Below are 57,671 nucleotides of genomic sequence, written 5' to 3'. Positions count from 1 at the left end.
GCTTCTCATCTTCCTTTCGCAGAGCGTCCTGGAGATCCCCTTCTCGCTCTACAGCACCTTCCGACTGGAGCGGCGCTACGGCTTCAACACCACGACGCCCGGCCTCTGGCTTTCCGATTTCTTCAAGTCGATGCTCATTTCGGCACTCCTCGCGGGAATCCTGGTGAGCGCCGCCCTGTTGCTGGTCCGGCACTCCCCGGAACTCTGGTGGCTCTGGGTCTGGGGCTTCTTCGCGCTCTTCTCCATCACCATGATCTACCTCTCGCCCTACGTGATCGAGCCGCTCTTCTCCAAGTTCGAGCCGCTGTCCGATCCTGAGCTGGAAGCGGAGATACGGGTCATGCTGGACAGGGCCGGGATCGAGGTGAAGGGGGTGTTGCAGATGGACGCCTCCCGCCGCAGCCTCCACTCCAACGCCTACTTCACCGGCATAGGCCATGTAAAGCGGATCGTTTTGTACGACACCCTTCTGAAGCAGATGGATCACCAGGAGTTGCTGACTATCCTGGCGCACGAAACCGGCCACTGGAAGAAGGGGCACATCTGGAAGCAGTTGCTCCTCATGGAGAGCGTGGCACTCGCGGCCTTCTTCCTGGTGCACCAGTTGATCGGCTGGGGTGGGCTCCCGGGGCTCTTCGGCCACCAAGAGGCCTCCTTCCCGGCCCAGGTGCTCTTGGTCAGCTTCATCCTCTCCATCGCCTCCTTCCCGTTCACCCCCGTCGGCTCCTGGCTTTCCCGCCGCAACGAGCGCGAGGCGGACCGGTTTGCCGTAGAGCTCAGCGGGGCTCCGCACGCCCTCGCCTCGGCCCTCGTCAAGCTCTCCTGCGAGAACCTCTCGAACCTCCATCCTCACCCGCTGTATGCCGGGTTTTATTACAGCCATCCCCCCGTCGTGGAGAGGGTAGCCGCCCTTAGGGCCATGGCGTCCACCGGCGAGCGTCGGAATAATTAACACGGATCAATTGCGCCGCTAATTTTGCATGGTATTTTTTCTGAGGCCTTGGCCACAAAGATAAGCCACAGGAGCCGATCCATATGCGTCTGAACATCCTCATTACCGCTTCCGAAGCAGTTCCCTTCGCCAAGGAAGGCGGGCTTGCCGACGTCGTCGGCGCTCTCCCGAAATACCTCGAAGCCAGAGGGCATGACGTTCGGGTGGTGATGCCCCGCTATTACAATGTGGACCGCGACCGCTACCGGTTGCGCCAACTCCCGGGCGCGCTGGTCGTGCCGATGGGGATCATCGGCGAGATGTACTGCGGCGTTCTGGAAGGGCGCATCCCCGGCAGCGACGTCCCGATCTACTTCCTGGAGCACGAGGAGTTCTACGGCCGGGACTCCCTTTACGAGCGTGACAACAAGGGGTACCTCGACAACGACAACCGCTTCATCTTCCTCTCCAAGGCGAGCCTGGAACTGTGCAAGATGATCCGCTTCACACCGGACCTGGTGCATGCCCACGACTGGCATACGGCAGCCGTCCCCGTTCTGATGAACAGCTGGTACCGGCACGACCAGTACCTCTCGCAGTCGGCGTCTCTACTCACCATCCACAACATGCAGCACCAGGGAAGCTTCTACGAAGGAGCCATGGACGTGCTCGGGATCGGATGGGAGCACTTCACCTATCTGGAGCTGGAAAAAGAGAACCAGGTGAACCTCCTGAAGGGGGGGATCTACCACGCCACGCTCCTCAACACGGTGAGCCAGGGGTATGCGCGGGAGATCCAGACGTCGGAATACGGCTGGGGGCTGGAAGGGGTGGTACGTGAGCGGGCGGGTGAGCTCTCCGGGATATTGAACGGCGTCGACTATGAGGAGTGGAACCCCGAGGGGGACCCGCTTCTTCCCGCCAACTACAGCGCGCGGGACCTTGCTGGGAAGGGGATATGCAAGCGCGAACTGCAACGCGCGCTGGGGCTTCCCGAACGTGAAGACGTACCGCTGATAGGTATGGTGTCCCGCCTGGTGAAGCAAAAGGGGATAGACGTGCTGGCCCAGGCGCTGCCACGGATCCTCGAACTCGACGTGCAGCTCGTGCTATTGGGAGCGGGCGAGCCTTGGGCTCACTTCTACTTCGGGGGGATGGCCGCCGGGCGCCCCGACCGTTTCGCTTGCCGTATCGGCTACGACAACGCCCTCGCTCACCGGATCGAGGGTGGGTGCGACTTCTTCCTGATGCCCTCGGCTTTCGAGCCGTGCGGATTGAACCAGATGTATAGCATGCGCTACGGCACCATCCCCATAGTGCGCGCCACCGGCGGGCTGGACGACTCGGTGCAAAACTATGACGCCCAAAACCGCAGCGGGGACGGTTTCAAGTTCTGGGACCTGAACGCCGGCGCCCTGTTCGACACCGTCGGCTGGGCCGTACACACCTGGTACCAGGACAAGGAAGGCATCCACTCGCTCAGGCAAAACGCCATGGCCAAGAGGTTCACCTGGGAGGACGCGGCCGCGAAGTACGAGCGGCTCTACCTGGAGGCAATGAGAAGAAAGCTGGGCGAGGAGCGGTACGGGCAGGCCACCTCCCGAGTTACCCCTCGGAAATTCCGCAATCGCCCCACCATTCCCGGTTGCAACACCCCCTGAGACAGCGGGCTGCGCTGTTGCGAGTGAAACGGGGCGCTGCGGAGCAGCTTTTCACTATTCCAAATCAAATAGCACTATTCCGAACCGAACTTTACAATTTCCAAATCGAAATAGACTATTCCCAACCCGAATTAACTATTTCCAAATCAATTTAACAATTCTCAAATCAGAATTGCATAAATCCAAATCGGAATAGCATAAACTCGAATCGGAATAGCATAAACCCGAATCAGAATTGCTTAAACCCGAGCCGGAATTGCTAATTCCAAATCGGAGTTGCACAATTCCCAGCGAGACTTTACTATTCCCTACCCCGAAGCGCAGTATTCGAGGGGCGGATCTATTCCGCTATCGCCGCGAGTGGAAAACGAAAAAGGTGCATCCGGGAATTCCGGAAGGACCGGGATTATCTTTTGAAGGTTTGTGGCGTCTCCCTCACCCTGTCCCTCCCCCAGAGGGGGAGGGGACTCGAAGTCCCCCGCAATTCCCTTACGAGCCACGAAAAAAGGCGCCCCGGAAATCCGGGACGCCTTTTTAGTTTCAGCCAAAGCCTGTTGCTACATCTTGTTCAGCAGCGGAACGATGAGCAGCGAGACGATGTTGATGATTTTGATCATCGGGTTGACCGCAGGGCCTGCGGTGTCCTTGTACGGGTCGCCTACGGTGTCGCCGGTAACTGCAGCCTTGTGGGCTTCGCTACCTTTGCCGCCGTGATAGCCGTCCTCGATGTACTTCTTGGCGTTGTCCCATGCGCCGCCGCCGGTGGTCATGGAGATAGCGACGAAGATACCGGTGACGATGGAACCGACGATGACGCCGCCCAGAGCCTTGGGCCCGAGGGTGAAGCCTACGACGATCGGGGCGAGGATCGGGATGAGACCCGGGATGACCATCTCTTTAAGAGCGGTCTTGGTGACGATGTCGACGCAGGCAGCATAGTCCGGCTTGCCGGTGCCTTCCATGATCCCCTTGATGGTGCGGAACTGGCGACGAACCTCGTCTACGACCGCGCCGCCTGCCTTACCGACAGCTTCCATGCACATAGCCGCGAAGTAGTAGGGGAGCATGCCGCCGATGAAGAGGCCGACGATGATGTACGGATCGGAGAGGGAGAAGCTCTTGTCGGCGATGGTCAGCTCCTGCACATAGGAGGTGAACAGGATGATTGCGGCAAGGCCTGCGGAGCCGATGGCGTAGCCTTTGGTGACGGCCTTGGTGGTGTTGCCGACCGCGTCGAGCGGGTCGGTAACGGCGCGGACGGAATCGTCCAGTTCAGCCATCTCGGCGATGCCGCCGGCGTTGTCGGTGATGGGGCCGTAGGCGTCCATGGCGACGACGATACCGGTCAGGGAGAGCATGGACACAGCCGCGATGGCGATGCCGTAGACCCCGGCGCAGTTGGAGGCGACCACGATGCCGGCAGCGATGACGATGACCGGAAGGGCGGTGGACTTCATGGAAACGCCGAGACCGGCGATGATGTTGGTGGCGTGGCCGGTCTTGGAGGCTTCGGCGATGTGCTTGACCGGAGCGTACTCGGTGGCGGTGTAGTACTCGGTGATCCAGAAGATGGCACCGGTGACCACGAGGCCGACGATGGCGGAGATGAAGATGTTGAGGGCGCTGATGGTGGCGCCGGTGGCGGTGGTCAGCCCCTGCGGGAACATCTGCACGGTCACGAAGTAGAAGGCGATGCAGGCGATCACGGCCGAAGCGATGAGCCCCTTGTAGAGCGCGCCCATGATCTTGCCGGAGCCGCCGAGCTTGACGAAGTAGGTGCCGATGATGGAGGCGATGATGGAGATGCCCCCCAGGATCAGCGGGTAGTTTACTGCAGCCGAGTTGGTGAAGGTGATGGCGCCAAGGAGCATGGCGGCGATCAGGGTTACCGCGTAGGTCTCGAAGAGGTCGGCGGCCATGCCGGCGCAGTCGCCGACGTTGTCGCCCACGTTGTCGGCGATGACTGCCGGGTTGCGGGGGTCGTCTTCGGGGATACCGGCTTCGACCTTGCCTACGAGGTCGGCGCCGACGTCAGCGCCCTTGGTGAAGATACCGCCGCCCAGACGGGCGAAGATGGAGATCAGCGAGCCGCCGAAGCCGAGGCCGACCAACTGGCTGACGATTTCTTTGACCGGAGCGCCCGGCATGATCTGCTGGAGCACCATGTAGTAGCCTGCAACGCCCAGAAGACCGAGACCGACAACCAGCATACCGGTGATCGCACCACCCTTGAAAGCGACGTTGAGCGCCTTGTGGATGCCGGACTTGGCAGCCTCGGTGGTCCTCACGTTGGCGCGTACCGAGACGAACATCCCGATGAAGCCGGTGAGGCCGGAGAAGACTGCGCCGACCAGGAAGCCGACCGCGGTCTTCCAGCCGAGGGTTGCGAAGAGTGCGACGAACATGGCGACGCCGACCACCGCGATGATGGTGTACTGACGCTTCATGTAGGCCCCTGCCCCTTCCTGGATGGCTGCGGCGATCTGACGCATCCGCTCGTTACCCTGGGGGAGCCCCAAGATCCACTGGGCCGAGATAAGACCGTAGGCCACTGCCGCCGCGGCACAAGCCAGGGCGAAGACTACTGCATACTGTTCCATTGAAAAAAATCCTCCTATTTAGATATGCCTCGAAAAGGCGTGACTTCCCTTTGCGCAGTACAAATCCTTTCATAAAAACGGGTGATTGTTATCGAAAAGAGCACCTTTTGTCAATCTAATTCCTTATCAGAGGTGCGAAAAGATTAAATGTTTTGAGCTTTTAACTGCTGATCGACTACCCATGATCGCGTATACGCGGCACAGTCACAGTGGATGAGTGCCGACATAGCGACCGCGGCTCTCATCTCATCTATTAGGATATGAGCTGCGCTCAATGAGACGCCGCGGCAGCAGTGATCTGCAACTCGCCGTTTCCTGCCAGTGTCGCCGCGCCTTTGACAGAGTCAGCGTCCGGTAAACAGTTGCGCATTCAATCTCGAATATGTATCATAACGCGATGCTCGATCTTAAATGTGGCGATCAAACTTATCCTCTGCAGATCTCTCCCGACCGTATTCTTTCGGTGCTGCGCCCACGCCCCTTTGTTCCGCAGGGTTCGCCGTCCCAACTCATAGAGAAAGCAATGGCAGGTTGCGAGCAGGCCCTGTCGGCCTTCGGACCCGGAGAAAAGGTGGTCGTCGTCACCTCCGACGTCACCAGGCCCACCGGCAGCGAGGTTTACCTCCCCATGCTGGTGTCCCGCCTGAACCAGGCCGGAATCAGGGACCGCGATATAGAGATAGTGATCGCACTGGGGATACATCGCAAACAGACCGAGGCCGAGCAGAGAAAGATCCTCGGCGAGGTGTACGGCCGGGTCAGGGTCAGCGACCACGACTGCGACGCCCCCGGCGCGCTGGTGTACCTGGGGGATACCTCCCGCGGAGTGCCGGTCGAGATAAACCGTCGCGTCGCTGAGGCGGACCGGCTCATCCTTACCGGCGCAATTACCTTTCACTACTTCGCGGGATTTGGCGGCGGAAGAAAAAGCCTGCTTCCCGGCGTCTCCAGCCGACGCAGTTGCATGGCGAGCCACTTTGCCCTGTTGAACCCGGAAGAGGGAAGCGGCAGGCATCCCAAGGCGGTAACGGGAAACCTTGCGGGGAACCCGGTGCACGAGGCGATGCTGGAAGCGTGCGGCAAGCGCCCCCCCGAGTTCATCCTGAACACCGTGCTCGGCCCGGACAAGAAGATCGTCGCCGCCTTTGCCGGCGACTGGCGCGACGCCCACCTGGCAGGGTGCCGCTTTTACGCCGACGCCTTCTCGGCCCCCATCGACGAATTGGCCGACCTGGTGCTGGTTTCCTGCGGCGGTTTCCCCAAGGACATCAACCTGATCCAGGCGCACAAGTCGATGGAGTACGCAAGCCGCGCCCTGAAACCGGGAGGGGTCATGGTGCTTCTCGCGGAATGCCGCGACGGCTACGGCAACGCCACCTTCTTCAACTGGTTCGGCTACCCCACCTGCTTCGAGTTGGAATCGGCCCTGAGAAAACGCTACGAGATCAACGGACAGACGGCCTGGTCGGTGAAGGAGAAGGCGGAGCGATTCAAGGTAGTGCTGGTTTCCCAGCTCCCCGGGGAAGAAGTCAGGACCATGGGAATGACCCCCGCGCAGACGCTGGAAGAAGCAATGAGACTCGCGCTCCCGATGCTCACCGAAGAGTTTCGCGCCTACGTGATACCCGAGGGGGGGAACGTGCTGCCGGTGCACTCTCCGGCGTAACTGCCGCCACAAATATGAAACGAGATCCGAAAGACCCATCGAAAGGAAGATAGATGCTCGACGCACGCATACTGCAGCAATTGACCGATATCGTCGGCAGCGAGAACATCGCCGCCACCCCGCAGGACCTGATCTGCTACGGCTACGACGCCACCCAAATGGAATTCCTCCCCGATTGCGTAGTGCATCCCGACGGCAGCGAAGAGGTAGCGCGGATACTGAAGCTCGCCAACAGTGAAGGCTTCCCCGTATTCCCCAGGGGGGCAGGCAGCGGCTTCACCGGCGGCGCCCTCCCGAAAGGGGGGGGAGTGGTGCTGGTGACCACCCGCATGAACCGGATCCTCAGGATCGACACCGACAACCTGGTGGCCGAAGTGGAGCCGGGGGTCGTGACCGAGACCTTCCAGATGGCGGTCGAGAAACTGGGGCTCTTCTATCCCCCCGACCCCGCCTCCCTCAAGTTTTCCACGTTGGGCGGCAACGTCGCCGAGTGCGCCGGCGGCCCGCGCGCCGTCAAGTACGGCGTCACCAAGGATTTCGTGATGGGGCTGGAAGTGGTCCTTCCCACCGGCGAGGTGATCAGGACCGGCGGGGAGACGGTGAAGGGAGTGGTGGGTTACGACCTCACCAAGCTCATCTGCGGCTCGGAAGGGACGCTCGGGGTGATCACCAAGATCATCTTCAAGCTCCTCCCCTACCCCGACGCCAAGAAGACCATGCTGACCGTCTTCGATTCCATCGACGGCGCCGCCCGCGCGGTCTCGACCATCATCAAGAACAAGATCATCCCGACGACGCTCGAATTCATGGACCATGCCACGCTCGTCTGCGTCGAGCGCCGTTTCAACCTGGGGCTACCCGACAGCGGCCGCGCCGTGCTTCTCATCGAGGTGGACGGCGACCGCGACCTGATCGAAAAGCAGGCGGGAGAAATCCACAAGTTGATCGAGCCGCTCGGCCTGGTGCAGTTCCGCGTCGCCAAGGACGCGGCCGAGAGCGAGGAACTGTGGCGGGTGCGCCGCCTGGTCTCCCCGTCTTTAAGGGACGTGAACCCGGACAAGTTCAACGAGGACATCGTGGTGCCGAGGAGCAAGGTTCCCGACGTCATCAGGCGCATCGAGGTGATCCAGAAGCGCTATGACATCCCCATCGTCAACTTCGGCCACGCAGGCGACGGCAACATCCACGTCAACATCATGATCGATAAGCAAGTGCCGGGGCAGTTGGAGAAGGCGCACGAGGCGATCAAGGAAGTGTTCCAGGCAGCGCTCGACCTGGGCGGGACCATGTCCGGCGAGCACGGCGTCGGGCTTGCCAAGCAGCCGTACATACCGATGGAGCTTACCGCCGACCAGGTGGCGGCGATGAAAGCGATCAAGCGAGCGCTCGACCCGAACAACATCCTAAACCCCGGCAAGATGTTGCCGGTGTGAACCAATTGACAATTGACGATTGACAATTGACAACGTTCCCTCGTCCACCTGGTCCATTGCGTCCACAAGGTCCACGTGGTCCATTTGCAGCAACCCAATGCAGAAGCCTTGCGCTGGCAGCAAGTCTGAAGTCGTTACTATAAAACCAGTTGTCAATTGTCCATTGTCAATTGTCAATTGCCTTGAAGCGAGAACATAGATGACCAAGAAGCAGATCGACCCGCTCGAGCGGGTGGCAGCAGAGATGAAAAAATGCGTTAAGTGCGGCGCCTGCCGCGCACACTGCCCCGCCTTCAGCACCTTTCAGCGCGAACCGGCTACGGCCCGCGGCAAGGTAGCCCTGGCGCAGCACCTTTGCAAGGGGGACATAACCCTGGACGACGGCACCTACTCCGCCATGTCCAAGTGCCTTCTTTGCGGCAGCTGCGTGGAAAAGTGCCCGAACCAAGTCCCGACCGACGAGATAGTGATCGCCGCACGCGAGGCGCTGGCGCAGCGGCGCGGGCTCACCACCTTTCATAAAGCGGTGGGGCAGGTGATCAAGAACCGCAAGGTGATGAACTTCGGCGCGCTCGCCGCCGCCATCCTCGGCCCTCTCTTCTTCAGGAAGGTCCCGGCCACCTCGGGGCTCAGGCTCCGTTTCCCCATGCCGTTTATCGGGGGAAGCCGCCACATCCCGCAGATCGCCAAAAAACCGTTTATGAAACGCCACCCCGAGGTAATCCAGGGGGAACCGGGCAAACCCCGTATCGTCTTCTTCGTCGGCTGCATGACCAACTTCGTCTACACGGAGATCGGCGAGGCGACCCTTGCCCTCTTCCGTCACTTAGGCTGCACCGTCATCATCCCCAAAGGGCAGCAGTGCTGCGGCCTGCCGGGGATGTCGGGGGGCGACCTGAACACGGTGCGCGAGCTGGCCGAGATGAACCTTGCCGCCATCGAGGCGCACCAGGCTGACTACGTGATGACCGCCTGCGCCACCTGCGGCGGCGCTCTGCACAAGCTCTACCCGCTGGTGGTCGGCAAGCGCAACCCGGAACTGAAACAGCGGCTCCAGGCTCTGGCCGACAAGACGGTGGACGCGGCGGTGCTCTTGCAAAAACTCGGTCTCACCCCGGAAGAAACCGGGACCGGGTCCGGCATGCGCATCACCTACCACGACCCCTGCCACCACAGAACCGCCGGCATCACCAAGGAGCCGCGCGCCCTGCTCAAGAGAACGCCGGGACTGGAGCTGGTGGAAATGGAAGGCGCGGACCGCTGTTGCGGCCTGGGCGGAACCTTCAACGTTTACCATTACGAAAATTCCCTCGACATCAACGCTAGCAAGAGCGCCGCGATCATCGCAACCGGCGCCGACGCGGTGGTGACCGGATGCCCCGGCTGCATCATGCAGCTCTCCGACGGACTGAAACAGGCCGGAGATAAAACGAGGGTATTGCATACCGTGGAACTTCTGGCCCGCAAAATCAGGCGCTGACAGGCAACCCCTGTCAGCCGCCTCCCCCCTGCGTTTTCCCCTCAATTTTTCCCTGCCGCACAACCTCTTGGAATCCCTACATGTCGGGTGTATACACGCTTTTTCTTATTGACATTTGCCAAGCAAATCTTTATGAACAGTACGGTCGTTTTTTAGTAAAACAACAGTTCGTTTACTGAGACTATAAGAACAGCGCGGCCGAGTTCACTCTGCTTGAAAGCAGTTTGACCGCACCAACTTCTTGGTGCCGCGCTGCCGGGGCATATCCTGACCCGGCTCGGCTAACCGGACCTCTTTCTCCACTGCAGCGCCCCCTCCCGTTCCATGAAAAACCTGAAAAGAAGCACCAGTCCCCTTGTCCGCACCGAAGCGTATACGTTTCCGCGACAGCAACGGGCCTTCCCCCCGCTGCTGTAACGGCTTTCCGGGATGCTTCACGAAGACGTGCAACTGCTCCCTCTTACGGGCCGCACCTTACGTTTTCGCTAACTGAGGCAAGGGGGATTTTTAGCGACACTCAAAAAGTACAACGCTTTTTTAATATCAATCAACAGGAGGACGTCGATGAGTTCCGCAGTGACCCCGCAGGAGATGCAAAATCCCAACGACCAGAAGGATGCCCGCAATGTCTAATACCTTTATTCAGCCCTCATTGAAAAATCCGTTCGACGCCGGCGAGAAGGTCGAGTTCAACATCCCGGGCGAGATCTCCCGCGCCACTGGCGGCTATGAAGAGGCCATGCAGGCAGGTTACGACCTGATCCAGCGCCCGATCAAGTCGGTGAGCATCGACCAGATCGAGAAACAGCATTTCAAGAAACGCATGACCGTGTGGGAAAGGATTCGCGTCCTGACCGAGGCGGAGCCCAACATCCTGTTCCAGAACTGGGGCAAGAACCTGGACGGCGCCTCGCTGGTAACCGGCATCCTCAACATCCACGGCCGCGACGTCGCCGTGTACGGCCACGACTTCACGGTCCGCGCCGGTTCCATGGACGCCACCAACGGCAACAAGCTGGCCCGCCTCTTCTACATGGCAGGCGAGAAGGGGATCCCGGTCATCGGCATGAACGACTCCGCCGGCGCCTACGTCCCGGCCGGCGTGGGCGGCCTCGACGGTTACGCTGAGGCGTTCACGGCGCTGAGAAAGATCAGCGGCGTGGTCCCCTCCATCATGTGCATGTTCGGCTTCAACGCGGGGGGCGGCTCCTACCTGCCGCGCCAGGGAAGCTTCGTGATCCAGCCGAAAGACACCTTCTTCGGCCTCACCGGCCCGGGCGTTGTCAAGAGCGTCCTCGGCGAGGACGTGACCCCGGAGGATCTGGGCGGACCGAAGGTGCACGGCCAGTCCGGCGTTGCCGACCTCACCGTCGAGGACGAAGTCGGGGCGCTCAGGACCGCGCTGCAGCTTCTCAACTACATCCCCGACAACAACTCGGTGATGGCGCGCCACCAGGAGACGAGCGACCCGCTGGACAGGAAGACCTGGGAGATCAACACGCTGCTCAAGAAGGCGTTCAACTCCCCGACCGGCTTCAACACCCCGTTCGACGTTTCCATCATCATCCAGCAGATCTGCGACCACGGCGATTATTTCGAAATGCAGCGCGACCGCGCCCGCAACGTCGTCACCGCCTTCGGCCGCCTGGGTGGCAACGTGATCGGCTTCGTCGCCAACAACTCGGCCGTCGACTCCGGCCAGATCGACTGCGACGCCGCCTACAAGATCGCGCGCTTCAACCGCTTCTGCAACATCTACAACATCCCGATCATCTTCATGGAAGACACCACCGGCTTCCTCCCCGGTCGCGAGCAGGAAGCCCGCGGTATCGTCCAGGCCGGCCGCGCCATGCTCGACTCCATCGTCGACATCAGGACTCCGCGCATCCTCTTGATCCTGAGAAACGCCTACGGCGGCGCCTACGCCTCCTACAACAACTACCCGACCGGGGCCGACCTGGTCCTGGCGCTCCCCACCACCAGGCTCGCCGTCATGGGTCCGGCCGGTAAGGAATTCGTCTACAAGGACGAGCTCAGGAAGATCAGGAACGCGGTCATCGAGCGCGTCAAGCGCGGCACCCAGGAGCGGGTGGAGGCCGGCGTGAAGCCGGATCTCGCGAAACTCGACGCCGAGAAGGAAGCCGCCGACTGGCTCAGGGCCGAGGAGGCGCTCCTCAACACCCGTTACGAGAAGGAACTGATGAACCCGAAAGAGGCCCTCTCGCTCGGCTCCATCTCCTCTCTTGTCATGCCGACCGATCTCAGGAAAGTGCTCGGGGAGAACATGAACTTCTTCCTGCGCCACTACAAGCCGGGCCCCATGCAGTCCGTGCAGAGGGAGTTCCACTAATGGCGACTACAGACATGGGACTGGGAACAACGGAAGCAGGGGGCATCGCTCCCGAGTTGCTGGCAGGATTGGGCGGGGCGAAAGCCGAGCCCTGCTGCGGGCTGGCAGGACAGCGCCCGTCGCCGGCAATATCTAATGTAACGGAGATTAAACCGATGGCATACACTTCTGAAAAATACACCAAGAACCCGCTGATCCACAGGGATCGCCGCCTGAGCCTGTCGCCTTCAGCCTGGGTCCGCTCCTTCTCCTGCGAGGATCTCAAACCGCTCATCGTCTGCCGCGGGCCGATCCGCAAAGAGGCGATGGACGTCTACCAGGAGATGGGGATCACGCACTACGGCATCCTCCTGTCCGAGAAGGACTCGATCGTCTACCCGAACGCGCTGGCGCCGGAACTTAGAACCCTCACCGACTCCAAGCGCGTGCACCGCGTGCCCGACTACAGCGGCGCGAGCAAGGAAGAGCGCGTCGAGCGCATCCACCAGATCATCAGGATCGCCCTCGACAACGGCTACGACTCCATCTTCGCGGGCTACGGCTTCATGGCCGAGGACGATGAGTTCGTAGGCGCCATCGAGCAGGCGGGGCTCAACTTCATCGGCCCCTGCGCCGCCACCCAGAGCGGCGCCGGCAAGAAGGACGAGGCGAAAAGGACCGCGCTCTCGGTCAACGTCTCCGTCACCCCCGGTATCGACAACGTCACCGCACGCACACTGATCAAGAAGCACTCCACCCGCGAGAAGCTGCTGGCGCTGGTGAAGTCCGACGGGCTCGAGTGCGACCCGCAGGTACTGAAAAACGACAAGCTCTCCCTTGAGGAGCTCGCCGACCACATCCTCTACGCCTCCTACAACAAGGGGGTCGACCTCTTCTCCATCGAGGAGCTCTGCGCGCAGGTCCAGACCGAGTGCATCGCCATGCTGAAGAAGTACCCGCAGAGCAGGGTGCGCCTGAAGGCGATCGGCGGCGGCGGCGGCAAGGGGCAGCGTCTTCTGGGCGCGGGCCTTTTGAACCTGAAAAACGCCGACGATAAGACCATCGCCAAGGAAGCGGCCGAGGCCCCGGGCCTTGTTCGCGAGATCCTGAACGAGGTCAAGGCGAACGGCATCGGCGACAACAAGAACATCCTGGTCGAGCTCAACATCGAGCAGACCAGGCACAACGAGATCCAGCTGATCGGCAACGGCGACTGGTGCCTCGCTCTGGGCGGGCGCGATTGCTCGCTGCAGATGCACGAGCAGAAGCTCCTAGAGGTCTCCGTCACCCAGGAAGGGCTTCTGGCAGCCATCGAGCAGGCCAAGGCCGCCGGCAAGAAAGCCGAGGTGAAGGCCCTGGAGAGCGACCTCAAGGTGCTCAAAAGGATGGAAGAGGAATCCGAGCGCTTCGGCAAGGCCGTGGGGCTTGACTCCGCATCGACCTTCGAGTGCATCGTCGACCGCGACCGCCACTACTTCATGGAGGTGAACACGAGGATCCAGGTGGAGCACCGGGTAACCGAGCTCTGCTACGCCCTCAAGTTCGTGAACCCTGACGATCCGAAGGACTTCTTCGTGGTCGAGAGCCTGGTCGAGGCGATGGCCCTACTGGCGCGCCACAGGAAGCGGGTGCCCAAGCCCGAGCGCTTCGTCCGTTTCAACGCAGCCGTCGAGGCGCGCCTCAACGCCACCGACGCCTCCCTCTCCCCGCACGCGGGGGGGATGATCCGCTACTGGTCCAAGCCGATCGAGGGCGAGATCCGCGACGATCAGGGGATCAGCATGCTGAACCCCGACACCGGCGTCTTCATGAAGTACAAGGTGGCCGGCGCCTACGACTCGAACATCGCGCTGCTCCTTACCAACGGGGACGACCGCCTGGCCAGCTATGAGAAGATGTCCGAGGTGCTGCGCGCCACTACGCTGCGCGGCTCCGATCTCGCCACCAACCTCGAGTTCCACTACGGCCTGGTGAACTGGTTCCTGGGAAGAAACGTGATGGCGAAGCCGACCACCCGCTTCGTGGTCCCCTACCTCACCCTGGTCGGGACGCTGAAGGAAATCTCCAACAAGATCGACCCGGTCTATGCCTTCCTGCAGATGAAGAAGCATTACGCGAAGATGGTCACCGACTCCCTCGCCGGCCAGCCGGAGCGCCAGGCGAAGGAACTGAAGAACATGTCGACCCTTTTGGACCGCAAGGGGACCCTGATCATCCGTCCCATCGAGCGGCTTCTGGGCGACCCGCACCTTCTGTCCGGGTGGCTCTCCATGAACACCAAGAACTTCCGTATCGACAACGGGAAGGTGGTGTGGCTCAGAAACCCGGTAGGGGTCTTGAACGAGACCTACGAGTACCTGCACATGAACCACCGCCCGCACAAACCCGCGGCCGAGATCATCTGGGGCCACGATAACGACCTCTTGCAGCAGGCGCTGCACTTCTCCCGTACGCTACGCGAGAATTTCGGCCTGGCCCGCGACGAGTACTTCACCCTGCACGAGATCCTCAAGAACGACTCCCCGCAGGGGGGCTTCGACCAGGAGACCTGGGACCAGATCCGCTCCGCGCACTTCGGCTACGAGGCGGGTCTCGAACTCCTCGGCATGCTGTTCATGATCGGGCAGACCACCAAGTTCTGGGATCTGCGCGTGGAGGAAGACCTGGAGATCACCATCCCCGAGTACCTGAACGACCCCGAGCTGCAGGCGCGGATGAAGAAAGTGCTGGTACCGCCGCCGGCGACCAAGGCTGACGAGATCGTGTCGGTGTGCGGCGGCATGTACTACGGTCAGGAAGCTCCGGGCATGCCCTGCTTCGTCACCGAGGGGATGCACTTCGAGAAGGGGCAGCCGCTCTACATCATCGAGGTCATGAAGATGTTCAACAAGGTGTACGCACCCTTCGCCGGGACCATCGACAAAATCCTGGTCACCTCCGGCGACGGCACCATCGTTTCCAAAGGGCAGCCGCTGTTCAAGGTGACCCCGGACGAGAAGTTCGTCGAGGTGGACGTGAACGCCCTCGAGAAAGAAAAGCGCGGCATCACCTCCGACTACCTGAAAGCGGTCCTTTAGGGGCGCTTCAGGCTTCGGCAGCAGAGACGAAAAAGGGGCTCCGGATTTTAATCCGGAGCCCCCGCCTCACCTACTGACCCCCGCCGTTCAAGGCTGGGTCAGTTTCTTTTTTTTGTGGGTTATGCAGCGAAGCAGATATTGTCGCCGGAGAGAGCCTCCAGGAAGCTGTCCTGAAGCGGGTCCTTCACGATGGCCATCTGGCCGTGGTTCACGGACCACATGGTACCGCAGCTCGGACATTCAACGATGTCCTCAGTGAAGCTGCCGGAACGAAGGTCCATGCCGATATGTTCGTCGTTTTTGCACACGGGGCATTGCATCTTGTTTCTCCTCTCGCCCTTCCAGGGCGTTCTATTGATTTTTTCGCTTTGGAAAATATAGGGGGGTCCTTCTTGTTTTACAAGCGAAAAATTCCGAAAAAACGATTTAAAACATAATGTTACAACTTGTTTGACGTTTTGTATGACAAATCGACATTTTAAGTTTTACGCCAAAATAAAACAAGAAGAGCCGCCTGCCTCGGTGGCGTATACAGTAAATCCTTGAATTTATTTTTGTTTTGAAATATAAATCATCATTCTAAAAATAAAACAAAAATTTCCTAATCTGGGGCGCGTTGCTTCGACTCCGATTAGCTAAAAATAATTTTTCATCCCGCCGTTAACCAGGCAAACAAAAACCGTCTTCCCAACATCGAGGCTTCGCAACTACATTTTTATGGCCAGGAGAGCATCATGAGCATTGAAGAGAAAAAAAAGGCATGGCAGGCAGCAGCTGAGAAGAGCATCGCCAAGGCGCCGGAGCGCAAAAGCTCCTTCCGCAACAGCTCCGACATCGAGCTGGATCGTTGCTTCGCCCCCGGGTTCGACTATCCGGGGTATGAGGAGAACCTCGGTTTCCCCGGGCAGTACCCCTTCACCCGCGGCGTGCAGCCGACCATGTACCGCGGCAGGTTCTGGACCATGCGCCAGTACGCCGGCTTCGGCAATGCGGCCGAGTCGAACGAGCGCTACAAGTACCTGCTCTCCGCCGGCCAGACCGGTCTCTCCATCGCCTTCGACCTCCCCACCCAGATGGGTTACGATTCCGACGCTTCGATGAGCCGCGGCGAGGTAGGCAAAGTCGGCGTAGCCATCGACTCTCTGGCCGACATGGAGATCCTGTTCGACGGCATCCCGCTGGACAAGGTTTCTACCTCGATGACCATCAACTCCACCGCCTCCATCCTGCTCGCCATGTATATAGCGGTGGCCGAGAAGCAGGGGGTTTCCGCAGACAAGATCTCCGGCACCATCCAAAACGACATCCTCAAGGAGTACATGGCGCGCGGCACCTACATCTACCCCCCCCAAGGAGTCGATGCGGATCATCACCGACATCTTCGCCTACTGCAAGGACAACGTTCCCAAGTGGAACACCATCAGCATCTCCGGCTACCACATCCGGGAGGCGGGTTCCTCCGCGGTCCAGGAAGTCGCCTTCACCCTGGCAGACGGCATCGCCTACGTCGAGGCGGCGGTCAAGGCGGGACTCGACGTCGACGAGTTCGCACCGCGCCTTGCCTTCTTCTTCAACGCTCATAACGACCTGCTCGAGGAAGTCGCCAAGTTTCGCGCCGCCCGCCGCATGTGGTCCCGCATCATGCGCGACCGCTTCAAGGCGAAAGACCCGCGCTCGCAGATGCTGCGCTTCCACACCCAGACCGCAGGCTGCACCCTGACCGCGCAGCAGCCCGACAACAACATCATGCGCGTCACCCTGCAGGCGCTCGCCGCCGTGTTGGGCGGCACCCAGTCGCTGCACACCAATTCCCGCGACGAGGCGCTGGCGCTTCCCACCGAGGAATCGGTAAGGATCGCGCTGCGCACCCAGCAGGTCATCGCCTACGAGTCCGGTGTTGCCGACTCCATCGACCCCTTGGCCGGCTCCTTCATGGTCGAGGCGCTGACCGACAAGATCGAGGCGCAGGCGCTGGCCTACATCGAGAAGATCGACGCCCTTGGGGGCGCGGTCGAGGCGATCTCCCGAGGGTTCCAGCAGAAGGAGATCCAGGATTCCGCCTACGCCTACCAGCGCGCCATCGAGAAGAACGAGACCATCATCGTGGGCGTGAACAAGTTCACCGTCCAGGAGGGCGCACCCCAAGGCCTCCTGAAGGTGACCGGCGAGGTCGAGGTGAAGCAGAAGGCTTCTCTTGGCAAGATGAAAGAGGGTCGCGACAACGCCAAGGTGGAGGCTTCTCTGAAGGCGCTGGAGCAGGCTGCACGCGGGACCCAGAACCTGATGCCGTTCATCCTCGACGCTGTAAAGACTTACGCTACCTTAGGCGAGATCGCCAACGTAATGAGGGGCGTGTTCGGCATCCACAGGGAGACGGTGGTCCTTTAAAGCCCCCCCTGAATCTGCGAAAAAACCGTCGCAATGAGACGCACTGGCGGGAGCGGAGTTCCTTTCCAAAGTGGTGAAAATCATCATGACACAGAACCGCTCCCGCCAGCAGTTAAATAGTTTCGCCTACAGTTCCAGCCAGCAAAACTCCCTTCGTTGTATCAATTTATCTGACAGAAAAAAAACAGATGAGACAACATGATTGTTACAACTCTGACAAATTTTGCTCAGCTACTTGCAATTTGATTTTTTCCAGTTATTATCTACTTCCGTCAGTCTATGACCGACGATCTGTAAAGGAATATTAATGTTATCTAAGATAAATCATGTCGGCGTTGCAGTCGCTTCTCTTGAGGAAGCACTTCCTTTTTATCGCGATTCACTGGGCATGACTTTCTCTGGTACAGAAGAGGTCCCAAGTCAACTAGTACGGGTAGCTTTTCTGTCAGTAGGCGAATCGAAGATCGAACTTCTGGAGCCGACCTCCCCCGAGAGTCCGGTGACCAAGTTCCTGGAGAAGAACGGCCCGGGGGTGCACCACGTGGCTTACGGGGTTGACGATATCGAGGCGGCTATCGCAGCGCTGGTGGCCAAAGGGACCCGCATGATCGACGCCGTACCCCGCAACGGCGCCCACGGCGCGCGTATCGCCTTCATCCATCCCAAGAGCAGCGGCGGCGTGCTGACGGAACTGTGTGAAGTGCACGACCACAGTCATTGAGACATTCAAATTTCGGAATCTAATGAGTCTGGATTTTTTTATTGACTTTTGTTTGAATAATAATATAGTGGCGTCAGTTTTCTATAACAGTGGTTTGCTCATTGGGAAAGGCTGTACTTGCCGATTCACGAGATTTTCTTTCAAACAGTGGGGGACTATATCGTTGCAGAGACAAACAGCTCGTCCAAAGTGTATCTTAAAGCTCTCAAATACGTCATGCTAATTAGCTGTGACTGAAGTGAGAGCTTTTTTGCAATGTAATGACTGTTCGACCTGCTTTTTGCGGAAAACTGTACTAAAAGCAGTAACTTCAATCGAGTTTCAACAACCAACCCAGGAGGTAAACGATGAGCTTTCAAAAGAAGATGCTTGCATTTGCGGCTGCCAGCGCTCTGACCGCAGCAACCGCAGTACCGGCAATGGCGCTGGAAAACGAGTTTCACGGGATGTTCAAATTCATGGGCTATCAGTCCAACAGCCTCACCGGCGGCAACAGCGGGACCGTCAACTTCAACAGCGACGCCCACTCCGGTTTCTTCGCCGAGCAGCGCGCACGCCTTATGTACATCGCAAAGGCTAACGACAACCTCAAACTCGTAACCCACTTCGAGCTCGACACCCGCTTCGGCGGCGTGACCGGCGGCTACAAGGGCACCACCGGCAACGACTCCGGTAACCTCGACGCCGACCAGTTGACCCTCGAGACCAAGAACATTTACCTCGACTTCAACGAGCCGAACACCGCCACCAACTTCAAGGTTGGCATGCAGCCCTGGAACGACGCCTACGGCAGCCTCTTCCTCTCCGCCGACATGACCGGCGTGTACGCCACCAAGAAGTTCGATCCGGCAACCGTCTCCCTGGGCTGGTTCCGTTTCGACGACAACACGCTTGCCACCGGGACCAACACCGGCGCCGGCAAGCTCACCGCCGACCTCATCGTTTTGGACGGCAAGTTCGCCCTCAACAAGGACATGACCGTCGGGGCGTCCTACTACAACATCCAGAACGACACCGGTGCAACCTTCAGCTCCGCAACCGTCGGCAACTACGAGCTGCTGCACATGCTCGGCCTGAACGCAGACCTCAAGTTCGGCGATGTTGCAGTGAAGCCCTTCGCGGCATACCAGTTCGGCGACATCAACGGCACCGACAGCATCTCCGGATACCTCTTGGGCGCGACCGGTAAAGCCAAGGTCGGCTCGGGCGCGATCAACTTCGCCGGCTACTACCTCTCCGGCGACAAGAAGACCACCGGCGACAGGGACTCCTTCCAGACCGTCACCGCAGGTACCACCTACTTCAACCCGGCCAACATGTGGCTCTTGGTACGCCCCAACCAGGCTACCAACACCTCCACTTCCGTCGTCAACAACGACATGACCGTCGGCGGCCGCGGCTCCTACGGTGTCTTCGCCGGGTACGAAGGTACCGACAACAAACTCTTCTACAACGCCAACATCGGCTACATGGCCGCTGCAGAAAACCGCACAAACGCCGGCGTGAAAGAGAACGGCAGCCTCGGCACCGAGATCAACGCCCAGGTCGGCTACAAGATCTACGACAACCTGAGCGCCAGCGTAGCAGCTGCTTACGTCTTCCTCGGCGACGGCCTCTCCGGCACGACCAAGAAGATCAACGGCTTCGGCGCTGCCAACGCCGACGACCCGTACCTTTTCAACGTACAGTTGAGCTACCTGTTTTAATTGAGGCACAGCCTTCCGCACATAGCGGCAGGAAAAGCCTGACCCTGAAAAAGGCCGGAGAGACAACTCTCCGGCCTTTTTTGCGTTCGCCGCACCGTTCTGACTGACACCCTCTCCCGCAGCTACTGTGACAACGACCCCTGAGAGTTAGCTGCATGCGCTGGCGCGGTCAGACTGCCATTTCTTGCCAATCGACCACAGAGAAAACACCGCACGCACACGCATCAGCTGTCTCTCACACATAGCCACTTTTTGCTTTGCCTGTTGACAACAAAAAACTCCATGCTTTAATACATTGGTGCCTTTTAACCCAACAAGCAAAGGAGTCTTTATGAGAAAGATGGCAATGATTTTGGCAGCAACCCTCTGCACGCTGTCGTCGGTCCCAGCTTTCGCCCAGACTACCTCCACCCAGAAGGACGAATGCCTCCTCGCTTCCAAGAACTGCATGAACCAAGTGGACGACATCAGGAAAAGGATCTACAAACTGGACAAGGAAATCAGGAAGGGGACCCGTGTTTACACCCCCCAGGAGCTAAAGAGGCTGCAGGACAAACTGAATGAGACCAGCGAAATCCTGCGTACTTTGGAAAAGCCTGACAGTTGATTTCGCACAACCTGAAGTATGGAGGAATACCATGCGTAAAACGATAGCTACACTGACTGCGGTGCTTTTCATTGGGTCGGCGACGACCGTCTTTGCACAAGCAAGCGAGACACAGAAAAACGAGTGCCTGCTTGCCTCAAAGAACTGCACCAACCAGGTGGACGACATTTACAAGAGAATGCAGAGGCTGGATCGCGAGATAAAGAAGGGGAAAAGGGTGTATTCTCCTGAAGAACTGAAGCAACTGCAGCAGAAACTGACTGAGACCCAAGAGCTTCTGAGAGACATGGAGCGACCCGGCAAGTAAGCCAAGTGAAGTTACTCAATGGAAACCGAAAAAGGCGGGCTATGCGGCCCGCTTTTTTTGTCTGTTATTGTTTGGGTCAAGCCCTGTCTCTGGCGTGAAACCGTTTGACTAAAGCCTGCCGCTCTGCGATAATTCCGCGTCTTTTAATTCCAAGGAATAAGCGGAGTAATCATGAAAAGAACCCTGGCCCTCACCCTGATTCTCCTCAGTTCGCTGTTCTTCCCGCTCCTGGCCTCTGCCGAAAACATCCGCGCCTATGTCTCCGACTTCACCGTCTCCGGCGGCGACTCCGCCGACCTGAAGACCACCTTGAAGCGCCTCATGTCATCGCGGCTTTCCGGAGACGGGCTGGTCACCGTGGAGACGGCCGCCGAGGCGGACGTGGTCATCTCGGGTAGCTACACCATGCTGGGCAAGATGTTCAGCCTTGACGCCACCGCGAAAAACGCACAAGGAAAGCAGCTTGCCGCCGCCTACGAGCAGGGTGAAAGCATCGACGCCCTGATTCCCGCTGTCGGCAAGATTTCGAGCAAGCTCAAGGGCGAGATCGTGAAACAGTACCCGCAGGCAGCAGCCCCTGCTGCCGCCCCGCTCCAGTCTCCCGCGTTCGTGACCAAGGCGCCCGCCTCCGAGATCGTCCGCAGCGAAGCCGGCGCCGGCTGGGCCAGCCAGCGCATCGCCGGAGCCAAGAGCGCGATCGCCTCATGGGGCACCGAGGAAATGATCATCGCCGATGCGGACGCCCTCTACCTCTACAAAAAAGGCGACAAACTCGCCCTGCTCGGGCAAGCCGCGCTGCCCCAGCACCAAAAGCTGCTCGGTATCGACGCCATCGGCCCGGACCAAGAGGGCAAGGTGCTCGCCTTCGTGACCCTGATGGACCGCGAGGCGCCTTCATCACGCGTCTACTCCATCCAAAACGGCACACTGAAGGCGGTGGCGCAGGACCTCCCGTATATGTTCCGCGCGCTGGCGCCTTACGGCGGCAAGAAACAGCTCTTCGCCCAGGAGATGGGGCGCAGCGACGATTACTACGGCGACGTTTTCGAGGCGTCCTTCGTCGACGGAAAGGTGAAGCTTGCCAACCCGATCAAGATGCCGCGCTTCGCCAACATCTTCAACTTCAACCTGTTCCGCGACCGGTCCGGGAAATCCTTCCTCACCTGCTTCAACGACAGCGGCTACCTGCTGGTATATGCGGACGGCGACGAGATCTGGAGAAGCAGCGAGAAGTTCGGCGGCACCGAGACCTACTTCCAGCGCCGCGACATCGAGAACGAAAGGACCACTGGAACACCTTTCCGCACCAGGTTCATCGATCAGCGCATCACCGTAACCGACAAGGGCGAGGTGATTGTCCCCCAAAACGCAGGCTTCTTCGTGCTGGGCAACGCCCGTTCCTACTCCAGGTACTCCATGGTGGATTTTGCCTGGAACGGGTCGACGCTTGAGGAACTCTGGAGGACCAAGCCGAGCCAGAATTACCTGGCCGACTACGACTTCAACCAGAAAAGCCGCGAAATGGTGCTCATGGAGGTGACCCAGAAGACCGGCCTGGGCGGCAAAGGCGGCAGTCTGGTCAGGATTCTCCGGGCGGAATAGACTATATGGCAGGGGGAATTAATCGTTGACTTCCCCCTGCCATACTGTTACGATTTCTCGTTTTTTCGCCAGCTTCAGCGGTACCGACATACCTTAGGACGACCCCGTGACTAACCCCTCATGTATTGAAGCTCCGCTCCCCAAAGGGGTGAGCGACTTCCTCCCGGAAACCGCCGACAAGATCACCTTTATCGCGGACAGCATCCACCGAGTCTTCGAACTCTGGGGCTTCAGGCGCATGATCACCCCGCTGCTCGAGTTCGAGCACGTGCTCGCTCTGGGCATGGGTGACGAACTGCGGAGCAAGACCTTCCGCTTCGACGACCGCCAGACCGGACGCCTCCTCGCCATTCCGCCGGACATCACGCCGCAGGTGGCACGCATCGTCGCCACCCGGATGCACGCCCTACCCCTCCCCCACCGCATATACTATTCCGGACGCGTGCTCAGGCAGGCCCAGATGCAATCGGGCAAAAGCCGCGAGATCTTCCAGTTCGGCGTAGAGCTGATCGGGCTGGACTCCCCCGAGGCGGACGCCGAGATGGTGGCGATGGCGGTGGAGGTGCTGAAAAACCTCGGCTTCACCGGCTTCAAGATAGACCTGGGGCAGGTGGAGTTCTACCGCGGCATCATGGACGCCTCCGGCCTCTCCGCCGAGGTGCAGAAACAGTTGCAGGAAGCGATCAGCAAGAAGGAAGTCAGCGCGGTGCGCAGCATCCTCGAATCCGCCGGGGCTCCCGACCGGGTCAAGCAGGAGATCGCCCTGCTGCCGAGACTCTACGGCGGGCGCGAGGTGTTGCAGGAAGCGCGCAGTATCGCCGGAAACGAGCGTTCGCTGCGGGCCCTGGACAACCTCGCCCAGGTGGTCGACATCTTGGACATATACGGGGTCGCCGAGCATCTAACCATCGACCTGGGCGAGATCCGGGGGCTGGACTACCACAGCGGGATCACCTTCGAAGGCTTCGTCCCGGGCGTCGGAGAAGCGATCTGCAGCGGCGGGCGTTACGACGACCTCACCGCCAAGTACGGATACCCGGCGCATGCCACCGGCTTCGCTTTCAACATCCTGGCCCTTCTGGCCAGCATGTCCAAGAGGCCTGAGGTCGAGGCGTCAAGCAGCCGCGACTTCCTGATCTTCAACAGAAAGGACGAGCGCCGCGAGGCGCTGGAAGTGGCGCAAAAGCTGAGAAGCCTAGGCTACACCTGCGCCAGGGATATCATCAAGCGCGACTTCGACAGTTCGCTTGAGTACGCAAAGAAGATGAACATCCGATTGCTGCTTGTGATCGGCGCTGAGGATTGCGCGGCCGGCCAGCTTTACCTGGTGCGGGTGGCGGACCGTCAAAGCATCACCGTGAGCGAAGAGGAGCTGTTCGATAAGGATCTAGATTTGAAATTCGATCTGCAAGGGGAGAATCATGGCTAACGTCGTTGTAATAGGTGCCCAGTGGGGCGATGAAGGCAAGGGTAAGGTCGTAGACATTTACACGGAGTTCGCGGACAACGTGGTGCGTTACCAGGGCGGGAACAACGCCGGCCACACGCTGGTCGTGGGCGACGAAAAGGTCATCCTGCACCTGATCCCGTCCGGGATTCTGCACGAAGGGAAGCGCTGCGTGATCGGCAACGGGGTGGTGCTCGACCCGGAAGTCTTCATCATGGAGATCACCAAGCTCAAGGCCAACGGCTACCTCAAAGACGACAAGATGCTGCTCCTCTCCGAGGCGCTGCACATCATCATGCCGTACCACAAGAGGATAGACATCGCCCGCGAGAAAAAGAGCGGCTCCAAGAAGATCGGCACCACCGGGCGCGGCATCGGCCCCGCCTACGAGGACAAGATCGGGCGCCGCGGCATCCGTCTCATGGACCTTCTCGACGAGAAAGCCTTCACCCGCAAGGTGAAAGAGGTGCTCGAGGAAAAGAACCTGATCCTGACCCAGCTTCTGGGCGACCAGCCGTTCACCTTCGAGGAGATCTACGAAGAGTACATGAAGTACGCCGAGACCCTCAGGAAATACGCGGCCGACACCTCGCTCATCCTGCACCAGGAGACCAAGGCGGGCAAAAGCCTCCTCTTCGAAGGAGCGCAGGGAACACTCCTCGACGTCGACCACGGCACCTACCCCTACGTTACCTCCTCTTCCACCTGCTCCGGCGGCGCCTGCACCGGAAGCGGCGTCTCCCCGAGGGAGATCCACGAGGTGATCGGCATCTCCAAGGCCTACGCCACCCGCGTGGGGAGCGGCCCGTTCCCGACCGAACTTGAGGACGAGACCGGCGAGCAGCTGCGCCAGGCAGGCCGCGAGTTCGGCTCCACCACCGGGCGCCCGCGCCGCACCGGCTGGTACGACGCGCTGGTCGCGCGCTACGCCGTCAGGGTCAACGGCCTCTCCGGCATCGCCATCACCAAGCTCGACGTCCTCTCCGGGCAGGAAACGGTCAAGGTCTGCACCGCTTACAACTATAAGGGTCAGGTACTCACCGAGGTCCCGGCAAGCCTCGAGATCATGGAACAGTGCACCCCGATCTATGAGGAACTCCCCGGCTGGAACGACGACATCACCGGCGCGAAGAGCATGGCCGAGCTCCCGAAGAACGCCCGCGACTACGTGGCGCGCATCGAGAAGCTCTCCGGCGCCCCCGTGGTACTGGTCTCCGTCGGCCCGCGCCGTGACGAGACTATCGTACTCAGAAACCCGTTCGAGCTGAACTAACTTTTTAATAAAAAGTGTTGACTGGCATAAATCGATTTGCTATAAGGTTGTTCTTGCTTCGCTGCACTGTTTGAGCCGCTAGCTCAGTTGGTAGAGCACCTGACTTTTAATCAGGTGGTCGTTGGTTCGATCCCAACGCGGCTCACCACTCGTCCCCATCGTCTAGCCCGGCCCAGGACACCGCCCTTTCACGGCGGCGACGCCGGTTCAAATCCGGCTGGGGACGCCACTCAAACAACAGCTATCGTGCCCAGGCACGAAGTCATAGCGAGCCGCTAGCTCAGTTGGTAGAGCACCTGACTTTTAATCAGGTGGTCGTTGGTTCGATCCCAACGCGGCTCACCATTTTTTCACTGTCATCAGACTGGGCCTGATGACAGCCCCCAACCCTGATGGGACGGGATGCAACAATTCGGTCCCATCGTCTAGTGGTTAGGACACCGGCCTTTCACGTCGGTAACAGGGGTTCAAGTCCCCTTGGGATCACCATTTCACAAGAAAGGCCGCTTTCCTCACGGAAGCGGCCTTTCTTGTTCTTGATTCTGTTGTCCCGCCCAGACCTTCCTCTTTCAATCCTCAGCGTTTCTTCCCGGCCACAATTTCATACAGTAAGGGCATTGCTGAACGTCCCGGGGTATGGTATCGCGCAGTTGCTCCAGCTCATAGATCGCTCCGCACCTGTTTTTAACCGGGTAAGTGTGGATGGTGTTCTGCTTGATGAAGTAAAGCATGTCCTCCTCCTTTCGCGCAATGAGATCGCAGGGCGACCTGATACAGTGATATAGCTTAGGGCAAACAGAAGTGATGTCAATCGCACCTCAGAGCACCTACCGGGCAAGCATCGATGCAGGCAAGGCAGCAACTGCAGCGCTCAGGGGCGCTTAACCGTGCATGCTTGCGAAAACCGTCCACCTCCAGGGTAATCAGACGGCTGCTGCAGGCGGCGACGCATCTGCCGCAGCCGGTGCAGCGGAGTTTGTCTACGACGGGTGGAATTTCACACTGCAAATTGTCGTTCATGGCGCTGGTTCCTCACTTCCGCAGGCCGCCCATATTTTTTAAAGCGGGGCGGCGAGGTTACACATTAAAGGCCTTGACAGTGTAAACGCAGCGCATAGAATAGCGCAACTGAAGTGGAATCTACAAGACAGGAGGTATCGGGGATGAAAAGGATAGGCGTGGTACTTTCCGGCTGCGGAGTGCGTGACGGCAGCGAGATACACGAGGCGGTGCTGGCACTTTTGGCGATTGACAGAAGCGGCGCCAAGGCCGTCTGCCTCGCACCCGATATCGACTGCGACGAAGTGAACCACCTGACCATGCAGGAAACCGGCGCCAAGAGGAAGGTCCTGGTGGAGTCGGCCCGCATCGCCCGCGGCGAGGTGAGCGACGTTAAGAATGCCAAGGCATCCGACCTCGACGCCGTCGTTTTCCCCGGCGGCTTCGGCGCCGCCAAGAACCTGTGCAACTTCGGCCAAAAGGGGGCCGACGGGATGGTGCAACCCGACGTGCTCAGGCTGGTAAGGGAGATGTCGGCGGCGAAGAAGCCGATCTGCGCCATCTGCATCGCACCTTCGGTAGTGGCGCTGGCGCTGGGGAAGGAGCTCTCCCCCCGGCTCACCATAGGTAACGACCCTGGCACCGCCGGGGCGATTTCCGCCACCGGCAGCAAGCACGTCGACTGCCCCGCAGACGAGATCGTAGTGGACCGGGAAAACCTGATCGTGTCGACCCCGGCCTACATGCTGGCCGGCAGCATATCCGAGGCCGCCAGGGGGATCGAGAAGGCGGTGCAGGCGACCCTGGAACTGATAAAGTAGTCCATCCCCATTCTTGTCTGACCGCCCAAGCGGCCCCCTTCTGGATCAGCTCCAACGTTCAGAGAGTGGGCCGTTTTTTTGTGACTGACGTTTACCTGCAATAACAGCACGCTACGCGCAGATAGAGTGCCGCTCGCCTTTGCCCTTGTACGCCCCGCAGTTTTGTCTTAATATGCGCGCTTTGCAATGTCATCTTTGGAGGATTTAAAACATGCGTAAATTGTTCATGCTCTCAGCCGGCGCACTGCTGCTGGCGACCACGCTCACTGCAAATGCCGGAGCGGAAGAGCTCAGAGGAAGGCTGGCGCTCACCGGCAAGATCGGCGTCATCAACCCGGCCAAAAGCGAGTTGGACACGCCGCAGGGAACCATGGTGGTCTCCACCGATGCAGGTTTGACTGGCGGGCTCGGTCTCATGTTCGGGGTGGATGAGAACGTCGCGGTGGAGCTCGAGGTATCCCGGGCCTCCTTCCACACCTCCAACTTCGGCACCGCCCAGATCACGGACGTTTCCGTCGGCGCGCAGTACCGCTTCCCGGAAAGGCAACGCCTGGTCCCCTACCTCGGGGCCGGCATGGACGTCCTGGTCAACGACCTGAGCAACAGGTACACCAACACCACCGTCGGCGCGCATCTAAGCGCAGGGGTGGACTGCATCTTGAACCGCCAGGCGTCGCTCATGCTGGAAGCCAAGGGGATCGAGTCCTTCAGCGCCAACGTCGATACGCCCAGCGGCCAGCACGGCGAATTCGACCCCACCAACCTCTCAGTCACGGTCGGCGCCAGGTTCTTCTTCAACTAGCACGCAGACGAAAAAAGGCGGCAGGGTCAACTCCCCTGCCGCCGCAAATCCTCCACTCTCGCTCCTTAATTCCCTTCCTCGAAAGCCCTGCGGTATTCCCGCTTAAGCCTCTCGCAGTCGCCGCCATCTATAAAATCCCACGGCAGCGGCTCGTCCAGCCCCACTTGACGGTGAACCTCGGCGTCGGCATCTAAACCGGCCTCACGCAGCGCCTGTTTCCAGCTCCCGGTCCGGTCCGCGAGGACCAGCAGTTGCGCAAGCCTGCGGTCCCCCCGCGACAAAAGCGCCTGCTGGTATGCCTCCCGCGGGCTCTCCATTTGCAGCTTCAGGTTGGACAGCTTCCCCAGCGCCTTCTGCAGGTACTTCCACTTCGATTCCAGCGACTTGACCGGCTCCATGCCGCACCACTGGAAGGGGGTGAAAGGCTTGGGAATGAACGGGTTCACCGAGAGCTGCAGCTCCCCCAGGCGCTTGTTCTTTTTGGCCGCCGCCAGCACCCGCTCCCTGATCCGGGTCACCAACAGGACCAGTTCCTCCAGGTCCTTTTCCGTCTCGGTGGGGAGGCCTATGATGAAATAGAGCTTCAGGTTTAGGATGTCGTGGCTGATCAGCTTGTCGCAAGCCGCCAGGATCTGCTCCTCGTCGATCCCCTTTTTCACCAGGTCGCGCAGCCTTTGGCTTCCCCCCTCCGGCGCCAGTGCCACGCTCTTTTGCCCACTGGCCTTGAGCGCCTCGATCATCCCGGCGTCGAGGTGGTCGATGCGGAAGGAGGAGACCGAGAACTTCCCGCCGGCCGCGACGATCTCTCCGCACAATTCCCCGATGCCGGTGTAGTCCGAGACGGCGGCCGCGACCAGTCCCACCTTTCTTCCCTGCGCCACCCCTTTGAGCACCTCCTCCCTTACTCCTTCCAGCGAACGGCTGCGGTAGGGGAGGTAGATGAAGCCGGCTGCGCAGAAGCGGCAGGCACGAGGGCAGCCACGGGAAAGTTCGACCAGATGCATTCCGGAGAACTCGGTGGCGTCGGTGTGGATCTCGGTCACCGTCTGCCTGCGATCGAGCTCCTTTTCCCAAACGCGGCGCACCCTGGCCGGCGCCCCAGGAAGCGGCTGCACCCCTCTGAAGCGGCCGGCGTCATACTGCGGCTGGTACAGCGACGGGACGTAGACGCCGGGGAGACGGCAGGCCTGCAACAAGAGTTCGGCGCGGGAGCGGCGGCCGTCCTTCAGCAGTTCCAGCAGATCCGGGAGGATCGGTTCCGCTTCGCCGATGCAGACCAGGTCGAGGAACGGGGCGACCGGCTCGGGGTTCAGAAAGAGCGCCGCCCCACCAGCCAAAACGAGCGGTTGCAGCGCCGAACGCTCGGCGGCCCAGGGGCTCATCCCCGAGAGCCGGAAGATGGTGGGGAGGTTCAGGTAATCGCTTTCAAAGGAAACGGAGAAGGCGACGAGGTCGAACGAGGAGAGCGGGCGCTGCCCCTCCAGCGAGAGAAGCGTCCCCTCGGTCCGCTCCAGTTCCGCCAGCTCGTCGCGCTCCGGCAGGAAGGCGCGCTCGCAGATCACCTCCGGGTGCGCGTTCATCATGGCCTGGACGGCCTGGAAGCCCAGGTTGCTCATGGCGGAGTGGTAGCGGTTGGGGTAGACCAGGCAGCAGGAAAGCCTGCCGCCGCTGTTTCTGTGCTCGCCGCCGCTCTCGCCGGCGAGAAGGGCGCGTCTTTTTTCAATGCTTTTGCGTGACATTGCGCCAAAGTATCATCTTTGGGAAGCGCTATGAAAGTAAAAAAGCTCGCATTGCCGCACTCCCGCCCCCGCTTGACACACCGAACCCTAAATGTACACTAGGTGACGGATTGAATTACAAATCTTTAATCTATCTGGCAATCCAGCACCCCGCCTTACAGCCTATGCAGCCGGCAACCGGTACCATCAGCACTTCGTCAAACACACACAGAACGGACAGCGCCTGCATCTGAAAGCATCGCCCCAACGCGCGGGTGGTCACAGGAGACGACAGTGCCATGTCCAACGGGAGGTAGTTATGGTCGACTTCACCGAAACAGTCAGAAGCTTCATAGAAAAGGAAATGATGACCCAGGCACACAAAGGAACGCTCTCTCCCTCCGACTCCCTGATAGACAAAGGGATCGTCGATTCGCTGGGGGTCCAGCGGCTGATAGCTTACCTGGAGCAGGAATTCGACTTGCAGATTGCCGACACCGAGATCGTTCCGGAGAACTTCGAAACCATCGGATCTGTGGTCAACTTCATCAATTACAAGCTGACTGCCAAGGGGTGAGGTGGCCAAAGGAGTGGGAGGCGATGCTACAGTACTGCAAAATGCGCCTGGTCCAGGTGTTGGAGACGGTAAAACACGGCAGCATAAACAGCCTGCTTAGGGAGACCGTCTACCTGAACCGCGAGGCCGTGCCGGTGGAGATAGAGCTCGACAACCTGAGGCCGGTGGCGGATTTCGCCCGCCCCCATGACGAGGAGGTAGTCGAGCTGACACAGGAACTGCTGCAGAACCGGCAACTCGCCTATCCGCTCAAGAGCAGGCACCTGAAGACGCTCAACTACCTGAAGCGCGGTTACCGCGGGTATGCCCTCGTCAAGGGAAACAAGGTGTTCGGGGATATCTGGTGCGCCGACTCCAAGGCCGGCAACGACTGCTACAAGCACCCCGACGAGTTGTGGCTGGGGGTTAGGTGCGCCCCCAAGGAGGTCTACACCTTCGATATGTTTGTCGATCCGGCCAACCGCGGCGGAAACCTCGCCGCAGCACTGCAAAACGGCGCACTCCACCTTTTGAAGCGGCATGGGTACACCAAGGCATACGGTTTTTTCTGGTCCGACAACGTCCCGGCGCTGTGGGTGCACCGGACCCTGCGCTGGCGGGAATTGAACCGCGTGAGAGCTACCCGGCTGCTTTTATCCAGGAAACTGTACGTGACCGGCGACCCGGCAGACTGAAGGCCCACGGCACGAAAGGAGTCACGATGAACAGCAAAGACATCCCCATGGTTCCCAACAGGAAGGCCTCGCTCCCTACCGTGTACGGCGACACTCCCTCCTTTCTCGGCGTACCCGTTCTCGACTACAGGAAACCGGCAGCAGGCTACGACGTGATGATCGCCGGGGTCCCATGGGAAGGGACCGTCACCTGGGGCTCCTTCACAGGGTGCGAGCTAGCGCCCAGGAGCATCCGCCACGCCTCGGCGCGTTACGGTGGATTCCTCCCCGAGTACGAGATCGACCTGTTCGACCACCTGACGCTCGGCGACATCGGGGACATTCCGGTACACCCCAACGACCCCGCCGAGACCATGCGCAACGTGCACGCTGCCATGCAGCGGGTCTACCGCAACCAGAGCATCCCCTTCGTGCTGGGAGGCGACCACTCCTTCACCCCGGAGATCATCAGGGCGCTCGCGGACGGAGAAGAGGGCAAAATCGGCGTCATCCACCTGGACGCACACTTGGACAACGCCAAGTCCTTCGGCAGCGACCAGTTCGCCCGTTGCGGCCCGATCCACAGGATTTCCCAAATCCCGCAGGTCCGCAAAGAGAGCATCGTGCATCTGGGCATCCGCGGCCCGCGGAACTCACCTACCCAGTATGAGTACGCCCAAAGCATGGGGGCGCGCGTCATCACCACCAGGGAAGTCAGGGAAAGGGGGATGAGCGCCGTCACCGAGGAAGCGATACGGATCGCGCACCACGAGACGAGGCACGTCTTCGTCACCATCTGCAGCGACTGCATCGATGCCGGTTACAACCCGGGAGGTCCCGCCGATTTCAACGGGCTGCTCCCCAGCGAACTGCTGCCGGCGCTGCACCAAATCGGAGCCTCGGGGATCAGCGGCCTCGATTACGTCGAGGTCTATCCCGGCCAGGACCCGCAGGGATATTCGTCGCACCTGGCCGCCTGGGCGATGATCTACGCGCTTTCGGGGATGGCGCAGCGCAAGCGCGACCGGCCGGGACCGGACCGGTAAAGGATGCGGCCATGCGGAAGGACCTGCACGATTTCTGGCATTTCTCCCGGCGCTACCGGCAGTTTCAAAGGATCTCCGCCCTGACGCAGGGAATACTGGACAAGGACCATGAGGTCTCCGAGCCGACCAGGGGAGCCCTGCAAAAGCTGAACGGCAACCGCATCAAATGCCAGGAGCGGATCGCTGGGCTCGACCTCCCTTCCTTCGCCGGCTGCCGCAGCTGCCAGGGGGCCTGCTGTGGCGAGCCGGCCGAACACTACTTCACTGCCATCGATTTCTGGTTGAGGAAGTACAGCCATAAGCAGGTGACCGCCTTTTCTGAGCAGCCACTCCAGCCGTTACCCGCCTATTACCGGCTCCGCATCGAGTCCGCGCTGGGTCTGGGAAAGCCCAGGACAACTGCACAAGGGAGCCACTTGAGGCAGGACAGCAGATGCGCCCACCTGGGTGAGCGCGGCTGCCTGCTGCCGCACGCCGAGCGCCCGCTGCAATGCCTGATCTACGCCTGCCCAAGCCTCAAACAGTCGCTGGACCAAGCGACGCGGCTGGCATACCTCGAGTCGGTCCGGGAGTTACTGGGGATTTCCCTGGCCACCTTCAATGCCCTGAAGTGCGAGGCGGGGTTTCCTCCCTATTACGGGCTGACCTCGCTTTTACTCACCGTGTGATTCCAGATCCCGGCCGAACCGGCCGTACGAGGCCCGCCCATGGAAGCGATCTTCAACGAGGAGCAGAGGAACTTCAAGCAGATGGCGATCGAGTTCGCCCGGCGCGAACTGAACCAGGGCGCCAAGGAACGCGAGAGAAAAGGCGAGTTCTCCCAGCGCGGTTGGGAAAAATGCGCCGAGTTCGGCATCCCGGGCATCACCATGCCCGAGAAGTACGGAGGGCTCGGGCTCGACACCATGACCTCCATCGCCACCATGGAGGGGCTCGGCTACGCCTGCCTCGACAGCGGCCTGCTTTTCTCCCTGAACTCCCATGTCTGGACCTGCGAGTCCCCCATCAACCGTTTCGGCAGCGAGGAGCAAAAAAAGCGCTATCTCCCCGGGCTCATCGCCGGCAGCCTCCGAGGCGGGCACGCCATGACGGAGCCCGATGCCGGCTCCGACGCCTTCAGCATGAGGTGCCGGGCGGAAAAGCGGGGGGACAGGTACATCCTGAACGGCTCCAAGACCTTCATCACCAACGCCCCCATCGCCGACCTGTTGCTGGTGTTCGCTGTGACCTGCAAGGAAAAGGGGTTCGCCGGGGTTTCCGCCTTCATCGTGGAAAGAGGGTTTCCCGGGTTTTCCACGGGGCAACCGCTGGAAACCATGGGCCTTAGGACCTGCCCTTTGGGCGAAGTGTTCCTGGAGGAGTGCGAGGTTCCCGAGGAGAACCGTCTGGGGCAGGAAGGAAGCGGCGCCGCGATCTTCAACTCCGAGATGGAATGGGAGCGGAGCTGCCTTTTCGCCGCGCACCTGGGGGCGATGGACAAGATCCTGGAGGATTGCGTGGCCTACGCCAAGGAGCGGCAGCAGTTCGGCAAGGCGATAGGCAAATGCCAGTCCATCTCGCACAAGATCTCCGACATGAAGGTCCGCATCGAACTCTCCCGGCTGATGCTGCACCAAGTGGCGACGCTCAAGGGACAGGGGAAACGGGCGCCGCTGGAATCGGCGATGGCGAAGCTCTTCATCAGCGAAAGCTACGTGCAAAACTGCACCGATGCGCTGCAAATCCATGGGGCCTACGGCTACAGCGCGGAGTACGACTTCGAGCGGAACCTCCGTGACGCCATCGCCGGGAAGATCTACTCCGGCACCTCCGAGATCCAGCGCAACATCATCGCCACCTTCCTGGGGCTCTAGCGGAGGGGGCCCAGCGAGGCATCCATGTACCTACTGCAACGATTACTCACCCGAAGCGCCACCTCCTTCCCCGACAAAACCGCGGTCTCCTTCCGCAACGAGGAGCTCTCCTACGCCGAGCTCGAGGCGGCGAGCAACCAGCTAAGCGCAGCCCTGAAGGCGCACGGCGTGCAAAGAGGAGACAGGGTCGGAATCCTCATGAACAAATCGCTTGAATCCATCGTCTCCGTCTTTGGCATCCTGAAGGCGGGCGCGATCTACGTCCCACTGGACCCAGGGGCGCCGGCTAGCAGGCAGGCCTCCATCATCAGGCACTGCGGCATCGAGATCGTCCTCGCCGCGCCGCAACTGCTGGAGCAACTCCTGGCCGAGGCAGGGGAGGCCCCGCCGCTGCGCGCAGCCATCGTCACCGGCTCCCCGGCGGTGACACTCCCCCACCCGGCCGGCAGCATGAGCTGCAGCGGCTGGGACGAGATCCTAGGCGAGAGCTGCGAGTGCCCTGCGGACGACGGGCTTTGCGGCGCTGCTCCCGCCTATATCCTGCACACCTCAGGCTCCACAGGCTCACCCAAGGGGGTGGTGATCTCCCACCTGAACGCCCTCACCTTCGTTGAGATGGCTGTCCGCTTCTTCGAGATATCGCCGCAGGACCGTCTGGCCAATCACGCGCCGCTGCATTTCGACCTCTCCATCTTCGACATTTTCTGCGCCGCCAGAAGCGCTGCAACGATGGTGCTGATTCCCGATGCGCTCTCGGCCTTCCCGGTGCGCCTGGCGGATTTCATGCAGAGCGAGGGAGTCACGGTGTGGAACTCGGTGGCGTCGCTCCTTACCAAGCTCGCGGACCAGGGGGCGCTGGACCGGCTCACCCTGGACAGGCTGCGCCTGGTCCACTTCTCCGGGGACCTGATGCCGGTCAAATACCTGAAGATCCTGAAGCAGTGCATGCCGGCTGCAGTCTTTTACAACATCTACGGCCAGACCGAGGCCAACTCCTCCCTCTATTTCAGGGTCCCGGATGTCGTGGAGGAAGCGGCCTGGAAGATCCCGATCGGGACCCCCTTCCCCAATTTCGAGGTGTTCGCTATCGACGAGGTGGGGAACGTGGTGACCGGCGCGGGAGAGGAGGGTGAGCTGCACGTTCTCAGCTCCACCGTGGCCTTGGGCTACTGGAACGACTGCGGCAGAACTCAGGCGCAGTTCACCCCGGATCCGCGCAACCCCTCCGCCCACGCCAGGGTGTACAAGACCGGGGACATGGCGCGCCTGGACGCCGCCGGCAACTTCGTCTTCGCCGGCCGCAAGGACCATATGGTGAAGAGCAAGGGGTTCCGGGTGGAGTTGGGCGAGATCGAAATCGTACTGAACAGCCACCCCGACATCCGGCAGGCGGTTGCGGTGGCCATCCCCGACGACCTCGCCGGAAGCAGGATCGTCGCTTACGTATGCCTGCGCGAAGGGGTCGAACTCGAGCCCCAAACACTGGTCGTTCATTGCAGCGACCATCTCCCGAAATACATGGTGCCGGAGCAGATCAGGTACCTCCCCTCCCTGCCGGTGACCTCCAACAGCAAGATAGACCGCAAGGCCTTGGTGCAGGCGTTTCTCGACGGGCCTGCTGAACCATAAGGCGGGGGCACCGCCCCGCCTCCCCTCCTCTCTCCCTCCTGAGCCCCGCCCGGCCGATTCAAAGCAGATAATTAAAGCACAATTAATTGATTTCACGGCGAAAATTTGCTATGGTTCCGCCGCTTGAAACAAAAGTTTCCAAGGAGCCTGAATGTTACTGAAAGACATGGAGGACATCCGGCAGAAGGCCGATTGTCTGAAGTCCGCACAGGAAGTCGACGATGCGCTGTCACGGATGGCGCAGCAGATAACCGAGCGGCTGGCGGAGAGCAACCCGGTGGCGATTTGCATCATGAACGGCGGGCTGTTCGTCACCGGCAAACTGGTGGACAAACTCCCCTTCGCGCTGGAACTCGACTATCTTCACGCCACCCGCTACGGCGCTGAGCTGACCGGCGGGAACCTGCTCTGGAAGGTAAAGCCGGAGCGCTCGCTCAAGGGGCGCACGGTGCTCTTGGTGGACGACATCCTCGACGAAGGGGTGACTCTTGCGGAGATCGAGCGTTACTGCCGCGAGGAAGGCGCCGCTGCGGTCTACACCGCGGTCCTGGTGGACAAGATCCACGACAGGAAGGCGCCCGGCGCCAAGGCCGATTTCGTCGGCCTAGAGGTAGAGGACCGCTTCCTCTTCGGTTGCGGCATGGACATCGCAGGCTACTGGCGCAATCTCCCCGCGCTCTACGCAATGAAGGAGCAGAACTAGAAATGACCTCCCGCATAGCAGCATACTTCCAGTTCCAGCGCTACGGCACCGACATGAAGCGTGAGGTCATCGCAGGACTCACCACCTTCCTCACCATGGCGTACATCATCATAGTCAACCCGGCGATCCTGGAAAATGCCGGCATCCCGCGCGGCCCCTCCACAACCGCCACCATCATCGCCGCCGTCTTCGGCACCGTACTCATGGCCTTCTTCGCCAACCGTCCCTTCGCCATCGCACCGTACATGAGCGAAAACGCCTTCATCGCCTTCGTGGTGGTGAAGGTGATGGGCTATTCCTGGCAGACTGCGCTGACCGCCGTCTTCTTCGCCGGGATCCTCTTCACCCTGCTCACCCTGTTCAAGGTGAGGAGCTGGCTCGCCGAATCGATACCGCTGTCGCTCAAGTGCGCCTTCGCTACCGGCATCGGCCTCTTCCTCACCTTTATAGGCCTTAACGAGACCGGCATCGTGGTGCTCGGTGTTCCCGGGGCACCGGTCAAGCTTGGCGACCTCTCCCAACCCTCGGTGCTCCTGGCCGTCTGCGGCCTCCTCCTGACCGTGGTGCTGATCTCCCGCAAGGTGCTGGGGGCCATGATGATCGGCATCGTCGCCACCACGCTCGCCTCGATCGCGCTCAAGGTGACCCCGCTGCCGCACTCTTTCGTCAGCCTGCCGCCGGACATCTCCCCGATCCTGTTCCAGCTCGATTTCGCGGGGGCGCTCTCCCCCGGGTTCTTCCCGATCATCCTGACCATCTTCATCATGGCTTTCCTCGACACCGTCGGGACCTTGCTGGGCCTTTCCATGCGGGCCGACCTCCTGGACGAGAAGGGGAACCTTCCCGAGATAGAGAAGCCGATGCTCGCCGACGCGCTGGCGACGGTCGCGGCGCCGCTTCTGGGGACCACCACCACCGGCGCCTACATCGAGAGCGCGGCAGGGATCGAGGAGGGGGGGCGCACCGGCTTCACCGCCCTGGTCACCGCCTTCTTCTTCCTTCTGGCCCTCTTCTTCGCGCCCCTTTTCACCGTGGTCCCGGCGCACGCCTTCGGCATAGCCCTGATCGTGATCGGTTCCTTCATGATCAGCCCGCTGGCGAAGATCGACTTCGACGACTTCACCGAACAGATCCCCGCCTTTCTGACCGTGGTGCTGATGATCTTCACCTACAACATCGGGGTCGGCATGACCGCCGGATTCATCGCCTATCCGCTCATGAAGGGCGCCACCGGGCGCATCAAGGAGATGAAAGGGGGGATGTGGGTGCTTGCCCTGCTCTCCCTCTCCTACTTCATCTTCGGGGCAAAATAGACAGGCCTCGAAAGAGACACGTCCCCCTCCCGCCACCGGAGGGGGACGCCTCCCCTCCCCCAGAAATCTTTCTAATCTAATGAACAACCCGACGCCAAGTAGAACTCCCGCGCAATTATTGAAAAAAGTTTTTCCTTTCTCTCATTGACAGCGCAGAACCCTCCCCTATAATAAGTTCAAAATTCTCTAACAAGGAGAGGACCATGAAAAAACTTCTGCTGGGATTTCTACTGAGTCTCACTGTTTCAGGTGCAGCTTACGCCGCACAGGCCCACACCAACACCGGTTGCGGTCTCGGCACCATGCTGTTCCAGAACAAGGCTGACAACTCCATCGCGCTGCAAGTACTTCAGGCCACCACCAACGGCAGCTTCGGCTCCCAGACCTTCGGCATCTCTTCCGGCACTTCCGAATGCCAGCAGCCCGGGAAGATCGCGCAAAACGAGAAATTGAACGAGTTCGTCCGCGCCAACATGGACAACCTCGCCAAGGAAATCGCCATGGGCAAGGGCGAGACGCTGGACACCTTCGTCGAGATGCTGGGGGTCAACCCTGCACAGGGCGACGCCTACAAGAGTTCGCTGCAGGCGAACTTCAACAACATCTTCACCTCAGACAAGATCGTCCTCGCCGAGGTCATCGACAACGCGGTGGCGATCACCAGGTAGCCGTCTCTTTCCAAAGTGGTCAAATGCCGGGTGCACGGCCTACGCCGTGCACCTTTTTTAATCCGGGCGGATGCCGCCCGACTTCCTGTCCCGAAAGCAGGGTTCTTCCATGGCCATCCCCCGCAGCGCCGTTTTCGCCACGCTTTGGCTCTTGCTCCTCTTTTCTCCTGCTGCCGCAGCAGCGCCTCCTTCCCAGCCCGACCTCCTGACCGCCCGTGCCCGCAGCATGGGGCTTGCCGCCGAAAGGAACTGGCACATCCTCTTGCACTACAAGAAAACCTCGGGCGGCTTCAAGAGCAGGATCTCGGATCCGAACTTCTTCCTCTCCCCTGAAGGGCGCGAAAACCCCGAGGCGGAACTGGAGGCCACCATCGCCGGGTTCTTCCAGCCCCGGAGCGTGGACGGAGAGCACCCCATCTGCCGATTCCCGGCGCGGCTCCAGTGGCTTAAGGAACGTCTCGGCATCGGGCCGGGGGACCTCCAGGAGGTCGCCTGCCCGGCGCAAAAGGAGCTGCTGCAAACGGTCGACGCGCGCTCGGCGGTGCTGGTCTTTCCGGTAGGGCACATCAACAGCCCGGCGTCCATGTTCGGGCACACGCTGCTCAGATTCGACGGCCCCACTAAGAGCAACCTCATCTCCTTCGCCGTCAACTACGCCGCGGACGCCAACGACTCGAACGGGCTTCTTTACGCCTACAAGGGGCTCTTCGGCAAGTACAAGGGGTACTACTCCCTGATGCCCTACTACTTGAAGGTGAAGGAGTACGGCGACATGGAGCACCGGGACATGTGGGAATACCGGCTCAGGCTCTCCCAGGCGGAAGTGGAGCGGATGCTCCTGCACACCCTGGAGTTGGAGCGGATCTCCTCGGATTACTTCTTCCTGGATGAGAATTGCGCCTTCAACCTGCTGTTCCTGATCGAGGCGGCGCGCCCGACCCTGCACTTAACCGACCAGACCGGCCTTCTGGTACATCCCACCGACACCATAGAACTCACCAAACAAAGCGGGATCCTGGAAGAGGGGGTTTACCGCCCGTCCCAGGGGGCGAGGATCGTGAAGATGGCGTCGCTTCTGGACGGCGAGCGCCAAAAGGCTGCCCTGAAGCTGGGCCAGGGGGAAAGCGATCCTGCCGTGGCTGCGAACGCGGGCGCATCGGTTGAGGAGCAAAGGGGGATACTGGACCTGGCGGCGGAGGTGGTCCAGTTGAGGTATGCCCGCAAGGAACTGGAGAAGGACGAATACAACAAGCTGTACCTGAAGATCCTGGCGCAAAGAAGCCGGCTCGGGAAGGGCGAGGATGATGCCTACGCTGTCGCGCCCCCGTCCCCTCCCGATGCCGGCCACAAGACCACCAAGTTGGGAGTCGGGGGAGGAATCCGGCGGGACGAGTGGTTCGGCGAGGTTAGGCTGCAGCCCGAGTTCCACGACATGCTCGATCCGGACCAGGGGTACATCCGGGGGGCGCAGATAAAGTTCCTGGAAACCGCGCTGCGCTATGCGCCGGAGCACGAGCGGTTCTGGCTGAAGAGCATGCACCTTGTGGACATCTTCTCAACCGCCCCCAGGGACCGCTTTTTCACTCCGCTCTCCTGGAAGGTGGCCGCCGGCTGGGACACCGAGGCCATGAAGGACGGCAGGGATTCCCTCATCTTCCGGGTCAACACCGGCGGGGGGTTCGCCGCGCGCTCTCCCTTCGGGGGAATTGTGCATGCCCTGGGGGAGGTGGACCTGAACGCGGGGAGAAGGTTCGCAGGCAACGTCGCTGCGGGGCCGGGGGTGAGCCTGGGAGCCCTGGAGCAGCTTACCGCTTGGTGGAAGCTGCAGTTGCGGGGGGAGGGATTCTACTATCTGCTGGGCGACAACCGCCTCGCGCTTAAGGGGACCGTGGCGCAGAACTTCCGGCTGGCGCGAAACGACTCGTTGAGCCTGGAATTAAGCTATCAGGAGGTCCAGGGGCACCCGGTACGGGAAGCAACGATGTTGTGGAACCGCTACTTTTGAAGGTCACCCACTGTCTTAGACAACTCGGTTCCATGTCTTAGCAAAAGCATTGACATATTTTTTGTAGCTGTGCATAATCTGAACAAAATAACATCCCTATTTGGGATACACGATAATACTCAACCATCCGCGAGGATGGGGCGGAAAGCCTATAGGGTCTCCCTGAGACAGCCGGGTTGCCGAAATATCCTTAGATATTCTGCGCCCGGCTTTTTTGCGTTCTGGATCAGCAGGCTGTTGTGAGCTGGATCAGGAAGAGGAGGCATAGTCCATGTGCTGCCATATACAGAGGCCAATCGGAATAATCCACCCTTTGACAGTCGTGCGCCGCAGCACGAGCGCTGTAATGACAGTTGCCTCAGACAAGACAAGCCTTGCCGCGCTGGACGCAGGCGTTCACCTGCACTGTTTGCCGCAGGAACTCTTTTTCTCCCCCAGGCACCCCGCAGCAGCCACCCGGGTGCTCGCATGGTGACCGACGAAAACACCATCGCCATCCCGCAGCTCATTTACGAGGCGGTCAGCCGAGGGAAGCGCGAATGGGAGCAGACCTTCGACTCCATCGCCGACCTGATCTTCATCACCGATACCAACCACACCATTTCGCGGGCCAACCGCGCCATGGCGAAGCATTGCGGCCTGCGTCCGGAGGACCTCCCGGGACGCAAATGCTACGACCTCTTCCACGACCTGGCCTCTCCCCCCCCTTATTGCCCGCTGAAAAGCCTGAAAGAGGGAGGTGCGCCGCGGGCGGAGGAAGTCGAGGTCGCCAAATTCTGCGGCTTCTTCGACATCTCGGTCTCCCCTTTGTACAACGATGAAGGAACCCTCGCCGCCTGCGTCCACGTGGCCCGCGACGTCACCGAGCGCAAGAAGGCCGAGGAGTACCGGCTGGAGTTGGAGCAGCAACTGCTGCAATCGCAAAAGCTCGAAAGCCTTGGTGTTCTCACCGGCGGCATCGCCCATGACTTCAACAATATCCTGATGATAATCCTCGGGCACTGCCTGCTCGCCAAGGAGAACCAGGCCAGCGCCCCGGTCGTCGGCCACCTGGATCAGATCGAGTCCGCCGGAAACCGTGCCGCCGACCTTTGCCGCCAGATGCTGGCCTACGCCGGCAAGGCGCCGCTGATCCAAACGCAGATCGACCTGCCGGCGCTGGTACGCGACATGGTGCAGATGCTGCAGCCCGCGTTCAACAAGAAAGTGACCATCGAATGCGATCTCGGCGGGGACCTCCCCAAGCTGACCTGCGACGAGGCAAAGATCCAGCAGATCGTGATGAACTTGGTGGTGAACGCGGCCGAATCGCTGGGTGAACAGGGGGGCAAGGTCAAGGTGACCCTCTCGCACAAGACGGTGCTGCAGGCACAGCAGGAAGTCGATTGCTTCGGCAACGTCATCCCCCCGGGAACCTATCAGTGCCTGGAGGTTGCCGACACCGGATGCGGCATGGACCAGGAGACCCAGAAGCGGATCTTCGAACCATTTTTCACCACCAAGTTCACCGGGCGGGGGCTGGGGCTTTCCGCCATCAGCGGCATCATCAAGTCCCATAACGGCGCGCTGCAGCTCTGCAGCGCCCCCGGCGCGGGGACCACTTTCAGCGTCTATTTTCCCCTCCCCCCATGCTGCCCCGCCGGCGACCAAGTCGCTGCGCCCCTCCCCTTGCCGCTCAACGCTGCCGCCCGGCTCGAAGGGACTATCCTGCTGGTAGACGACGAGGAGGAACTTCGTGCCGTCGGCTGTGAACTCCTCACCAGCATGGGGTTCAAGGTGATTGCCGTCAATAACGGCAGCGAGGCGCTCGCGATCTGGCAGGAGCGGAAAAGCGAGATAGACCTCGTGCTGATGGACCTGACCATGCCGGAACTGGACGGCGTCGAGACCTACCGCGCCCTGCGCGAAGATACCCCCACGCTCCCGGTTCTTTTTTGCAGCGGATACGGGGACCAGGACATCCGGCCCTGCATAGGCGAAGACGCCCGCGCCGGCTTCATCGCCAAGCCTTACCAACTTGCCCAACTACAAGCGGCATTGGCTGCCCTCTGGAAAACCGCATAGTGTTTCCCTCACCCTGTCCCTCAAGAGCCCCACGGCCCTGCTCTTCCCCGTGATGCAGCAGAGGGTCCCTCCGTCTGACGCACCCTTTTACACCGGCCAAGGCATGCCCCTTTTCCGCCTTGGCCGGAAGCTACCTTCCTTGCGGCAATAAACTCCCCCACACTGGCCCCTACCGCGCCATCTGCTAGAATAGGCCGGTGCAATTAACAAATCCCAATGATAATGCCCCTTCACGCCGGCGTTTCGACCGGCGCACTACAGCGGCAGCAACAAAGGAGCCCGGCCACAACCCGCGCAGGAGGCTGCGGATGTGGGTTTTGGCCTCGTTCTTCCCCCTGGCGGCGTTGGCGCTGCAGTGGCTTTTGTGGGAAAGACTGCGCCCCTATGTCTGGCTCTTCTTCTACCCCGCAGTATTCCTAAGCTCCTGGGCCGGGGGAAGGGTAGCGGGGCTCCTGGCTACAGCTTTCTCCGCGACGGTCGTCTGGTATTTCTTCATCCCCCCCGAACAAAGTTTCTCGCTGGAGCACCCCTCGACAGCAATCGCGCTGCTCATCTTCGCCGGCATGGGCATTCTTTTCTCGCTGTTCCACGAACGACTCAGAAGAGCGGACCGACAGATCCGGCTGACGCTGGCGGAGGCGACCTCGGGGCGCGAGCAACTTGAACGGCGGATGGAGGAGCGCACCAAAGAACTGGTCGATCTGGTCGACGAGCTGCGACGCAAGGAGACGGACCTGCGGAGATCCCAAGAGCTGCTGAAACTTTTCATCGAGTACGCGCCGGTGCCGCTTGCCATGTTCGACAGCGAGATGCGTTACCTCTACGCGAGCCGGCGCTGGCGCAGCGACTACGGCCTGGGAAACCGCCCCCTCGTCAAGGTCAGCCACTACGAAATATTCCCGGAGATCCCCCAGCACTGGAAGGAGCTGCACCAGCGCGGGCTCGCCGGAGAGATCCTGCGCGAGGAGGCCGAAGAATTCCGGCGCGCCGACGGCACGGTCCAGTGGCTGCGCTGGGAACTCCGTCCCTGGTACGACGCTGGGGGAATGGTGGGGGGAATCGTCATCTTCAGCGAGGACATCACCAACAGAAAGTGCGCCGAGGACGCGCTGCAAAAACTCAACGAGGAGCTAGAACTGCGCGTGGTCCAGCGTACCGAGACACTAGACCAGATCCTGGGCGAGCGGGAGGCGCAGAATGCGGAGCTGCAGCGTGCCTACCACGAGCTCGAGGCGGAAACGGCGCAGCGTATCCGCATGGTAGAGGAACTGCGGCAAAAGGAACAGTTGCTGATCCATCAAAGCCGTCTCGCGGCGATGGGGGAGATGCTCGGCTACATCGCGCACCAGTGGCGCCAGCCGCTTAACGTCCTCGGGCTGCACCTGCAGGTGCTGGGGCTTTCCTACCAGCACGGGACCTTCACCCGGGAACTCCTGGAGCAGAGCGTGGAAAAAGCGATGGGCATCATCAGGCACCTCTCCAGGACCATCGACGATTTCCGCGACTTTCTGGTCCTCAACAAGGAGAAGACCCTGTTCCAGGTCGACGAGGTGGTGGTAAAGACGGTCGGGCTCATCGAGGAGAATCTCAAAAAGGCCGGGATCAACATCGAGGTCGCCTGCACCAACCCCCCGGAGGTAAACGGCTTTCCCAACGAGTACAGCCACGTGATCCTGAACCTTTTGACCAATGCGAAGGACGCCTTCTCGGAGCGCCAGACTGAGCATCCGGTGATCAGGGTGCATTCGGGATTCGAGCAGGGGAAGACGGTGGTGACCATCGGCGACAATGCCGGGGGAATCCCCGAAGAGATAATCGGCAAGATCTTCGACGCCTACTTCACCACCAAGGGGTTGGGAAAAGGAAGCGGGGTTGGCCTTTTTATGTCCAAGATGATCATCGAGAAAAACATGGGAGGCAGCCTCACCGTTCGCAACGTCAACGGCGGCGCCGAGTTCAAGATCGAGGTCTGAACTCGCCGCAAGCAAGGGAGGTCGACCATGACCCGCGCACCCTCATCTTGGCTCCTGCTGGCGCTGATCTCACTGTTTTGCTTCAGCGCCGAGGCCGGCGCCCACACCATAATAACCCGGACCAGCGACGGCAAGACCGTCACCCTACCCCAGCTTGCCGCAGCCGCCAAGGATTCCCAGGTGATCGTCGTCGGGGAGTCGCACGACGACGAATACCACCACGAATTGCAACTTGACCTGATCCGCTCCCTGAACGAGAGCAAGCTGCCGCTGGCAATCGGGATGGAGATGATCCAGTCGGACTTCCAAGTGCAACTGGACGCCTGGAGCGCCGGCAAACTGAGCGAAGAGGTAATGCAGGCGGTATTCGAGCTGAACTGGTCCGACTGGCCGCTGTACCGTGAGATATTCCTCTACGCCCGGGACAACCGCATCCCGATGATCGCGCTGAACGTCCCGCTTCACATCGTCAGGAAGGTCTCGCAGCAAGGCTTCAGCTCCCTCACCCCCGAAGAGAAAGGGGACCTGCCGGCCGGAACCAGTTGCGACCTGAGAAACCCGCAGATCGCCTTCCTGAGAAAATCGTTCCAGGGGGTCCGCCATCATGGCGAGAACGGGAAGATGTTCAGCAACTTCTGCGAGGCGCAGACGGTCCGCAACAGCGGCATGGCGCTCAAAATGGCGCGCTACCTGGAAAAGCAACCGGATCGCAGGATGGTCGTTATGACCGGCATCTGGCATGCGGTGAAATACGGCATACCCGACCAGCTCCAGCGCCTGGGGAAGCTTAGCTACACGGTGATCCTCCCCGAGACCCCCTTCGTCAACAAGGAAAACGCCGGCAGCGCCGAGGCCGACTATCTGGTGGAGCAATAACCGGCGAAACGAAACGGGGGACAGGCGCTTTCGCCGGGCGGTAAGGACCTGTCCCCCTTTATCTATGCAGCCGGGCGCTCTAGCGTGCAGTCTCGAAGGGATCCTTTCTAACCCGCTCCTTCTCCTCGTCGTGCACCTTCTGCACTTCGTGCCGGTGCAGTCGAACAGCCTCTCCAGCGTCAGCTCGTGCTTCTCCCGAAGATGCTCCAGCGAGTGCGCCCCCAGCTTGCGGTAGCTTTCGAACTGCGCCTCGTCGAACCACTGGTCTGAGGTCGGCTCGTGGGGAAACTCGGCGTGTTTCTTCTCACAGTTGAAGACGTCCACCACGCGTCCCTCGGCCAGCACGGGCTTATAGACGCTGCAATTGGTCGTAGCTCCCCGTCGTCGTCCTCATTTCCGCTCCTCCTTTGGTGCCTCCCAATCCTCTCCACTCTCGCCTGCCGTAACTGTATGTAGTACTCAACATTTAGGGTGCAGCCAGAGGGGGTCATGTCAAGCAATGAGGCGGGGCACTATCCCGCCGAGGAGGATATCTTTGAAGAGTCCCTTCAGTTTTATCCGGTTTTGACGAGTAGTACCTGAATGCGACAAAATGGGGCGGCTCAGAGTATGGCAGCGAGATCTTCCAAGCCAATTGAGAGTCAGCTAAAAATACTGAGAGATGAAGAGAGGACGTTATGAAAGACCTTTACTGGCGGGCCATCAGTATTGACAGCATCGACCCTGATTACTTCCCATCCGTACCGCTGTTCATGAAAACCGCCGGGAACTATGTCCTGTACAAGGACGCAGAGAGGAAGTTTTCCTCGGCCGATCGCAGCCGGATGGACCGGACCGGCACCGAGTTCATGTACGTCAGATCGGGGGATATGTCGGAGATCTCCACCTATCTGGAGAACAGCCTGAAGGACATGCTGACCAGGGACGACCTCGACAGCGAAAGAAAGGGGAGGATCCTCTACCAGACCTCCATCAACTACCTGGTGGATGCCTTCGAGGCGCCGGAGGAGGCGTCTAATCTGGAGCGCTGCCGGCAACTGGTCCAGCACATGATGTCTTATCTGAGCAACGAGCCCCACGCACTCAAATCGGTAGGGTCGGTCGTGGAGCACAACCTCTACATCTTCTCCCACAGCGTACAGGTGGCCGCGCTGAACCTGCTCGCCCACGAGAAGCTGTTCCAGGTCCATCCCGACGAGTTGATAGACGTCGGCATCGGCTCCATGCTCCACGACTACGGGATGATCTTCGTCACCAACGACATCCTGAACAAGCCGGACGCCCTCTCCGACGTCGAGTACTACAAGATCAAGCAGCACACCCAGAAGGGGTACGAATACCTGAAGGACAGCGGGAGATTCGGCGACATGTCGCTCACCATCGTGCGCCACCATCATGAAAGGTACGACGGCAACGGCTACCCCACCGGGATGAAGGGGGACCAGATCCCCCGTAGCGCCCAGCTCTCCGCCATGTGCGACATGTACAGCGCCCTAACCCTCGACCGGGCCTACCGCAAGGCGGTTTCGCACCAGGAGGCGATCAAGGCGATGCGGACGGAAGCGGGAGCTTTCAACGCCTCGCTGCTCGGAAACTTCGTCGAGCTGGTGACCGCCCAGAAGGAGTAGCGGAGTTCGGTGCTCATGGGACGGGAGGGAGGTGGGCCTATCATGAGGAGGTTGACAAACCGGTTCAAAGGCGTATCATCGCCCGGAATTTAGCAGCCGAGATCCGTCACCGACGGATGCGGGGGACCCACTTAAGGGGCGTATTCCAGACAATGGATAGGGCACTTCCAAGCCCGAGCCCGTCAGCTAACCTCGTAGGCATTTGGGAGAGCATGGAATACGGCCATAAAGCCGCCTGTTCGTGCAGGCGGCTTTTTGCGTCCTGACGGGCTGTTTCCGCTCTTCGCAGTCCACTGCTCGGAGGAGCCCATGAAACAAACTGCAGCAGCACCGCTTTGGAAAGACGTGGTGAAATCGTTCGGCCTGGTGTTCGGCGACATCGGCACCAGCCCCATCTACACCCTCACCGTCATCTTCGCCCTCACCAAGCCCACCTACGACAACGTAATGGGGATCCTCTCCCTGGTATTCTGGACCATGACCATCCTGGTCAGCGCCGAGTACTCCTGGCTCGCCATGAAGCTCAGCCGCAAAGGAGAGGGGGGGACCATCGTGCTCAAGGAGATCCTGGTGCGGCTCCTGAAGCCGGGGAGAACGGTCGCTTTCGTGGCCTTTCTCTCCTACCTCGGGGTCTCGCTCCTTTTGGGCGACGGCGTCATCACCCCCGCCATCAGTATCCTGTCGGCGGTCGAGGGGCTGGAACTGATACCGGGACTGGAGCAGATGCCCCAAGCGGTGCTGATCTCGATAGCCGCGGCGATCGCGGTACTTTTGTTCGTGTTCCAATACAAAGGCACCGACCGGGTGGCAAGCCTCTTCGGCCCTGTGATGGTGCTCTGGTTCGCCGCGCTCACCCTCTCCGGCCTCGCTTCGCTGCTGCAGCGCCCGGAACTGATTCAAGCCATGAACCCCGCTTACGCCCTCAAGTTCTTCCAGGACAACGGGTTCTCCTCCTTTTTCGTCCTCTCCGAGGTCATCCTGTGCGCCACCGGCGGGGAGGCGCTCTACGCCGACATGGGGCACCTAGGTCGCAAGCCGATCGTCATCGCCTGGTATTTCGCTTTTTGCGCGCTGGCAATCAATTACCTCGGCCAGGGCGCCTTCGTCCTCTCCCACGGCGGCGGGAAAAACATCCTTTTCTCCATGATTCAGCACCAGGCCCCCGTGCTCTACGTCCCCTTCCTGCTTCTCGCGGTCATGGCCACCATCATCGCCTCCCAGGCCATGATCAGCGGGGTGTTTTCCGTCATCTACCAAGGGATCAACACCCGCATCATGCCGCTTTTGAAGGTGGACTACACCTCAAGCCATCTGAAGTCCCAGATCTACATCAGCTCCGTCAACTGGTGCCTTTTGGCCGCCGTCATCTTCATCATGCTGGTTTTCCGCCGCTCGGAGAACCTCGCCGCCGCCTACGGGCTGGCGGTAACCGGGACCATGACCATCACCGGGATCATGATGGTCATGATCTACCGCCGCACCTCCATGAAGTGGAAGGTCCCCTTCGCCGTCATCGTCACCGCTGTCGACCTGGTGTTTTTCACAGCCTGCCTCAACAAGATCCCCCATGGCGGCTACTGGTCCATCGTCCTCGCATCGATCCCCTTTGCCACCATAGTGGTCTGGACCATGGGGCAGCGGGCGCTCTACCGTGCCCTCAAGCCGCTCGATCTCGACACCTTCCTCGTCTCCTATAATCAGATCTACGCCAAGGGAAAGAACATCCCCGGGACCGGGCTTTTTTTCACCAGGGAGACGCCGGTGGTACCACCCTATGTGGTGCATAGCATCATCAGAAGCAACATTATCTACGAGCGCAATATCTTCATCTCCATGATCAGGACAGATGTCCCCTTCGGGCTCAAGAGCGCGCTTACCTCTGCGCTCGGCCCCGGGCTGGACGCCTTTGTCATCAAAGCTGGCTACATGGAGGTGGTAGAGATCGAGAAACTCTTGAAGGCGAACGGGATCGATGAAAAGGTCATCTTCTACGGTGTGGAGGACATCAAGACGGCCAATCCGTTCTGGAAATTTTTCGCCACTATGAAGAAACAGACCCCCAACTTCGTCCAGTTCCACAACCTCCCAGCAGGAAAACTACAGGGAGTGGTTACCAGGGTCGAAATGTAAATAGCACAAAATCAGCCACTTACGCAGCATGACACTCGTTGCCTTTTTATATTTCGTGTGCTACCGTTAAGAAAAGGCGAAAGGGAAGATGTATGCAATATCCATTGGCAGCACCCCACAGAGGCAGGAAAGATGAGGTGTGAGGCGGGTTGATCCCCCCACAAGCAGAGGCGAAGCGGACGGGAGTTGGCGGTAGAACCAACCCCGAAGATGGCATCGCCGGTACAACGAAAGGAAGGAAACGGCGATGTCCCCCTCATGCTGTTAGATCAGCAGAGGAACGGAGGTCCCAAAAATGAGAAGCGTGAGAAGGGCGTTGTTTACAGTGATAGCCATGGCAGGCCTGATGGGATTGGTGACAGGTACAGGCTACGCCGCCGGAACCAAACATTCCGGTACGCACCACAAAGCCGGGACCATGAGCAAAACTTCCAAGACGCACCACAAAACAATGACTCACAAAACAGGCAGCGCCAGAGGGACTGCTGGTGGTGGCCTGACAGAATCCAGCATGCCAAGCGGTGTGGGAGCACATTCCACCACCAGGCAGGATTTCAGCGTGGAAAAAGTGGGGCCGGAAACGGGTAGCGGCGGCGCAATGGGTACCGGTGCCGGCGGAAACGTCGGTACTAGCGGAACTATGCAAAGAGGCACCGGCGGCACCTACGACCAGGGTACTGGCGGCACCATGCAAAGAGGCACCGGCGGCACCTATGACCAGGGTACCGGCGACACTATGCAAAGAGGCACCGGCGGCACTTATGACCAGGGTACCGGCGGCACCATGCAAAGAGGCACCGGCGGGACCTATGACCAGGGCACCGGCGGCACCATGCAAAGAGGCACCGGCGGAACCTATGACCAGGGTACTGGCGGCACCATGCAAAGAGGAACCGGTGGAACTTATGACCAGGGTACCGGTAGTATGGGGACCGGTGGAACCACAGGAACTGGCAGCATGGGCACTGGCGGAACAACCGGCACCGGCAGCGGCGGCAGCATGGGTACTGGCGGAACAACCGGCACTGGCAGCGGCGGCAGCATGGGTACCGGCGGAACCACTGGCACTGGCAGCGGCGGCAGCATGGGTACCGGCGGGAAGTAAAAGCCTTCAACCTGCCCAATAAAGCACTGAAGTTGAAAAGGGTTACAGATTTCTCTGTAACCCTTTTTTTATCTTATGCACCGGCGAAGCGAGTGCCACGGCTGGGGAGGATGGCCCCTTGCGTCTCGCCATGCCGTGTTTCGTCGTCGTATCCCACCTGCTTCTCTTTCAGCACCCGGAATTTCTCGTCCGTGACCCGTGTGATCTCGGCAGCCAGTGCATCTGCAGTAGGGAACGCAGGCAACGACGCCAGCAGTTCGTTTATCTCCGAAGCAGCCTGGATGGCCAGATTCTTGTGGCCGAACTCATGCTGTTGCAGGCGCTCCGAGTAGCGCGCCCACACCAGGTTCAGCTCCGGGTCGGTGCAACTGGCGCCGACACGCGGAAGGCGATACTCGATATCGACGTTGGTAGTCGCCGACTTGACCCGGTAGCCGCTCGCGTCCTGCGCTATGTCATAAGAGAAGTTGATGTCCCAGCTGGTAAGGGCGGAATAGACCCGGCCGTCCTCGCCAACGGTACCTCTCTGGTTCATCTCCCTGCGCAGGTCATCGACATCTTTGCCGCTTATCTCGTAGTAGGTGTAACGTTCCTTGGCGGTCAGCTCGCAGGAAGGAGCGCTCCTGGTCCCGGCAAAGAGAGGGGAGGCGCAAAGGATAAGGATAGCCATAAGGCCCGCAAGGGTGGTAACGCGCCGGAACATGAAGAGGTCCCTCCTAGTCTAATTAAAGTGCGAGGTAAACATAACTCATACGGAACAACCCAGGCGTGACCCAGGTCACAAAGTTACGCAGATTCAGCGATTTGCCGCGAAAAAGAAAGGCTCCATACGCTATGAATAGGGCCGTTTCCGCTTTTGTCCCTGCCGCTGGGCCGGGAGGGACAGGTAAATCTATGTTGTCGAAACCGGAGATAATGGGACGGGACGTCGGGAGCTTTTATGGCTTGAACAAACGGGGGAAAGCTTCATCACTGCTGAGGCACCAATGCGTCGCGTGCTGAAGCCCGAGGGGCGCCTGCTCCTTTGCAAGCACGGAGCGGCGCCCGATGAGCCGGTCTACAAATTGTTCTTGGCGTAGTCAGCCATTCCCTGGAAGTCCACCACCACTGCCGGTTCGTCTCCTATGACCCAGGCGTCGTGTCCTTCGGGCAGCAGGGAAACATCGCCTGGGCCGCAATCGAACTCCTTGCCGTCGTCCATCACCACGTGTATCCTTCCCGCGACGTGGTACTGGAAATGCGGCGCCTCGCAGCTTTTGGTCCCCACCAGGGGTTGGATGGACGTGGACCAGCGCCACCCGGGCTTGAAGGTGGCCCTTCCGATTACTGTCCCTCCGACTTGCAGCAGTTCCAGCTTCCCGTTGGGGAATTCCCTCACCTCATCAGGTTTGCCGAAGCTCCGTACTTCCGCCTGCCCAGTTCCTGCTTTCATGGTTGACCTCCTTTCCCTAAAATTCTCGTCCCCGGCTTACGCCTTCTGCTTTGCGCTCGTCCGGAGGCGCCGGCACAGCGGCTATACTGCCACAATAATCGTCCCCTGCAACCGCCAATGCAGTACCGCCCGCCGGTTGCCTGATCGATGCACATGGGTTTGTCGCGACGCCAACACCACGCGTCCCCGGCACGACTAAATTGACATATTTTAATCCAATAGCTATCATCGGCTAGGTGTCAAAAATAACTTCGGAAAGGAGTGGAAACTATGGAAAAAACATACGTTATAGGTGCTCTGCTCTTGGTTGCCGTGACATGTGGCTGCAGCAGCCGCGGCGGCAGCGCTGCAGGCGGGGCGTTGGGTGGAGCGGCGATCGGCGCCGGAGCATATGAGTACAACGCGTACCGTCAGATGCAGCAACTCGATCAGGATTACAAGACAGGAAAGATGAACAAGCAGGAGTATGAGATCCGCAAAAATCAGATTGAGAAAGGCTCCCTTTTTCAGAAGTAATTGACAGGCAGAGGTACGGAAGACAGCAAACGGAGATCGCCATGTTCAATAAGATCCTCGCCACACGCGACGACATCAACCTGACCATCGTCAGAGTATTCCTGGGCTTAGTGTTCTTCCCCCACGGTGCGCAGAAAATGCTGGGCTGGTTTGGCGGTCCAGGCTTCTCCGGCACCATGCAGATGTTTACCCAGAACATGAAGGTCCCGATGGTCTTCGCCTTCCTGGCCATCTGCGCCGAATTCCTAGGCTCTTTGGGACTGCTCGTTGGCCTTTGCACCAGGATCGCCGCCTTCGGCATCCTGAGCAACATGGCCGTAGCCATCTTCATGGTTCACCTCCCCAACGGCTTTTTCATGAACTGGACCGGCAAGCAGTCTGGAGAAGGGTTCGAGTACCACCTGCTGGTCCTGGGCATGGCATTGGCTCTCATCGTCGGCGGCGGAGGGAAGGCATCGCTCGACCGGAAGATAGCCGTTGACCCGACATGGAGGACGCCGCATTGATCCTTCAAGTGCCGACTGGCAGGAGAAATTTTCTGAAACTCAATGAGGCCCGTTCCGATCAACCGGAGCGGGCTTTATTTTTGACACAGCGCCAGCCCCAACTCTTTTAGCCACTGAGAAGATGCGTTTATTGGCAATCCATGCTAGCTTATATAGTATCGTTACTGTACGACTCTTTCCGTGTGAGGTCTGTGTGTCTAAGCCTACAAAGTACATACTTATATCCGCAGCAATAGTCACCTCGATTATCGTCTTTGTGACCGCGCTTCTCCCGATCATTGTCAGGAACAAGACGGTCAGCACCCTGAAGGAAGCAACGGGACGAGAGGTGCATCTCTCCTCCGTCAGTATCAACCCCTTCACCCTGACCGTCACCGTCAATGATTTTGCCATTGCCGAAAAAACAGGTCCTCCGCTGGTTGCCTTCCGTAAGGCTAAAGCGTCCCTCGCCCTGGCATCGGTTTACAAGCGGGCATTGATCCTTTCCGAAATCGTGCTCGATACGCCCAGCGTCAGCCTGGTCCGCACTGCACCCAACCGGTTCAACTTCAGCGACATCATCGACCGGCAACCCAAGGGCAAAGCACCGGAGCAAGGGAAACCGTTCCTTTTCTCCTTGAACAACATCAGCGTGAAGAACGGTTCCATAGAGTTCGACGACCGGATGACGGCTGGAGGACGGAAGCACACGGTCCGCGATCTGCAGATCACCATCCCCTTTATCAGCAACATCCCCTACCTCGCGGACAGGTACGTGGATCCGCGCCTGGCCGCGGTAGTGAACGGCGCCCCCTTCAACTTCACCGGAAAGCTGAAACCGCTCAGCAAGTCGCTGGAAACATCGGTGCATATTGGACTCAAGGGGCTTAACCTCCCCCAATACCTTGCCTATGCCCCGGTCCCCCCCCCGGTAGACCTGACCTCCGGGCGGCTCACCCTAGACATGGATCTCGCCTACAGGGTATCCGCCGATAAGAAACCGGAACTGATACTGAAAGGCGGGGCGGGACTGGCGGAGGTCCGGGTGAACCTGCTGGATGGGAAACCGCTGCTGCGGCTCCCCTCGCTGGAGCTAAAGGCCGACAGGCTGGAGGTACTGGCAAAATCTTTCGAATTCAACTCCATCGCGCTGAACGGGCTGGAGCTCTTCATCGACCGCGACAGCAATGGCCGCTGGATGTACGACCGCATACTGGGTGCCACGGAAAAACCGAAGGAACCGAAAGAACCGAAGGCGGCTAAGGACGGCGAGAAGGAGGGGAAAACGACCTTCGCGGCGCGATCCTTTGTCAGCAGCAATGGAACCGTCCACTTTCACGACGCCATCCCCAAAGGCGGCTTCACCAGCACCGTTTCCGACCTCAACCTGGCACTGAAGGAGTTCAGCACCAAACCGGGCGGCTCCGCCAGCTACGACCTTTCGCTTCTAGCCGACGACGCGACGATCAAGAGCCGAGGGCAATTTGCGCTTACCCCGTTGTCGCTGACCGCCTCGATCCAGCTTGCCGAGGCAAAGGTCGGGCGCGCCTGGCCCTATCTGCGGCAGTATCTTACCGCGCCGGTGCAGGGGACGGTGGGGCTCTCTGCGGAAATCCTCTACAGCGAGCTTGAGGGGCTCAGGGTGCAAAAGGGGGATCTCGCCATTGCCGGGCTCTCCACCCGCTACGGCAGTAAGGAAGGGTTCGACCTGGCGACGCTCCAGGTGAAGGACGCCAGCTTCCGCCAGAGCGCTAACAGGCTGGAGGTTGGCGAGGTCAGGCTTTCAGGGGGGAACCTTTCCCTATCAAGGGAAGCCGACGGGACGCTGTCGCCCCTCTCCCTTCTCGCCGAGCAGCCAAAGTCAAAGCCGGTGCCACCCCGGAAACCCCGCAGGGAGGCCAGTGACAAATCCAAAGAATTCGCCTATCGCGTGCAACGTCTCCAACTCGACGGCTTCAAGCTCGCCTTCACGGACAAGACCTACGAGGAGCCCCCCCGCTTCACGCTTAAGAACACGAGCCTCACCCTCTCCAACCTGCAGGGGCCGAAATTCGCGCCGATGCCGATGACCTTCGCATCCACCTACGGCAAAGGCGCCGGACTCAAGGCCCGGGGAACGCTGACGCCCGCCCCGTTTCGCTACCAGGGGATGATGAGCGTCGCGCGGCTCCCCATCCGGGATTTCGAGCCGTACTTCCCCGACTCCTTCAACTTCTCCGTCATCGGCGGCACCGCCGACCTTTCCCTCAATCTGGACGTCGCCGCCAGAGACGGCAAAACCAAGGGGCACTTCAGGGGGAGCGCGGGGGTGCGCGACTTCCAGAGCATCGACGCCGTCGGGGACCAGGACCTCCTCAAGTGGGAGAGCCTGCAGTTCGACGAATTCCAGGGTGAGTTGGAGCCGTTCTCCTTGAACATCCGACAGGTCGCCTTGAACGACGTCTACTCCCGCGTCATCGTCAGAAAAGACGGCAGCCTCAACCTTCAGGACCTAGTAAAAAGCGAGGCGCCACAGCCTGCGGCAGCCGCGCCCGTCAGCGCCATGCAACCGCCGCGCGTCGCCACGGCCACGGCACCGGCTGTTCCCGCGCCAACCGGCGCCACGTCGCCCCCCAAAGCCGCACCGCCAGCGCGTCAGGTCTCCGTCGGCAGCGTCACCATCCAAAACGGCACCCTCTCCTTCACGGACAACCACCTGCCGCAGACCTTCAACAGCACCTTCTACAACCTCGGTGGGCGCGTGAGCGGGCTTTCCTCTGAGGAGTCCAAGTTTGCCGACGTCGACCTGCGGGGCAACCTGGAAAACCACTCCCCGATGCAGATTACAGGGCGGCTCAACCCGCTGCGGGACGACCTGTTCGTCGACCTCAAGATTTCCTTCCGGGACATAGAACTCTCCCCGGTGACCCCGTACTCGGGGACCTACCTCGGCTACGAAATAGACAAAGGGAAGCTTTTCCTCGACCTCAAGTACCTCATCGAGAAAAAGCAGCTCTCCTCCGAAAACAGGGTGTTCATCGACCAGTTCACCTTTGGCAAAAAGGTGGATAGCAACCAGGCAACCAATCTGCCGGTACGCCTTGCCATCGCCCTACTGAAGGACCGCAAGGGGGAGATCCACCTGGACCTCCCGGTCACCGGCCGCACCGACGATCCTCAATTCAGCATCTGGGGACTGGTCGGACAGGTGCTGAAGAACCTGCTAGTGAAGGCGGCGACCTCGCCGTTCGCGCTTTTGTCCTCACTGACCGGAGGCGGGCAAGACTTCAGCACCGTCCAGTTCGAGCCGGGCTCAAGCATCCTGTCTCAGGGGGAGGGCCAGAAACTTGAAAAGCTGGCCAAGGTGCTAGTGGACCGCCCCGGCGTGAAGATGGAGCTCAAGGGTTTCGTCGACAAGGCAAAGGACCCGGAGGGGTACCGGCAGGAACTCCTGGAGCGGAAACTGCGCCACGAGAAATACCTGTACCAGGCAAAGGAACAAAAGGCGAAAGAGTTGAAAGAAGGGGAGAGCGGCGAGACGGTCAAACTGTCCGATGAGGAGTACAAAACTTTCCTGAAGGCGGTCTACAAGAAGGAGAAGTTCCCCAAACCGCGCAACGCGCTGGGGCTGGTGAAGGACTTGCCGGCAAACGAGATGAGGAAGCTGATCATCGCCAATACGGTCGTAGCAGAAGCCGACCTGCAGTCACTTGCGCGGGAGCGGGCGGCAACCGTGTTCAACTACCTGGTGGCCAAAGGAGGGCTCCCGCCCGAGCGGCTTTTCCAGGGGACCGAGGACATCTACCACCCGCCGGCCCAGGAGAGTGCGGTCCGCAGCAGGGTCGAGTTCAACGCCATCGCCCGCTGACGGCACCATTTTCCGAGCCTCGCTAAAGATCGCCTTCCACAGGAGGGTCCGAAACTCGCTCAGGTCCGGCTGCCGCGCTCGGCACCATGGGGACGGTGAAATGGAATGTGCTTCCTGAGCCGATAACGCTCTCCGCCCAGATGCTCCCACCCATCTTCTCGACGATCTGGCGCGTGAGGGCGAGGCCCAGACCGGTGCCGCCATGCCGCCTGGTAAGCGATGAATCCACCTGGGTGAAGCGGTCGAATATCCTCTGCAACTGATCGGCGGGAATACCGACTCCCGTGTCCCTCACGTAAAACTCGACGTATCGCTCCCCCTGGGCCTCAAGGGGCTCCAAGGTTTTGATGCTCACCTCTATCCCGCCTCGCTCGGTGAACTTCACCGCGTTCCCCAAGAGATTCACCAGCACCTGCCTGAGCCTTCCCTCGTCGCCACTCAATTGGTCAGGAACAGCGCCGTCGACGGACCAGGAAAGGTGGAGCTCTTTTTCTTCCGCGACCAGGGAAACCACCTCCACCGCCGACCTGACCACCTCCTTCAACGAGAACGGCTTATCCTCGAAGGTCATCACCCCGGCCTCCAGCCGGGAGAAGTCGAGCAGATCCGCGATGATCCTCAACAGGGAGTCCGCCGACCGTTTTGCCATCTCAAGGAGTTGCCGCTCCTCCGCACCGATGTTCATGTCGAGGACCAGCCTGATCATCCCGAGCGCCCCCGCCAGAGGCGTCCTCATCTCGTGGCTCATGTTGGCGAGGAACTCGGTTTTCGCCCTGTTCGCGGCCTCCGACTGCCTCTGGGCGACGGCGAGCCGTTCCCCGGTCTGCAGCAGCGCCTTTTCGTATTGCTTTCTCTCCTCGATCTCCTTTTTCAGCTGTTCGTTGCTGCTGACAAGATCCGCGGTCCGGACCTCCACCAGTTTTTCGAGCTGCTCCTGATTGGCCCTTAAGGCCGCTTCAGCTTCGAGCCTGGCAGCATTTTCCTCCATCAACTGTGAGTTCAGACCTTCGGCCCGCTCCTTCGCCTGCTTCATGGTCTCGACCATCTCCCTGTTCTCGTAGCTGAGCAGCAACGAGTCGCGGTTTATCGTGTAATTGTGCAGCGAGATACGCCAAAGCAGAAAGCCAAAGAGAGTGGTCATCGCAGCCATGAAGGAATGGAAGGTGTCCTGGATCAGAAGGAAGTGCACGATAAGCGGCATGAGGACCGGGATGCTGAATGCCAGGTAGGCATGACGCACCGTCGCGAAGGTCGTTGACGCTCCGGCCGCCATCCCGCCCAAGACGAAGGAGATAAAGACCAGGTGTGCCATGGATGCTTCGGCAAAGGAGAAGACTCCGATGCTCCCCCACGCAGCGCCGATCACCGCGAGGCCGATCAGGAACCGGTTTGCCCAGAGCCGCGCCTGAGCCGGTTCAGGAGGGTGCTTCGCATATTGGAACCCGAGCAAGCCTCTGAGGAGGGTGACTAAGACGATTCCGAACAGCCAGAAGATGAGAAACCGCCGAGCATGACGTCCTTCATGACGAAGAACACAAGCAGCGCGTTCACTAACGTCGCCACCATCCCCAGCGGAGCCAGACGATAAAGCTGCTTGACC

45 protein-coding genes, 4 tRNA genes, 1 pseudogene and 2 riboswitches (2 of these 52 only partly in view) are annotated in these 57,671 nt (G+C 60.1%); of the genes and pseudogenes, 41 read left to right on the top strand and 9 right to left on the bottom strand.

Features of this window, described 5'->3' with window-relative positions; all coding sequences use genetic code 11:
* Positions 1–952: the 3' portion of a M48 family metallopeptidase gene (locus GBEM_RS02815; protein WP_012529003.1), read on the top strand. It extends 308 nt beyond the left edge of the window; 952 of the gene's 1,260 nt are visible here — the last part of the coding sequence; its start codon lies off the left edge, out of view; its stop codon occupies positions 950–952.
* Positions 953–1,035: 83 nt separating this feature from the next.
* Positions 1,036–2,592: a glycogen synthase GlgA gene (gene glgA, locus GBEM_RS02810; protein WP_012529002.1), complete on the top strand. Its 1,557-nt coding sequence runs from the start codon at positions 1,036–1,038 to the stop codon at positions 2,590–2,592.
* A gap of 557 nt (positions 2,593–3,149) precedes the next feature.
* On the opposite strand, the gene GBEM_RS02805 is transcribed toward glgA, so the two are convergent.
* On the bottom strand, positions 3,150–5,192 hold the full coding sequence (locus GBEM_RS02805) for a sodium-translocating pyrophosphatase (protein WP_012529001.1): 2,043 nt from the start codon (positions 5,190–5,192) through the stop codon (positions 3,150–3,152).
* Between the two features lie 382 nt (positions 5,193–5,574).
* Between GBEM_RS02805 and larA the strand changes: the two genes are divergently transcribed.
* The 5 genes from larA (at position 5,575) to GBEM_RS02775 (ending at position 15,177) form a co-directional block, all read left to right on the top strand.
* A complete protein-coding gene (gene larA, locus GBEM_RS02800) occupies positions 5,575–6,858 on the top strand; it encodes a nickel-dependent lactate racemase (protein WP_012529000.1) in 1,284 nt (427 codons plus the stop codon).
* Between the two features lie 53 nt (positions 6,859–6,911).
* Positions 6,912–8,291 (top strand): FAD-binding oxidoreductase, encoded by a 1,380-nt coding sequence (locus GBEM_RS02795; RefSeq protein WP_012528999.1) that lies wholly within the window; start codon positions 6,912–6,914, stop codon positions 8,289–8,291.
* Positions 8,292–8,490: 199 nt separating this feature from the next.
* Positions 8,491–9,771: a (Fe-S)-binding protein gene (locus GBEM_RS02790; protein WP_012528998.1), complete on the top strand. Its 1,281-nt coding sequence runs from the start codon at positions 8,491–8,493 to the stop codon at positions 9,769–9,771.
* Between the two features lie 625 nt (positions 9,772–10,396).
* Positions 10,397–12,121 (top strand): acyl-CoA carboxylase subunit beta, encoded by a 1,725-nt coding sequence (locus GBEM_RS02780; RefSeq protein ID WP_012528997.1) that lies wholly within the window; start codon positions 10,397–10,399, stop codon positions 12,119–12,121.
* Positions 12,122–12,276: 155 nt separating this feature from the next.
* Positions 12,277–15,177 carry an ATP-binding protein gene (locus tag GBEM_RS02775; RefSeq protein ID WP_012528996.1) on the top strand — a complete coding sequence of 967 codons (2,901 nt, stop codon included), beginning with the start codon at positions 12,277–12,279 and terminating at the stop codon, positions 15,175–15,177.
* Between the two features lie 119 nt (positions 15,178–15,296).
* On the opposite strand, the gene GBEM_RS02770 is transcribed toward GBEM_RS02775, so the two are convergent.
* Positions 15,297–15,497: a hypothetical protein gene (locus GBEM_RS02770; RefSeq protein ID WP_012528995.1), complete on the bottom strand. Its 201-nt coding sequence runs from the start codon at positions 15,495–15,497 to the stop codon at positions 15,297–15,299.
* Between the two features lie 414 nt (positions 15,498–15,911).
* Here GBEM_RS02770 and GBEM_RS22000 point away from each other — a divergent pair.
* From GBEM_RS22000 to GBEM_RS02710, 12 genes and pseudogenes are all read left to right on the top strand, one after another.
* Positions 15,912–17,565 (top strand): annotated as a pseudogene (locus GBEM_RS22000) (acyl-CoA mutase large subunit family protein).
* Between the two features lie 307 nt (positions 17,566–17,872).
* Entirely contained in the window at positions 17,873–18,286 is a 414-nt protein-coding gene (mce, locus tag GBEM_RS02760) for a methylmalonyl-CoA epimerase (protein ID WP_012528993.1), read from the top strand.
* A 347-nt stretch (positions 18,287–18,633) separates the two neighbouring features.
* Positions 18,634–19,992 carry an alginate export family protein gene (locus GBEM_RS02755; protein WP_012528992.1) on the top strand — a complete coding sequence of 453 codons (1,359 nt, stop codon included), beginning with the start codon at positions 18,634–18,636 and terminating at the stop codon, positions 19,990–19,992.
* 331 nt (positions 19,993–20,323) lie between these two features.
* Complete coding sequence (locus GBEM_RS02750; protein ID WP_012528991.1) at positions 20,324–20,599, top strand: hypothetical protein; 276 nt, start codon at positions 20,324–20,326, stop codon at positions 20,597–20,599.
* Between the two features lie 31 nt (positions 20,600–20,630).
* Complete coding sequence (locus GBEM_RS02745; RefSeq protein WP_012528990.1) at positions 20,631–20,906, top strand: hypothetical protein; 276 nt, start codon at positions 20,631–20,633, stop codon at positions 20,904–20,906.
* 171 nt (positions 20,907–21,077) lie between these two features.
* Complete coding sequence (locus GBEM_RS02740) at positions 21,078–22,508, top strand: hypothetical protein (protein WP_012528989.1); 1,431 nt, start codon at positions 21,078–21,080, stop codon at positions 22,506–22,508.
* A 106-nt stretch (positions 22,509–22,614) separates the two neighbouring features.
* Complete coding sequence (locus GBEM_RS02735) at positions 22,615–23,937, top strand: ATP phosphoribosyltransferase regulatory subunit (protein WP_012528988.1); 1,323 nt, start codon at positions 22,615–22,617, stop codon at positions 23,935–23,937.
* Entirely contained in the window at positions 23,930–25,228 is a 1,299-nt protein-coding gene (locus GBEM_RS02730) for an adenylosuccinate synthase (protein WP_012528987.1), read from the top strand. Before GBEM_RS02735 ends, GBEM_RS02730 begins: the two co-directional genes overlap by 8 nt.
* Positions 25,229–25,300: 72 nt before the next feature.
* Positions 25,301–25,376: transfer RNA gene (locus GBEM_RS02725), tRNA-Lys, on the top strand.
* A gap of 3 nt (positions 25,377–25,379) precedes the next feature.
* Positions 25,380–25,457: transfer RNA gene (locus GBEM_RS02720), tRNA-Glu, on the top strand.
* Between the two features lie 40 nt (positions 25,458–25,497).
* Positions 25,498–25,573 (top strand) — tRNA-Lys (locus GBEM_RS02715).
* 69 nt (positions 25,574–25,642) lie between these two features.
* Positions 25,643–25,717 (top strand) — tRNA-Glu (locus tag GBEM_RS02710).
* An 80-nt stretch (positions 25,718–25,797) separates the two neighbouring features.
* Here GBEM_RS02710 and GBEM_RS21385 read toward each other — a convergent pair.
* Positions 25,798–25,959 carry a hypothetical protein gene (locus GBEM_RS21385; RefSeq protein ID WP_012528986.1) on the bottom strand — a complete coding sequence of 54 codons (162 nt, stop codon included), beginning with the start codon at positions 25,957–25,959 and terminating at the stop codon, positions 25,798–25,800.
* Between the two features lie 76 nt (positions 25,960–26,035).
* Positions 26,036–26,248 carry a 4Fe-4S dicluster domain-containing protein gene (locus GBEM_RS20590; RefSeq protein WP_012528985.1) on the bottom strand — a complete coding sequence of 71 codons (213 nt, stop codon included), beginning with the start codon at positions 26,246–26,248 and terminating at the stop codon, positions 26,036–26,038.
* Between the two features lie 143 nt (positions 26,249–26,391).
* Between GBEM_RS20590 and elbB the strand changes: the two genes are divergently transcribed.
* Complete coding sequence (elbB, locus tag GBEM_RS02705; RefSeq protein ID WP_012528984.1) at positions 26,392–27,048, top strand: isoprenoid biosynthesis glyoxalase ElbB; 657 nt, start codon at positions 26,392–26,394, stop codon at positions 27,046–27,048.
* Positions 27,049–27,259: 211 nt separating this feature from the next.
* Entirely contained in the window at positions 27,260–27,850 is a 591-nt protein-coding gene (locus tag GBEM_RS02700) for a porin family protein (protein ID WP_012528983.1), read from the top strand.
* 65 nt (positions 27,851–27,915) lie between these two features.
* Here the strand turns inward: GBEM_RS02700 and GBEM_RS02695 are convergent, their stop codons facing one another.
* On the bottom strand, positions 27,916–29,589 hold the full coding sequence (locus tag GBEM_RS02695) for a radical SAM protein (RefSeq protein ID WP_012528982.1): 1,674 nt from the start codon (positions 29,587–29,589) through the stop codon (positions 27,916–27,918).
* Positions 29,590–29,887: 298 nt separating this feature from the next.
* Between GBEM_RS02695 and GBEM_RS02690 the strand changes: the two genes are divergently transcribed.
* The 17 genes from GBEM_RS02690 to GBEM_RS02615 all read left to right on the top strand — a co-directional run bounded on the left by GBEM_RS02690 (position 29,888) and on the right by GBEM_RS02615 (position 49,791).
* Positions 29,888–30,145, top strand: coding sequence for an acyl carrier protein (locus GBEM_RS02690; RefSeq protein ID WP_012528981.1), 258 nt, complete (start codon positions 29,888–29,890; stop codon positions 30,143–30,145).
* A 23-nt stretch (positions 30,146–30,168) separates the two neighbouring features.
* The gene (locus GBEM_RS02685; protein WP_012528980.1) at positions 30,169–30,819 is read left to right on the top strand and encodes a GNAT family N-acetyltransferase; all 651 of its coding nucleotides are present in this window, start codon (positions 30,169–30,171) and stop codon (positions 30,817–30,819) included.
* A 26-nt stretch (positions 30,820–30,845) separates the two neighbouring features.
* Complete coding sequence (locus GBEM_RS02680) at positions 30,846–31,844, top strand: agmatinase family protein (protein ID WP_012528979.1); 999 nt, start codon at positions 30,846–30,848, stop codon at positions 31,842–31,844.
* 11 nt (positions 31,845–31,855) lie between these two features.
* Positions 31,856–32,512 carry a hypothetical protein gene (locus tag GBEM_RS02675; protein ID WP_012528978.1) on the top strand — a complete coding sequence of 219 codons (657 nt, stop codon included), beginning with the start codon at positions 31,856–31,858 and terminating at the stop codon, positions 32,510–32,512.
* A gap of 39 nt (positions 32,513–32,551) precedes the next feature.
* The gene (locus tag GBEM_RS02670; RefSeq protein ID WP_012528977.1) at positions 32,552–33,697 is read left to right on the top strand and encodes an acyl-CoA dehydrogenase family protein; all 1,146 of its coding nucleotides are present in this window, start codon (positions 32,552–32,554) and stop codon (positions 33,695–33,697) included.
* A gap of 24 nt (positions 33,698–33,721) precedes the next feature.
* Complete coding sequence (locus GBEM_RS02665; protein ID WP_012528976.1) at positions 33,722–35,326, top strand: amino acid adenylation domain-containing protein; 1,605 nt, start codon at positions 33,722–33,724, stop codon at positions 35,324–35,326.
* A gap of 151 nt (positions 35,327–35,477) precedes the next feature.
* Positions 35,478–36,029, top strand: a complete 552-nt coding sequence (locus GBEM_RS02660; RefSeq protein WP_012528975.1) for a hypoxanthine-guanine phosphoribosyltransferase — start codon at positions 35,478–35,480, stop codon at positions 36,027–36,029.
* A 2-nt stretch (positions 36,030–36,031) separates the two neighbouring features.
* Entirely contained in the window at positions 36,032–37,342 is a 1,311-nt protein-coding gene (locus GBEM_RS02655; protein ID WP_012528974.1) for an NCS2 family permease, read from the top strand.
* Positions 37,343–37,545: 203 nt separating this feature from the next.
* Complete coding sequence (locus GBEM_RS02650; RefSeq protein WP_012528973.1) at positions 37,546–38,010, top strand: DUF3015 family protein; 465 nt, start codon at positions 37,546–37,548, stop codon at positions 38,008–38,010.
* 109 nt (positions 38,011–38,119) lie between these two features.
* Positions 38,120–40,015 carry an Lnb N-terminal periplasmic domain-containing protein gene (locus GBEM_RS02645; RefSeq protein ID WP_012528972.1) on the top strand — a complete coding sequence of 632 codons (1,896 nt, stop codon included), beginning with the start codon at positions 38,120–38,122 and terminating at the stop codon, positions 40,013–40,015.
* 107 nt (positions 40,016–40,122) lie between these two features.
* Positions 40,123–40,199, top strand: a riboswitch (cyclic di-GMP riboswitch).
* A 162-nt stretch (positions 40,200–40,361) separates the two neighbouring features.
* Entirely contained in the window at positions 40,362–40,490 is a 129-nt protein-coding gene (locus GBEM_RS21900; protein ID WP_264175525.1) for a hypothetical protein, read from the top strand.
* Entirely contained in the window at positions 40,484–42,079 is a 1,596-nt protein-coding gene (locus GBEM_RS02640) for a hybrid sensor histidine kinase/response regulator (protein ID WP_012528970.1), read from the top strand. Before GBEM_RS21900 ends, GBEM_RS02640 begins: the two co-directional genes overlap by 7 nt.
* Positions 42,080–42,387: 308 nt before the next feature.
* Complete coding sequence (locus tag GBEM_RS02635) at positions 42,388–44,052, top strand: DUF4118 domain-containing protein (RefSeq protein WP_012528969.1); 1,665 nt, start codon at positions 42,388–42,390, stop codon at positions 44,050–44,052.
* A gap of 27 nt (positions 44,053–44,079) precedes the next feature.
* Complete coding sequence (locus tag GBEM_RS02630) at positions 44,080–44,928, top strand: ChaN family lipoprotein (protein WP_012528968.1); 849 nt, start codon at positions 44,080–44,082, stop codon at positions 44,926–44,928.
* Positions 44,929–45,605: 677 nt separating this feature from the next.
* Positions 45,606–46,556, top strand: a complete 951-nt coding sequence (locus GBEM_RS02625) for an HD-GYP domain-containing protein (protein ID WP_012528967.1) — start codon at positions 45,606–45,608, stop codon at positions 46,554–46,556.
* Positions 46,557–46,640: 84 nt separating this feature from the next.
* Positions 46,641–46,772: riboswitch (cyclic di-AMP (ydaO/yuaA leader) on the top strand.
* Positions 46,773–46,865: 93 nt separating this feature from the next.
* Positions 46,866–48,686: a KUP/HAK/KT family potassium transporter gene (locus GBEM_RS02620; RefSeq protein WP_012528966.1), complete on the top strand. Its 1,821-nt coding sequence runs from the start codon at positions 46,866–46,868 to the stop codon at positions 48,684–48,686.
* A 511-nt stretch (positions 48,687–49,197) separates the two neighbouring features.
* Positions 49,198–49,791, top strand: a complete 594-nt coding sequence (locus GBEM_RS02615) for a hypothetical protein (protein WP_226373921.1) — start codon at positions 49,198–49,200, stop codon at positions 49,789–49,791.
* Positions 49,792–49,864: 73 nt separating this feature from the next.
* On the opposite strand, the gene GBEM_RS02610 is transcribed toward GBEM_RS02615, so the two are convergent.
* Both GBEM_RS02610 and GBEM_RS02605 read right to left on the bottom strand, forming a co-directional pair.
* Complete coding sequence (locus GBEM_RS02610) at positions 49,865–50,494, bottom strand: DUF922 domain-containing Zn-dependent protease (protein WP_012528964.1); 630 nt, start codon at positions 50,492–50,494, stop codon at positions 49,865–49,867.
* 354 nt (positions 50,495–50,848) lie between these two features.
* The gene (locus GBEM_RS02605; RefSeq protein WP_012528963.1) at positions 50,849–51,223 is read right to left on the bottom strand and encodes a cupin domain-containing protein; all 375 of its coding nucleotides are present in this window, start codon (positions 51,221–51,223) and stop codon (positions 50,849–50,851) included.
* A gap of 270 nt (positions 51,224–51,493) precedes the next feature.
* Between GBEM_RS02605 and GBEM_RS02600 the strand changes: the two genes are divergently transcribed.
* The 3 genes from GBEM_RS02600 (at position 51,494) to GBEM_RS02590 (ending at position 56,071) form a co-directional block, all read left to right on the top strand.
* Positions 51,494–51,739 carry a hypothetical protein gene (locus tag GBEM_RS02600; RefSeq protein ID WP_012528962.1) on the top strand — a complete coding sequence of 82 codons (246 nt, stop codon included), beginning with the start codon at positions 51,494–51,496 and terminating at the stop codon, positions 51,737–51,739.
* 41 nt (positions 51,740–51,780) lie between these two features.
* Positions 51,781–52,245, top strand: a complete 465-nt coding sequence (locus GBEM_RS02595) for a DoxX family protein (protein ID WP_012528961.1) — start codon at positions 51,781–51,783, stop codon at positions 52,243–52,245.
* 193 nt (positions 52,246–52,438) lie between these two features.
* A complete protein-coding gene (locus tag GBEM_RS02590; protein ID WP_012528960.1) occupies positions 52,439–56,071 on the top strand; it encodes a DUF748 domain-containing protein in 3,633 nt (1,210 codons plus the stop codon).
* 22 nt (positions 56,072–56,093) lie between these two features.
* Here the strand turns inward: GBEM_RS02590 and GBEM_RS20295 are convergent, their stop codons facing one another.
* Together GBEM_RS20295 and GBEM_RS21665 are read right to left on the bottom strand one after the other, a co-directional pair.
* Entirely contained in the window at positions 56,094–57,521 is a 1,428-nt protein-coding gene (locus GBEM_RS20295) for a sensor histidine kinase (protein ID WP_226373920.1), read from the bottom strand.
* 17 nt (positions 57,522–57,538) lie between these two features.
* Positions 57,539–57,671 carry the 3' portion of a hypothetical protein gene (locus GBEM_RS21665; protein WP_041262559.1) on the bottom strand. 86 nt of this gene lie beyond the right edge of the window, so 133 of the gene's 219 nt are visible here — the last part of the coding sequence; its start codon lies beyond the right edge, outside the window — the gene reads right to left on this strand; its stop codon occupies positions 57,539–57,541.

The organism is Citrifermentans bemidjiense Bem (assembly GCF_000020725.1).
GTDB classification, from domain to species: domain Bacteria; phylum Desulfobacterota; class Desulfuromonadia; order Geobacterales; family Geobacteraceae; genus Geomonas; species Geomonas bemidjiensis.
The sequence above is the reverse complement of the archived record's forward strand: the minus strand, read 5'-3'. Positions and strand labels throughout refer to the sequence as shown.

What these genes read in the sequence shown, in the direction of transcription:
- GBEM_RS02770 (WP_012528995.1), bottom strand. Translation starts at nt 15,497, where the DNA reads ATGCAATGCCCCGTGTGCAAAAACGACGAACATATCGGCATGGACCTT.
- elbB (WP_012528984.1), top strand. Translation starts at nt 26,392, where the DNA reads ATGAAAAGGATAGGCGTGGTACTTTCCGGCTGCGGAGTGCGTGACGGC.
- GBEM_RS02620 (WP_012528966.1), top strand. Translation starts at nt 46,866, where the DNA reads ATGAAACAAACTGCAGCAGCACCGCTTTGGAAAGACGTGGTGAAATCG.
- GBEM_RS02685 (WP_012528980.1), top strand. Translation starts at nt 30,169, where the DNA reads ATGCTACAGTACTGCAAAATGCGCCTGGTCCAGGTGTTGGAGACGGTA.
- GBEM_RS02625 (WP_012528967.1), top strand. Translation starts at nt 45,606, where the DNA reads ATGAAAGACCTTTACTGGCGGGCCATCAGTATTGACAGCATCGACCCT.
- GBEM_RS02595 (WP_012528961.1), top strand. Translation starts at nt 51,781, where the DNA reads ATGTTCAATAAGATCCTCGCCACACGCGACGACATCAACCTGACCATC.
- GBEM_RS02790 (WP_012528998.1), top strand. Translation starts at nt 8,491, where the DNA reads ATGACCAAGAAGCAGATCGACCCGCTCGAGCGGGTGGCAGCAGAGATG.
- GBEM_RS02795 (WP_012528999.1), top strand. Translation starts at nt 6,912, where the DNA reads ATGCTCGACGCACGCATACTGCAGCAATTGACCGATATCGTCGGCAGC.
- GBEM_RS02690 (WP_012528981.1), top strand. Translation starts at nt 29,888, where the DNA reads ATGGTCGACTTCACCGAAACAGTCAGAAGCTTCATAGAAAAGGAAATG.
- GBEM_RS02655 (WP_012528974.1), top strand. Translation starts at nt 36,032, where the DNA reads ATGACCTCCCGCATAGCAGCATACTTCCAGTTCCAGCGCTACGGCACC.
- GBEM_RS02695 (WP_012528982.1), bottom strand. Translation starts at nt 29,589, where the DNA reads ATGTCACGCAAAAGCATTGAAAAAAGACGCGCCCTTCTCGCCGGCGAG.
- GBEM_RS02805 (WP_012529001.1), bottom strand. Translation starts at nt 5,192, where the DNA reads ATGGAACAGTATGCAGTAGTCTTCGCCCTGGCTTGTGCCGCGGCGGCA.
- GBEM_RS02780 (WP_012528997.1), top strand. Translation starts at nt 10,397, where the DNA reads ATGTCTAATACCTTTATTCAGCCCTCATTGAAAAATCCGTTCGACGCC.
- GBEM_RS02665 (WP_012528976.1), top strand. Translation starts at nt 33,722, where the DNA reads ATGTACCTACTGCAACGATTACTCACCCGAAGCGCCACCTCCTTCCCC.
- GBEM_RS02630 (WP_012528968.1), top strand. Translation starts at nt 44,080, where the DNA reads ATGACCCGCGCACCCTCATCTTGGCTCCTGCTGGCGCTGATCTCACTG.
- GBEM_RS02700 (WP_012528983.1), top strand. Translation starts at nt 27,260, where the DNA reads ATGCGTAAATTGTTCATGCTCTCAGCCGGCGCACTGCTGCTGGCGACC.
- GBEM_RS02680 (WP_012528979.1), top strand. Translation starts at nt 30,846, where the DNA reads ATGAACAGCAAAGACATCCCCATGGTTCCCAACAGGAAGGCCTCGCTC.
- GBEM_RS02650 (WP_012528973.1), top strand. Translation starts at nt 37,546, where the DNA reads ATGAAAAAACTTCTGCTGGGATTTCTACTGAGTCTCACTGTTTCAGGT.
- GBEM_RS02640 (WP_012528970.1), top strand. Translation starts at nt 40,484, where the DNA reads ATGGTGACCGACGAAAACACCATCGCCATCCCGCAGCTCATTTACGAG.
- GBEM_RS02745 (WP_012528990.1), top strand. Translation starts at nt 20,631, where the DNA reads ATGCGTAAAACGATAGCTACACTGACTGCGGTGCTTTTCATTGGGTCG.
- GBEM_RS21900 (WP_264175525.1), top strand. Translation starts at nt 40,362, where the DNA reads ATGACAGTTGCCTCAGACAAGACAAGCCTTGCCGCGCTGGACGCAGGC.
- GBEM_RS02610 (WP_012528964.1), bottom strand. Translation starts at nt 50,494, where the DNA reads ATGTTCCGGCGCGTTACCACCCTTGCGGGCCTTATGGCTATCCTTATC.
- GBEM_RS02730 (WP_012528987.1), top strand. Translation starts at nt 23,930, where the DNA reads ATGGCTAACGTCGTTGTAATAGGTGCCCAGTGGGGCGATGAAGGCAAG.
- GBEM_RS02755 (WP_012528992.1), top strand. Translation starts at nt 18,634, where the DNA reads ATGAGCTTTCAAAAGAAGATGCTTGCATTTGCGGCTGCCAGCGCTCTG.
- GBEM_RS02775 (WP_012528996.1), top strand. Translation starts at nt 12,277, where the DNA reads ATGGCATACACTTCTGAAAAATACACCAAGAACCCGCTGATCCACAGG.
- glgA (WP_012529002.1), top strand. Translation starts at nt 1,036, where the DNA reads ATGCGTCTGAACATCCTCATTACCGCTTCCGAAGCAGTTCCCTTCGCC.
- GBEM_RS02645 (WP_012528972.1), top strand. Translation starts at nt 38,120, where the DNA reads ATGGCCATCCCCCGCAGCGCCGTTTTCGCCACGCTTTGGCTCTTGCTC.
- GBEM_RS20590 (WP_012528985.1), bottom strand. Translation starts at nt 26,248, where the DNA reads ATGAACGACAATTTGCAGTGTGAAATTCCACCCGTCGTAGACAAACTC.
- GBEM_RS02675 (WP_012528978.1), top strand. Translation starts at nt 31,856, where the DNA reads ATGCGGAAGGACCTGCACGATTTCTGGCATTTCTCCCGGCGCTACCGG.
- GBEM_RS02615 (WP_226373921.1), top strand. Translation starts at nt 49,198, where the DNA reads ATGCCAAGCGGTGTGGGAGCACATTCCACCACCAGGCAGGATTTCAGC.
- mce (WP_012528993.1), top strand. Translation starts at nt 17,873, where the DNA reads ATGTTATCTAAGATAAATCATGTCGGCGTTGCAGTCGCTTCTCTTGAG.
- GBEM_RS02600 (WP_012528962.1), top strand. Translation starts at nt 51,494, where the DNA reads ATGGAAAAAACATACGTTATAGGTGCTCTGCTCTTGGTTGCCGTGACA.
- GBEM_RS02605 (WP_012528963.1), bottom strand. Translation starts at nt 51,223, where the DNA reads ATGAAAGCAGGAACTGGGCAGGCGGAAGTACGGAGCTTCGGCAAACCT.
- GBEM_RS02670 (WP_012528977.1), top strand. Translation starts at nt 32,552, where the DNA reads ATGGAAGCGATCTTCAACGAGGAGCAGAGGAACTTCAAGCAGATGGCG.
- GBEM_RS02750 (WP_012528991.1), top strand. Translation starts at nt 20,324, where the DNA reads ATGAGAAAGATGGCAATGATTTTGGCAGCAACCCTCTGCACGCTGTCG.
- GBEM_RS02660 (WP_012528975.1), top strand. Translation starts at nt 35,478, where the DNA reads ATGTTACTGAAAGACATGGAGGACATCCGGCAGAAGGCCGATTGTCTG.
- GBEM_RS02635 (WP_012528969.1), top strand. Translation starts at nt 42,388, where the DNA reads ATGTGGGTTTTGGCCTCGTTCTTCCCCCTGGCGGCGTTGGCGCTGCAG.
- GBEM_RS21385 (WP_012528986.1), bottom strand. Translation starts at nt 25,959, where the DNA reads ATGCTTTACTTCATCAAGCAGAACACCATCCACACTTACCCGGTTAAA.
- GBEM_RS02740 (WP_012528989.1), top strand. Translation starts at nt 21,078, where the DNA reads ATGAAAAGAACCCTGGCCCTCACCCTGATTCTCCTCAGTTCGCTGTTC.
- larA (WP_012529000.1), top strand. Translation starts at nt 5,575, where the DNA reads ATGTATCATAACGCGATGCTCGATCTTAAATGTGGCGATCAAACTTAT.